Origin of the sequence: Marinobacter sp. 1_MG-2023 (genome assembly GCF_030549045.1) — a bacterium.
Lineage (GTDB): Bacteria > Pseudomonadota > Gammaproteobacteria > Pseudomonadales > Oleiphilaceae > Marinobacter.
Genome location: NZ_JAUOST010000010.1, coordinates 1 through 57671, shown reverse-complemented (window position 1 = coordinate 57671; position 57671 = coordinate 1). Strand labels below are relative to the sequence as shown.

Annotated in this window: 45 protein-coding genes and 2 tRNA genes (1 of these 47 running past the window's edge); 19 read left to right on the top strand and 28 right to left on the bottom strand. The window is 54.5% G+C overall.

Translation table 11 applies throughout. The features are described from left to right. Positions 1–1009 carry the 5' portion of a quinone-dependent dihydroorotate dehydrogenase gene (locus tag Q4606_RS17545; RefSeq protein WP_303608279.1) on the bottom strand. It extends 11 nt beyond the left edge of the window, so the window shows 1009 of its 1020 coding nt (coding positions 1–1009); the start codon lies at positions 1007–1009; its stop codon lies off the left edge, out of view. A 427-nt stretch (positions 1010–1436) separates the two neighbouring features. Between Q4606_RS17545 and Q4606_RS17540 the strand changes: the two genes are divergently transcribed. Next, positions 1437–2597, top strand: coding sequence for a cation diffusion facilitator family transporter (locus Q4606_RS17540; RefSeq protein ID WP_303608278.1), 1161 nt, complete (start codon positions 1437–1439; stop codon positions 2595–2597). A 26-nt stretch (positions 2598–2623) separates the two neighbouring features. Here Q4606_RS17540 and Q4606_RS17535 read toward each other — a convergent pair whose 3' ends face one another. Continuing rightward, on the bottom strand, positions 2624–4123 hold the full coding sequence (locus Q4606_RS17535) for a RimK family protein (RefSeq protein ID WP_303608277.1): 1500 nt from the start codon (positions 4121–4123) through the stop codon (positions 2624–2626). Positions 4124–4324: 201 nt separating this feature from the next. On the opposite strand from Q4606_RS17535, the gene Q4606_RS17530 reads away from it, so the two are divergent. Then, positions 4325–5449 (top strand): GNAT family N-acetyltransferase/peptidase C39 family protein, encoded by a 1125-nt coding sequence (locus Q4606_RS17530; protein WP_303608276.1) that lies wholly within the window; start codon positions 4325–4327, stop codon positions 5447–5449. A 7-nt stretch (positions 5450–5456) separates the two neighbouring features. Here the strand turns inward: Q4606_RS17530 and uvrB are convergent, their stop codons facing one another. Beyond that, on the bottom strand, positions 5457–7517 hold the full coding sequence (gene uvrB, locus Q4606_RS17525; protein ID WP_303608309.1) for an excinuclease ABC subunit UvrB: 2061 nt from the start codon (positions 7515–7517) through the stop codon (positions 5457–5459). Between the two features lie 213 nt (positions 7518–7730). Between uvrB and Q4606_RS17520 the strand changes: the two genes are divergently transcribed. Further along, on the top strand, positions 7731–8915 hold the full coding sequence (locus Q4606_RS17520) for a pyridoxal phosphate-dependent aminotransferase (protein WP_303595570.1): 1185 nt from the start codon (positions 7731–7733) through the stop codon (positions 8913–8915). A 69-nt stretch (positions 8916–8984) separates the two neighbouring features. Next, positions 8985–9060 (top strand) — tRNA-Asn (locus Q4606_RS17515). A 401-nt stretch (positions 9061–9461) separates the two neighbouring features. On the opposite strand, the gene pyrF is transcribed toward Q4606_RS17515, so the two are convergent. The 12 genes from pyrF to purU all read right to left on the bottom strand — a co-directional run bounded on the left by pyrF (position 9462) and on the right by purU (position 23946). Then, entirely contained in the window at positions 9462–10172 is a 711-nt protein-coding gene (pyrF, locus tag Q4606_RS17510) for an orotidine-5'-phosphate decarboxylase (protein ID WP_303608275.1), read from the bottom strand. A 32-nt stretch (positions 10173–10204) separates the two neighbouring features. Then, positions 10205–11374 (bottom strand): lipopolysaccharide assembly protein LapB, encoded by a 1170-nt coding sequence (gene lapB / locus Q4606_RS17505; protein ID WP_303608274.1) that lies wholly within the window; start codon positions 11372–11374, stop codon positions 10205–10207. Continuing rightward, positions 11374–11676, bottom strand: coding sequence for a LapA family protein (locus tag Q4606_RS17500; protein ID WP_303595565.1), 303 nt, complete (start codon positions 11674–11676; stop codon positions 11374–11376). Before Q4606_RS17500 ends, lapB begins: the two co-directional genes overlap by 1 nt. Positions 11677–11745: 69 nt before the next feature. Next, entirely contained in the window at positions 11746–12042 is a 297-nt protein-coding gene (locus Q4606_RS17495; RefSeq protein WP_071268191.1) for an integration host factor subunit beta, read from the bottom strand. A gap of 134 nt (positions 12043–12176) precedes the next feature. Further along, the gene (gene rpsA / locus Q4606_RS17490; RefSeq protein WP_303595563.1) at positions 12177–13871 is read right to left on the bottom strand and encodes a 30S ribosomal protein S1; all 1695 of its coding nucleotides are present in this window, start codon (positions 13869–13871) and stop codon (positions 12177–12179) included. 130 nt (positions 13872–14001) lie between these two features. Further along, complete coding sequence (cmk, locus tag Q4606_RS17485) at positions 14002–14682, bottom strand: (d)CMP kinase (RefSeq protein WP_303595561.1); 681 nt, start codon at positions 14680–14682, stop codon at positions 14002–14004. Beyond that, entirely contained in the window at positions 14682–16940 is a 2259-nt protein-coding gene (locus tag Q4606_RS17480; protein WP_303608273.1) for a bifunctional prephenate dehydrogenase/3-phosphoshikimate 1-carboxyvinyltransferase, read from the bottom strand. The genes cmk and Q4606_RS17480 overlap by 1 nt, the downstream gene beginning before the upstream one ends. Before the next feature lies 1 nt (position 16941). After that, on the bottom strand, positions 16942–18066 hold the full coding sequence (gene hisC, locus Q4606_RS17475; RefSeq protein WP_303595557.1) for a histidinol-phosphate transaminase: 1125 nt from the start codon (positions 18064–18066) through the stop codon (positions 16942–16944). Between the two features lie 23 nt (positions 18067–18089). Beyond that, positions 18090–19187, bottom strand: coding sequence for a prephenate dehydratase (gene pheA / locus Q4606_RS17470; protein ID WP_303595555.1), 1098 nt, complete (start codon positions 19185–19187; stop codon positions 18090–18092). Between the two features lie 2 nt (positions 19188–19189). After that, a complete protein-coding gene (serC, locus tag Q4606_RS17465; RefSeq protein ID WP_303608272.1) occupies positions 19190–20272 on the bottom strand; it encodes a 3-phosphoserine/phosphohydroxythreonine transaminase in 1083 nt (360 codons plus the stop codon). A gap of 50 nt (positions 20273–20322) precedes the next feature. After that, a complete protein-coding gene (gene gyrA / locus Q4606_RS17460) occupies positions 20323–22965 on the bottom strand; it encodes a DNA gyrase subunit A (RefSeq protein WP_303595552.1) in 2643 nt (880 codons plus the stop codon). A 126-nt stretch (positions 22966–23091) separates the two neighbouring features. Further along, positions 23092–23946: a formyltetrahydrofolate deformylase gene (gene purU / locus Q4606_RS17455; protein WP_303595551.1), complete on the bottom strand. Its 855-nt coding sequence runs from the start codon at positions 23944–23946 to the stop codon at positions 23092–23094. Positions 23947–24102: 156 nt separating this feature from the next. Here purU and ggt point away from each other — a divergent pair, with 156 nt between their 5' ends. Together ggt and ftsH are read left to right on the top strand one after the other, a co-directional pair. Beyond that, complete coding sequence (gene ggt, locus Q4606_RS17450) at positions 24103–25881, top strand: gamma-glutamyltransferase (RefSeq protein ID WP_303608271.1); 1779 nt, start codon at positions 24103–24105, stop codon at positions 25879–25881. Between the two features lie 73 nt (positions 25882–25954). Next, complete coding sequence (ftsH, locus tag Q4606_RS17445; protein ID WP_303608270.1) at positions 25955–27862, top strand: ATP-dependent zinc metalloprotease FtsH; 1908 nt, start codon at positions 25955–25957, stop codon at positions 27860–27862. A gap of 50 nt (positions 27863–27912) precedes the next feature. Here ftsH and Q4606_RS17440 read toward each other — a convergent pair whose 3' ends face one another. Together Q4606_RS17440 and yghU are read right to left on the bottom strand one after the other, a co-directional pair. Further along, a complete protein-coding gene (locus Q4606_RS17440; RefSeq protein ID WP_303608269.1) occupies positions 27913–28638 on the bottom strand; it encodes a ZIP family metal transporter in 726 nt (241 codons plus the stop codon). Between the two features lie 30 nt (positions 28639–28668). Further along, positions 28669–29550, bottom strand: a complete 882-nt coding sequence (gene yghU, locus Q4606_RS17435; protein ID WP_303608268.1) for a glutathione-dependent disulfide-bond oxidoreductase — start codon at positions 29548–29550, stop codon at positions 28669–28671. A gap of 135 nt (positions 29551–29685) precedes the next feature. On the opposite strand from yghU, the gene Q4606_RS17430 reads away from it, so the two are divergent. Then, positions 29686–29856, top strand: a complete 171-nt coding sequence (locus tag Q4606_RS17430) for a DUF2897 family protein (protein WP_303608267.1) — start codon at positions 29686–29688, stop codon at positions 29854–29856. Here Q4606_RS17430 and Q4606_RS17425 read toward each other — a convergent pair. Together Q4606_RS17425 and Q4606_RS17420 are read right to left on the bottom strand one after the other, a co-directional pair. Next, a complete protein-coding gene (locus Q4606_RS17425) occupies positions 29853–31766 on the bottom strand; it encodes a WD40 repeat domain-containing protein (RefSeq protein ID WP_303608266.1) in 1914 nt (637 codons plus the stop codon). The genes Q4606_RS17430 and Q4606_RS17425 overlap by 4 nt on opposite strands. Positions 31767–31792: 26 nt before the next feature. Continuing rightward, positions 31793–32131 carry a 4a-hydroxytetrahydrobiopterin dehydratase gene (locus tag Q4606_RS17420; RefSeq protein ID WP_303608265.1) on the bottom strand — a complete coding sequence of 113 codons (339 nt, stop codon included), beginning with the start codon at positions 32129–32131 and terminating at the stop codon, positions 31793–31795. Between the two features lie 146 nt (positions 32132–32277). On the opposite strand from Q4606_RS17420, the gene imuA reads away from it, so the two are divergent. From imuA to Q4606_RS17400, 4 genes are read left to right on the top strand one after another with little or no spacing between them, the layout of a single operon-like run. Continuing rightward, entirely contained in the window at positions 32278–32967 is a 690-nt protein-coding gene (gene imuA, locus Q4606_RS17415) for a translesion DNA synthesis-associated protein ImuA (protein WP_303595541.1), read from the top strand. Between the two features lie 6 nt (positions 32968–32973). Then, complete coding sequence (locus Q4606_RS17410; protein WP_303608264.1) at positions 32974–34392, top strand: DNA polymerase Y family protein; 1419 nt, start codon at positions 32974–32976, stop codon at positions 34390–34392. Next, the gene (locus tag Q4606_RS17405; RefSeq protein ID WP_303608263.1) at positions 34392–37514 is read left to right on the top strand and encodes an error-prone DNA polymerase; all 3123 of its coding nucleotides are present in this window, start codon (positions 34392–34394) and stop codon (positions 37512–37514) included. Before Q4606_RS17410 ends, Q4606_RS17405 begins: the two co-directional genes overlap by 1 nt. 23 nt (positions 37515–37537) lie before the next feature. Then, positions 37538–37675 carry a hypothetical protein gene (locus Q4606_RS17400; protein WP_303608262.1) on the top strand — a complete coding sequence of 46 codons (138 nt, stop codon included), beginning with the start codon at positions 37538–37540 and terminating at the stop codon, positions 37673–37675. A gap of 138 nt (positions 37676–37813) precedes the next feature. Here Q4606_RS17400 and Q4606_RS17395 read toward each other — a convergent pair whose 3' ends face one another. The 4 genes from Q4606_RS17395 to dbpA form a co-directional block, all read right to left on the bottom strand. Beyond that, positions 37814–39148, bottom strand: coding sequence for a sodium ion-translocating decarboxylase subunit beta (locus tag Q4606_RS17395; RefSeq protein ID WP_303595533.1), 1335 nt, complete (start codon positions 39146–39148; stop codon positions 37814–37816). 14 nt (positions 39149–39162) lie between these two features. Further along, positions 39163–40950, bottom strand: coding sequence for a sodium-extruding oxaloacetate decarboxylase subunit alpha (oadA, locus tag Q4606_RS17390; protein WP_303595531.1), 1788 nt, complete (start codon positions 40948–40950; stop codon positions 39163–39165). A 46-nt stretch (positions 40951–40996) separates the two neighbouring features. Then, positions 40997–41248, bottom strand: coding sequence for an OadG family protein (locus Q4606_RS17385; RefSeq protein ID WP_303595530.1), 252 nt, complete (start codon positions 41246–41248; stop codon positions 40997–40999). A 221-nt stretch (positions 41249–41469) separates the two neighbouring features. Beyond that, positions 41470–42843, bottom strand: a complete 1374-nt coding sequence (gene dbpA / locus Q4606_RS17380; RefSeq protein WP_303608261.1) for an ATP-dependent RNA helicase DbpA — start codon at positions 42841–42843, stop codon at positions 41470–41472. 107 nt (positions 42844–42950) lie between these two features. On the opposite strand from dbpA, the gene Q4606_RS17375 reads away from it, so the two are divergent. Together Q4606_RS17375 and Q4606_RS17370 are read left to right on the top strand one after the other, a co-directional pair. After that, entirely contained in the window at positions 42951–43487 is a 537-nt protein-coding gene (locus Q4606_RS17375) for a DUF2058 domain-containing protein (RefSeq protein ID WP_303595526.1), read from the top strand. A gap of 262 nt (positions 43488–43749) precedes the next feature. After that, positions 43750–45606 (top strand): methyl-accepting chemotaxis protein, encoded by a 1857-nt coding sequence (locus tag Q4606_RS17370; protein ID WP_303595524.1) that lies wholly within the window; start codon positions 43750–43752, stop codon positions 45604–45606. A 7-nt stretch (positions 45607–45613) separates the two neighbouring features. On the opposite strand, the gene Q4606_RS17365 is transcribed toward Q4606_RS17370, so the two are convergent. Then, positions 45614–46354, bottom strand: a complete 741-nt coding sequence (locus Q4606_RS17365; RefSeq protein ID WP_303608260.1) for a 5-oxoprolinase subunit PxpA — start codon at positions 46352–46354, stop codon at positions 45614–45616. Positions 46355–46622: 268 nt separating this feature from the next. Here Q4606_RS17365 and Q4606_RS17360 point away from each other — a divergent pair, with 268 nt between their 5' ends. The 6 genes from Q4606_RS17360 to Q4606_RS17335 all read left to right on the top strand — a co-directional run bounded on the left by Q4606_RS17360 (position 46623) and on the right by Q4606_RS17335 (position 52134). After that, positions 46623–47450: a TlpA disulfide reductase family protein gene (locus Q4606_RS17360; RefSeq protein WP_303595521.1), complete on the top strand. Its 828-nt coding sequence runs from the start codon at positions 46623–46625 to the stop codon at positions 47448–47450. After that, positions 47450–48238 carry a thiol:disulfide interchange protein DsbG gene (dsbG, locus tag Q4606_RS17355; protein ID WP_303608259.1) on the top strand — a complete coding sequence of 263 codons (789 nt, stop codon included), beginning with the start codon at positions 47450–47452 and terminating at the stop codon, positions 48236–48238. Before Q4606_RS17360 ends, dsbG begins: the two co-directional genes overlap by 1 nt. A gap of 314 nt (positions 48239–48552) precedes the next feature. Then, on the top strand, positions 48553–49575 hold the full coding sequence (locus Q4606_RS17350; RefSeq protein WP_303608258.1) for a TRAP transporter substrate-binding protein: 1023 nt from the start codon (positions 48553–48555) through the stop codon (positions 49573–49575). Positions 49576–49669: 94 nt separating this feature from the next. Beyond that, positions 49670–50209: a TRAP transporter small permease gene (locus Q4606_RS17345; protein ID WP_303608257.1), complete on the top strand. Its 540-nt coding sequence runs from the start codon at positions 49670–49672 to the stop codon at positions 50207–50209. A 4-nt stretch (positions 50210–50213) separates the two neighbouring features. Further along, entirely contained in the window at positions 50214–51518 is a 1305-nt protein-coding gene (locus Q4606_RS17340) for a TRAP transporter large permease (protein ID WP_303595514.1), read from the top strand. Between the two features lie 58 nt (positions 51519–51576). Beyond that, on the top strand, positions 51577–52134 hold the full coding sequence (locus Q4606_RS17335) for a winged helix DNA-binding protein (protein WP_303595513.1): 558 nt from the start codon (positions 51577–51579) through the stop codon (positions 52132–52134). A 28-nt stretch (positions 52135–52162) separates the two neighbouring features. On the opposite strand, the gene Q4606_RS17330 is transcribed toward Q4606_RS17335, so the two are convergent. From Q4606_RS17330 to Q4606_RS17315, 4 genes are all read right to left on the bottom strand, one after another. Then, positions 52163–55264: a molybdopterin dinucleotide binding domain-containing protein gene (locus Q4606_RS17330; RefSeq protein WP_303608256.1), complete on the bottom strand. Its 3102-nt coding sequence runs from the start codon at positions 55262–55264 to the stop codon at positions 52163–52165. Positions 55265–55286: 22 nt separating this feature from the next. After that, positions 55287–56396 carry an NrfD/PsrC family molybdoenzyme membrane anchor subunit gene (gene nrfD, locus Q4606_RS17325; RefSeq protein ID WP_303608255.1) on the bottom strand — a complete coding sequence of 370 codons (1110 nt, stop codon included), beginning with the start codon at positions 56394–56396 and terminating at the stop codon, positions 55287–55289. Next, on the bottom strand, positions 56377–57156 hold the full coding sequence (dsrO, locus tag Q4606_RS17320; RefSeq protein ID WP_303608254.1) for a sulfate reduction electron transfer complex DsrMKJOP subunit DsrO: 780 nt from the start codon (positions 57154–57156) through the stop codon (positions 56377–56379). The genes nrfD and dsrO overlap by 20 nt, the downstream gene beginning before the upstream one ends. Positions 57157–57594: 438 nt before the next feature. Further along, positions 57595–57671, bottom strand: a tRNA-Arg gene (locus Q4606_RS17315).

The following is a 57671-nucleotide window of genomic DNA, read 5'->3' as shown; positions in this document are numbered from 1 at the left end:
TGCGGATCGCCTCTACGGTTTCATTAATCAGTTCCGGCCCACGATAAATAAAGCCCGTATACAACTGAACCAGCTTCGCGCCCGCACGAATCTTTTCAGCCGCACTCTCACCGTCCGTAATACCGCCCACACCAATAATGGGCAGCTCGTCACCAAGCTCAGCGTATAGCCCCTGGATAACTCTCAGAGATGCCTCCCGAACCGGAGCTCCACTCAGCCCCCCTGCCTCCGCAGCATGAACGTGGCCGGCAACCGCATCACGGCTTATGGTGGTATTCGTGGCAATAACACCATCGAGCCCGGCCTCTCTCAAAGCTGAGGCGACGAACCGGATGCCATCATCGTCCATATCCGGGGCAATTTTAACGGCAACGGGGACATATTGCCCAAACTTGTTCTGACACTTCAGCTGCTCATCCTTGATGGCGTGGAGCAGGCTTTTCAGAGAGTCACCAAACTGAAGATCCCGCAAACCAGGGGTATTGGGCGATGACACATTAACCGTGATGTAGTCGGCACGGGTGTATACGGCCGAAATCCCTTTTCTATAGTCCGATTCAGCCTTCTCATTGGGCGTGTCTTTGTTCTTGCCAACATTGATACCCAGAATTCCGCGGTAGTTACGTTTATCCACACGCTCCAGCATGTGTGCCAGGCCTTCGTTGTTGAACCCCATACGATTAATAATGGCTTGATGTTCTGGCAACCGGAACATACGGGGTTTCGGGTTCCCAGGCTGGGCGAGCGGCGTAACGGTTCCAACCTCTATAAAACCGAAGCCGAGGGCGCCCAAGGCATCCAGATGATCTGCATTTTTATCCAGTCCTGCGGCAAGCCCTACCGGGTTGGGGAAATCCAGCCCCATAACATTTACTGGCAGCGCATGGGTTTTCGGTGAAAAGGCGCCTAACACGCCCAACCGATGCGCCAGATCCAGACCATTCAATGCAACGGAATGGGCCTGTTCGGGTGATAGCCGGAAAAGCAGGTTTCGAATAACGCCGTACATCTGAAAACTCTCCTATAAAACGTGTGCGCGAGTATACCGGAAGTTTTCCACAGCGGCCCGGTCATGCAAAAAAACGCAGCTAAACAGCTGTATCTTTAAGGTCGCGGGTGCTTGTCCACGGAATCTGTGGATAACCCTGTTGAAAATCGCGGGGCAACCTTGCCTACCCCTTGTTATCTGCGCCAATCTACAAATTGATCATTTTTTGATCAGTTTATTTTTGCATGTTTTTCAACAAGTTAAAAGAATCAAGCTTTAAAAAAAGAAAGTTTAAGCAAACAGTCACTAATGCGAAATAATGTTGCAATGTGCATAAATCGGGCGCATAAGCGCCGAAAACTACCTTGAGAGAGCTCGTCCAATAGCTCACAACACCACAAGCAATAAGGTTATACTGGCTTTCGCCATTTTGACCCGGAGTTTTTAAATGCAACAACCCGACTCCCCGGCCCAACGCAACCGTGAAACTCTCGCTGTGGAAATGAAAGCAGCCTCGCGGGTAACCATTATAGGAATGGTTCTTGATGCCTTTCTCGGAATCATTAAAGTTATTGGCGGCACCCTATTCCATTCTCAGGCTCTCCTCGTTGACGGTATACATTCGTTCACCGATGTCGTTTCCGATCTAGTCGTTCTGGGTGTAATGAAACTGTCACGCCAGGAACCGGATGACAATCACCCCTACGGTCACCAACGCATTGAAACCTTTGGCACTCTGGTGCTTGGCAGCATTCTCATTGCAGTAGGCGCCGCAGTGGCCTGGGAAAATACTCTTAGACTGATAGAAGGCGATATTAACAACGTTCCCGAATGGCCGGTGCTTGTTGCTGCCGCCATTTCGGTTGTGAGCAAGGAGTGGATATTTCGTTACACCCGTCATATCGGGCAAGCCATACGCTCAGACCTTATTATCGCCAATGCCTGGCACAGTCGTACTGACGCATTCTCCTCCGTGGTAGTTCTGATCTCAACGGCAGGTGCCATGCTGGGTTTTCTGTGGCTAGACGTACTGGCAGCTGTAGCCATTGCCGTCATCATTACCCACATTGGCTGGGAATTCACCTGGGACAGCGTTCAGGAGTTGGTGGACACCGGGCTATCGCCGGACGATACCGAAATGTTGAAAACCATAGCCCGCGATACCGATGGTGTTCTCAATGTTCATGAGCTGCGCAGCCGCCGCATGGGACACGATATTCTTCTCGATATTCACCTCGTCGTGCGGCCGGAAATCAGCGTATCGGAAGGGCACCAGATTGGCATGCAAGTGGTGATAGGCATGCGTAAGGCACTAGAAAATATCCGCGACATAAACTTTCATATTGACGCAGAAAAGGACGAAGACCATTTCCCGGAAACTGAAAGCCTACCCTCGCGGGCGGAAGTGGGGAGAATCATTGCAGAACAACTTGGAGAAATACCCCAGCGCAGCCGTCTAAGGCTTCATTACCTCAGGAACAAGCTGCACCTGGAGATTTTCCTGGACGAGCAGGATCCCGGAACGATATTCACATCAGAAAATGTCCGGAGCCATCTGGATGGCTACCCCTGGTTTGGCAGCGTTAGAATTTGGGTAGCCGGCCCGTAAGCCGGCTATTAGAGGATCGTCTGCCGTCAACGCCGGCGGTTCTCCTCCATCCTCGACAGAAATTCCTGCATGATCAACGTATAGAGTTCGCCACCAAGAAACAGGTCTTCAACACCTGCATCAATGCTTGGGTTGTCGTTAACTTCGATAACAGCAACCCGATTTCCGGATTGTTTGATATCCACACCGTAAAGCCCATTACCTATCAGCCGGGTAGCGTTCAGCGCCGCCTGAATGACGTTTCTTGGAACTTCATAGGTAGGCATGGTTTCAAATCCGCCGCTCTCGCTCGCTGACTCGCCGTGCTGGTAAATCTGCCAGTGGCCTTTCACCATCATATATTTACAGGCATAGATGGCCCGGCCACCCAATACGCCGATGCGCCAGTCGTAATCGGTGTAAAGATACTCCTGCGCGAGTACCAGCGCCGACTGGCGAAACAGGTCTTTTAGCCCTGCCCTCAAGGACTTTTCGTCTTCTGCCTTGTTCACTCCCCGGGAAAAGGCGCCATCAGGTATTTTGATGACGACGGGAAAGCCCAATTCCTGAACCACTTGTTCTACAGCGTCTTTCTGGTCTTTGGAAAGAATCAGGGTTTTCGGTGTCGGTACCTTGTTGTTTTTCAGAAGGTCTGCCAGAAAAACTTTGTTGGTGCACTTGAGGATCGACGCAGGATCGTCAATCACCACCATGCCTTCTGCCTCCGCCTTGCGGGCAAAACGATAGGTGTGATGGTCAATGGCTGTGGTTTCCCGGATAAACAAACCGTCGTATTCGGGCAAACGCATGTAGTCCCGACGCGTAATCTGTTCTACGTTGATACCCAGTTTTCGGCCGGCTTTTTCAAAGCGCTTCAAAGCAACAGCATCGCTGGGAGGCATTTCTTCTTCGGGGTTAACCAGAATCGCAAGGTCAAACCGGTAACGACGGCGGGTTCTTGGTTTGCGCCACACCATACTGCTGAAGCGATCCAGCGCCGACGCAAAGGCATCCTGTTCGGTCTCATCCAGATCTGCTGGCGCCGCAGGCTTCATGGACTCGATCTGCCAGGCCTTCCGGCGCCGGAAGACAATCTCAAGAATCGGGCTGGGAAACCGCTCAAACAGTGCCCGTGCCACAGGTTTGAGATCCGGATGCTCGGTTTGCCCGAAATAAGTACGAATCCGCACTTCATGGGTAGCATTGCGTTCATCACTGGCCGGGTCGATGGCCGATCCAGCTGCCTCCAGCCAGTTGATGACACTGGCGTCCAGTTCTTCCAGTTCGAGAGAAAACAGCCCTTTGCGACTCAGGTCGTTAAGCGTCATTACCGAGGGCACGACGTGATGGCCGCGGGCTTCGGCCAACAGCGAGCAGTAGTAGCCACGACTCAGGTATTTTGCACTCTGACACAGGTTGATAACACGAACGCGACTATTGGCCGGTGCAGAAAACTGGAGGTACTGATCAAAGCTCAGAACGTCTTCGCTGGGGTAGTAAGGAGCCCAGTCTTTGGTGCGATCTACAACGATAAGCAAACGGGACATTAAGGGCACTCCTCCCCGGAGACAATTGCCAATAGAACTGGCCGCAACAATACGCCGCTGCGGGGGTGGGAACAATCGGTGGATAATGAGTGCTTTTACGCATGATGAGATTATATGCCTGCGCTCAACTCTCAAACATAATAGCCGTACACGGGAAGCCTGCCAGCATGCCCAGCCGATATTCTCAAGGCCAACTTATACATGTCCGATCTGCAACTGCGGCAAGCCACCAGCGATGATCTGAAGGCGCTTCTGCAACTTGAACATCGCTGTTTTACGGAAGACCGTCTATCCCGCCGCAGTTTCCGACGCTTTCTGGACATGCCCCGGGACAGGTTGATTGTCGCCGAGGCCAAAAGCCCGGGGCAGAGCGAGTTGCTGGGTTATTGCCTGATTCTGATGAGCGCCGCCACCCGTATGGCGCGCATATATTCCATTGCCGTGCTGCCGACTGCGCGTGGGCGTGGTATTGGTGAAAAGCTGGTAAAAATGGCGGAACGTGAAGCGGCAGATGCAGGCCGCATACTAATGCGCCTCGAAGTCCGGGAAGACAACAGCGGGGCCATTGCGCTTTACAAGCGTTTGGGCTATCGCCAGTTTGGAACTTACCGGGACTATTACGAAGATCACGGGACGGCTCTGCGCTTTGAACGGCGCATTCTGTTTTACGAGCCCACAAGGGAATTTCTCCCCGTGCCCTATTACCCCCAGACGACGGATTTTTCCTGTGGCCCTGCTGCGCTGATTATGGCGATGGCAGCGCTGGACGAACAGCAACCACTGACCACTCTGGAAGAACTGAAAATCTGGCGTGAAGCTACAACCATTTTCATGCTTGCCGGTCACGGCGGCTGCGGCCCCCACGGACTTGCACTGTCCGCCTGGAACCGGGGTTTTGAAGCCAGCGCCTGGGTGAGTGCCGAAGGCCCGTTATTCAGGGACACGGTCCGAAACGACGATAAAAAAAGGGTTCTGGAACTGGTGCATGAAGGTTTTTTGAACGACATAGGAAAGACCAGCATACAGTTGCATCACGATCCGCTCACCCTTGAGGCCATGGAGCAGGCGCTCCTTGAAGGCCGGATTCCGGTGATTCTGATCAGTACCTGGCAACTCAATCGAAGCCGGGTACCGCATTGGGTAACCGTGTGCGCTGTCGACGACCGGTTTGTGTACCTCCACGACCCGGAAATTGACGTGGATGACGGAGAAACCGTAGCCGACAAACAATACCTTCCGATGGATAAACGGGTATTCAGCCAGATTTCACGGTACGGTCGCAACCAACCACTTCAGGCCGCCGTCATTATCGGCCCGAAGCGCTGATTTGGGTTTAGCCTGTCCGAAGCGCCGCTTCTTTAAGTGCTGAGATTTCATCCCGAAGACGTGCGGCAGCCTCGAAATCCAGATCTGACGCTGCTTTGTACATCTCGTCTTCAAGGCGTGACACTTCTTTGAGCAACTCAGCGGGCGTTCGCTGGCCAACCCTGGCACGATACTGCTCTGCTTCTTCAGCCGCTTTCTCACCAGGTCGTGTGGCTTTATTGCGACCTCGGCCTCCGCCGCCAGCGCCTTCCATGACATCCGCAATTTTTTTGTTGAGCCCCTGCGGTGTAATACCGTGAGTCTCATTGTGCTCGGCCTGCTTTGCGCGACGGGTTTCGGTGATATCGATGGCCCGTTGCATTGATCCGGTTATTCTGTCGCCGTAAAGGATGGCCTTGCCGTTAAGGTTCCGCGCTGCTCGGCCAATGGTCTGAATCAGCGAACGCTCGGAACGCAGGAAGCCTTCTTTGTCGGCATCCAGAATGGCCACCAGTGATACCTCGGGCATATCCAGGCCTTCACGCAACAAGTTGATGCCTACAAGCACATCGAATTCACCCCGGCGCAGATCACGGATGATCTCTACCCGCTCAACCGTATCAATATCCGAGTGCAGATAACGCACGCGAATATCGTGCTCCATCAGAAAGTCCGTGAGATCCTCAGCCATGCGCTTGGTGAGCGTGGTCACCAGTACCCTTTCACTGACTTTCACCCGGGCGTGAATTTCAGAGAGCAGGTCGTCAATTTGTGTCGAGGCAGGACGTACTTCAATGATCGGATCCAGCAGGCCTGTCGGGCGCACGACCTGCTCCACCAATTGGCCAGCATGTTCGGCTTCGTAGTTGCCGGGAGTGGCCGACACAAAGATCATCTGAGGCGCTATCCGCTCCCACTCATCAAATCGCATAGGCCGGTTATCCAGAGCTGACGGCAGCCGAAAGCCATACTGCACAAGGGTTTCTTTCCTGGAGCGGTCACCTTTATACATGGCACCGATCTGCGGGATAGTCACATGGGACTCATCCACAATCAGCAGCGCATCCGGTGGCAGATAATCAAAAAGTGTTGGCGGTGCCTCGCCCGGCTGCCGACCGGAAAGATAGCGGGAGTAGTTCTCGATGCCGTTGCAATAGCCCAGCTCGTTCATCATTTCCATATCGTAGCGGGTGCGCTCTTCCAGCCTCTGGGCTTCTACCAGGCGACTATTATCACGCAGCTGCGGCAAGCGCTCATCGAGTTCCTTCTTTATCTCCTCAACGGCATCCAGCACTGTTTGCCGGGGCGTGACATAGTGGGACTTGGGATAAATCGTAATCCTGGGCACACGCCGGAGCACCTCGCCGGTGAGCGGATCAAAGTAGCTGAGGTTCTCGACTTCATCATCAAACAACTCAATGCGGACAGCTTCTTTTTCCGACTCAGCCGGGAACACATCAATGACATCGCCACGAACACGGTAGTTGGCACGGTGAAACTCGATATCGTTGCGGGTGTACTGCAGTTCAGCGAGCCGGCGCAGAATGTGCCGCTGATCAATCTTCTCGCCGCGATCCAGGTGCAACATCATTTTCAGGTAGGATTTCGGATCACCCAAGCCGTAAATGGCAGACACGGTTGCCACAATAATGGCATCCGGGCGCTCAAGCAGAGCTTTGGTGGCAGACAGCCGCATCTGCTCTATGTGTTCGTTAATCGAGGCGTCTTTTTCGATGAAAGTGTCAGACGAAGGCACATAGGCCTCGGGCTGATAGTAATCATAGTAAGATACGAAGTACTCGACGGAATTATCCGGAAAGAATTCGCGAAACTCACCGTATAGCTGCGCAGCCAGGGTTTTATTGTGGGCCATGATAATGGTTGGCCGCTGCACAGACTCGATCACTTTGGCAACGGTAAACGTCTTGCCCGAGCCGGTAACACCCAGCAACGTCTGGTGCGCCAGGCCAGAGTGAATGCCATCCACCAGCCCTGCAATGGCTTTGGGCTGGTCACCGGCAGGCTCAAATGGTGAATCAACCTTGAAAACGCCTTCCTTTCCAGAACTGCTGGAATCGCTACTGGCCATAATCGGCACACAACCTCCACTCACTCAACATTGGTATCCGTACCAGATCCCGCTAGCGCAAAACCTGGTCTCAGAGAGAAATTTATTGTTGCGCCGGCTTCATGATACCATCAACCTGATCGACGGCTGGGCGAAAATCAGCCGCTAAAAGGCAATGATTCAGACACCCCGCCGGTCACAGACCTATCAGACGCAGCTTTAAGGAGCGCAAGTTTGGACCTTCAACTTTCCAGCCGAGTACAGGCAATCAAGCCATCTCCCACCCTCGCGGTAACCAACAAGGCTGCCGAACTTCGCGCAGCAGGCCAGGATATAATCGGCCTTGGTGCGGGCGAGCCCGACTTCGACACTCCGGATCACATCAAACAGGCAGCCATTGAGGCCATTAATAACGGCCAAACGAAATACACTGCTGTTGATGGTACGCCGGCCCTGAAGAAAGCGATTATTGCGAAGTTCAAACGGGACAACGGCCTGGAATACGAAGCCAACCAGATACTGGTATCAAGTGGGGGCAAACAGAGCTTTTTCAACCTCGCACTGGCTACCCTTAACGCCGGTGACGAAGCCATTATCCCGGCGCCCTACTGGGTATCCTACCCGGATATGGTTCTGGTTGCTGAAGGCAAGCCGGTGATCATCGAAACAGGCGCGGAAACCCGCTTCAAGATCACTCCGGAGCAACTGGAAAACGCCATTACCGAACGCACCCGGTTGTTTGTTATCAACAGCCCTTCCAACCCCAGCGGTATGGCTTATACCCTGGAGGAGCTGCAGGCGATTGGTGAGGTGCTGAAGAAGCACCCGAACATCATGATTGCCACCGATGACATGTATGAGCCCATACTTTGGACCGGCAAACCGTTTTGCAACATCCTGAATGCCACACCCGAGCTTTACGACCGTACCTTTGTTCTCAACGGCGTATCCAAGGCGTATTCGATGACTGGCTGGCGTATCGGCTACGCGGCTGGCCCAGCGCGTATCATTGGGGCTATGAAGAAGATTCAGTCTCAAAGCACTTCCAACCCATGTTCCATCTCCCAGGCCGCCGCTACCGCTGCGCTGGATGGTGATCAGGCTTGCGTGGGTGAAATGGTCAAGGCCTTCAAGCAGCGCCACGACTGGCTGGTAGACGCCCTGAACAAGCTGCCGGGTGTTGAATGCCTCAAAGGTGACGGTACCTTTTATGTGTTCCCAAGCTTCCAGAGCGCAATCGATGCCGATTCCAGTGTCAGTAATGATGTGGAGTTCGCAGAGAAGCTGCTGAGCGAAGCCGGCGTTGCTCTGGTTCCAGGTTCTGCCTTCGGTTGCCCGGGGCACATGCGCCTGAGTTTTGCGACAAGCATGGACAATCTTGAGCAGGCGATTGAGCGTTTGCAGAAGGCTCTGGGCTAAAAAGTTCGTCTAGGGGTTGACGAGGCGGTGGGGTAATCTTAATATACGCGCCTCGTCATATGACGACGTTCCCCGATAGCTCAGTTGGTAGAGCAACGGACTGTTAATCCGTTTGTCGCTGGTTCGAGCCCAGCTCGGGGAGCCACTATTTTAAAACCCGCTAATTCTATGAGTTAGCGGGTTTTTTCGTTTTAGTTTCGTGAACTTTTGCTTTTGACCCTAGCCTGCTTGGCTTGGGGGAGCGGGATGACCGACAGGACTTTCCAAAACACGCTACAAGCACATCCATGTGCGCTTGTTTCGGGCCATCCATGGCCCTCTACAGTTTTGGAAAGCCCTGTCAGCCACCCCTTGCTTAACACTGAGTTGTCCGCAGAGTTTATAGACTATTACTCGGAAACCTGACTGGAATGGTGGGAGCCCACTCCCAAAAATGTCGTAGGCCAAGGATGGCCGAAGACAAGCGCACATGGATGTGCTCGTAGCGGTTTTTGGGAGTGGGCTCCCACCATTCCCTGCACTCAGGTTCAAAGGCTGGGTCAAAAACTAGAGGCCCATCACCTCAGCATGAATGGCCTCTAATGCGGCCAGAGGGTCAGTCGCCTGGGTAATTGGTCGACCTATAACGAGGTAGTCTGAACCGGCTTTGAGAGCATCGCTGGGGGTCATGATGCGCTGCTGATCGCCTTTGTCGGCCGTTAAAGGGCGAATACCCGGAGTGACCAGTTTGAAATCGATGCCCTGCTCTGTTTTGAGTTTTGGGGCTTCCTGTGCGGAGCAGACTACACCGTCGAGGCCGCAATTTCGGGTTAGCGTAGCCAGGCGGGAAACCTGTGCTTCAGGGGAATCGGTAATGCCGATGCCTGCAAGGTCTTCTGCAGTCATGCTGGTGAGAACCGTGACGGCAATCAGCAGGGGCTTGTCGGCGCCAAAAGTGTCCAGACGCTCCCTGCAGGCTATCATCATCTTCTCACCACCTGAGGCGTGCACGTTTACCATCCACACACCCAGGTCTGCAGCGGCGGCCACAGCAGCTGAGGCTGTGTTGGGAATATCGTGGAATTTCAGGTCCAGAAACACATCGAAACCACGCTTGTGCAAACCCTCAACAAATTGGGGGCCGGAGCGGGTAAAGAGCTCTTTGCCGACCTTTAGCCGGCATTTTTCAGGATCAAGCTTGTCCACCAGGCCCAGAGCCGGGTTTGAAGAGGGAAAGTCTAGGGCTACGATGATCTTGGGATCGTTAGAGGTATGCACGTTGAAATGTCCTGAAGGTGTGTCAGTAAATATTATTCGGCTTCAACGCCCTGAATCGGGCGAACAGTTTCCCACTGCTTACAGCTTGGGCATAGCCAGTGCAGCTGTTGACCTGAAAAGCCACAGCTAACGCAACGATAGACCGGTCGATTGGCTAGAATCAGAAGCCCTATACGGCTCACCAACCGACCTTCGTCAGTGGTCATGCCCTTCTCATAACCTGCCATTTCTACCAAGCGCAAAAGCGCTCGCACGCTCGGGCGTATCTCCAGCTCCTTACGCAACAAATCCAGCGCCGCCGGGCGCCCGGCTCCCCGCTCAACAGACTCAACCAGAGCGAGCAACAAACTTGTACTCGGGTAAACCTCATAAAGTTTGCGCAATTTTTTTACCAACCGGCCAATATCCCCGTGCTCATGCTCAAGCTTCATTAGGCGGTCGACGGCTTCAGGCCCGAAATCCGGGTTTTGGTCAAAGACCTTCAGGCTCTGATTTCCTGCTTCCCGATAACTGCCCTGCCGGACAAGTATTTTCATCAGGATCAAGGTCGCGCGAACGCAGGAGCGGTCATAATCCAGCGCTTCTTTGGCAAGCCGCTGGGCAGCCCAACGATCATCTCGTCCAAGAGCCTGTTCTGCCATCTCACAGGTAAGGTACGCCAGATCCTTGAACATAGCCGGATCTGCATCGTTTTTGGTAAGGGTGCGAGCGATGTCTGATGCTTTTCCCCACTCCCTTTCTTGTTGATAGAGCTCAATGAGTTGCTGAGCGGCCTTGCGCCCATACTCTCGATCTCCCATCAACTCTTGCAGTAAAGCCTCAGCGCGATCTAGCAAGCCCGCATTAAGAAAGTCCATGGCAAGCTCAAGCGTGACCTGAGGTGAAAATCGCGGGGGCAGTTCGGGCCGTGCGAGGAGGTTCTGGTGAACCAGAATGGCGCGATCGGTTTCGCCTTTATTGCGGAAGTGCCTGCCAATGGAGAGGTGAAGACTAACCGTCTCTTTGTTGACAGCCAGAGACTGTACAAAATTATCGACAGCCTGATCTGAATAGTTCGTAAACAGGAACTGAAGCCGATCCTTTACGGAATCTTCGTCTGAAATCTTGGTTCGGTTTCGTTTATTATCGCTACCCAGACGCCCAACAAACCAGCCGAGGGCAACTGCAATGGTCAACAGCAGCCACTGAAACACTATATCCATTAAATAGCCCGGTCGTTCTGAACCCTGGATTTCTCCAGTGCCTGTTCCGTTCGATCAAGTTTCTTCTGCAGGGTACGACGGGATACCGACGTGCGAAAGGTGGCAAGCAAGGTCATCAAAACGCCAACCAGCGCGCCGATTACAAAAGACATTATGATCCAGACGGCGACACCGTGGGGCTGGGTTTCAAACACCAGAAAGTTTAGAGCGACGGCCATCTGATTGTTCAGAGAAAACACGAGCGCCAGCAAAACCAGGACCAGTACCAACAGAATCAATAGAATTTTCTGCAATCCTGCCATAGCCTTAGCTCTCCCTAACGCTTATAAAGTGCCCGAGTTGTGGGTATTCCGTTCCAGGAACAAAAACTTCTAAAATCCCTGCTTCAAACTGTCATTCACTTGTTCACGCAGCTCTTTGCCTGGCTTGAAATGCGGAACATGCTTTGCGGGTAATTGTACCGCTTCGCCTGTTTTCGGATTCCGGCCAGTGCGGGCAGCCCGATGGTGAAGGGAAAAACTGCCAAATCCCCTGATTTCAATTCGCTGCCCGTTAGCAAGCGACTGGGACATATGCTCAATAATCGTTTTTACCGCCAGCTCAACGTCTTTAACCGAAAGCTGCGTTTGTTTTGAGGCAATTAATTCGACCAGTTCAGACTTCGTCATGAGGCACTTCCCTCTATTCTTTTTTTATTCGGCCGTTGGTTGCCGAATTCCTACTCCTGTAGTTTAGCCAAATCATAAAAAAACACAAAAAAAACGGGCTCTTAGAGCCCGTTTTTTTTCATACCAACCGGAACTTAGTCCTTATTGGCGTTTTGCTGCTGCATTTGCTCCTTGATGAGATCACCAATGGTGGTCGCACCGGAGGTAGTTTCTGCAGCTTTGCTACGTACAGTATCAATAGCCTGCTTATCGTCTTCTACGTCCTTGGACTTGACGGACAGGTTGATAATGCGGTTTTTGCGATCGATGCTGATGATCTTCGCTTCAACTTCTTCGCCTTCTTTCAGTGCGTTACGCGCGTCTTCGACACGGTCACGGCTGATTTCAGAGGCTTTCAGAACCGCTTCAACTTCGTCGTTCAGAGCAATAGTAGCTGCCTTGGCGTCAATGGCAGAAACAACACCCTTAACGATGGAGCCTTTGTCATTCAGCTGAACAAACTCAGCGAACGGATCGCTTTCAAGCTGCTTGATACCCAGGGAGATGCGCTCACGCTCGGGATCTACAGACAGGATAACGGTATCAACATCGTCACCCTTCTTGTATTCACGAACAGCTTCTTCGCCTGTTTCGTTCCAGCTGATATCAGACAAGTGAACCAGACCATCAATGCCACCGTCCAGACCGATGAAGATACCGAAGTCAGTGATTGACTTGATCTTACCGGAGATGCGATCGCCCTTGTTGAAGTTGCCGGAGAAATCTTCCCATGGGTTGGATACGCACTGCTTGATACCCAGGGAGATACGACGACGCTCTTCATCGATGTCCAGAATCATCACGCCCACTTCGTCGCCAACATTAACGACTTTGGATGGGTGAATGTTCTTGTTGGTCCAATCCATTTCAGATACGTGAACCAGACCTTCAACGCCTTCTTCCAGCTCAGCAAAGCAGCCGTAATCGGTCAGGTTGGTTACACGTGCAGTAACCTTGGTACCTTCCGGATAGCGACCTTTGATATCAACCCAGGGATCTTCACCCAGTTGCTTCAGACCCAGAGATACACGGTTACGCTCACGATCGAACTTCAGAACCTTAACGTTGATCTCGTCACCAACGTTTACGATTTCGCTCGGGTGCTTGATGCGCTTCCAGGCCATATCGGTAATGTGCAACAGGCCGTCAACACCGCCCAGATCTACGAACGCGCCGTAGTCGGTCAAGTTCTTGACGATACCCTGAATTGACAGACCTTCGGTCAGGGTTTCCAGCAGAGCTTCACGCTCGGCGCTGTTTTCAGCTTCCAGAACGGCGCGGCGAGAAACAACCACGTTGTTACGCTTCTGGTCCAGCTTGATAACCTTGAATTCGAGTTCCTTGTTCTCCAGGTGCGCAGTATCGCGAACCGGACGAACGTCTACCAGGGAACCCGGCAGGAACGCACGAATACCAGCCAGATCAACGGTGAAACCACCCTTAACCTTGCCGTTAATAATACCTTTGACCACTTCTTCAGCTTCGAAGGACTTCTCGAGTACCTTCCAGGATTCAGCGCGCTTGGCCTTTTCACGGGACAGGCGGGTCTCACCGAAACCATCTTCTACTGCATCCAGTGCTACGTCGACAACGTCGCCAATAGCTACTTCCAACTCGCCTTTTTCGTTCAGGAACTGGGAGGCGGGGATAACGCCTTCGGACTTCAGTCCGGCGTTAACTGTGACCCAGTCGCTATCAACATCAACTACGGTTCCCTGGACGATGGAACCTGGTTTCATGTCAATTTCTTTTAGGCTTTCTTCAAAAAGATCCGCAAAGCTCTCGCTCATTATGAGTCCTATAGGTTCAATGCAAGTATGCTCCGTGCCGCCAGCAACACGGTCTGTTAATAAGTTCCGGAATCAGCCAGTGACTGGCAGATTACGCTGCTTCCGGTATTTCAACGACAAAAAGGTGCAGTCAAGTCTGGCCCGCTGCTGCCATACACCTGCCCAACACCTCTTGTATACTCAACCCCGTAGAATCAATGACTTGCGCATCGTCTGCAGGCTTGAGAGGGGCTGCGGAACGGTTCATATCCCGTTCATCACGAACCCGTATCTCCTCTAAAAGGGCGTCAATACTAACATCGACGCCGGCAGCCTTCAACTGGCCGAAACGCCGGCGCGCTCGTTCTTCGGCGCTCGCTGTCAGAAAAATCTTGACCGGCGCGTCCGGGAAAACCACTGTGCCCATATCGCGACCGTCTGCAACCAACCCGGGCTCTTGCCGGAAATCCCGTTGACGCTGCAAAAGCGCATCGCGAACCGGCTGCATAACGGCAATGCGCGACGCGTTGTTACCGCAGATTTCCGTACGGATGTCAGAGGTTACATCCTCGCCCGCTAAAATCACCTTTACGGGCTCACCTTCCTGAGTCGGCTGAAAGGCAACATCCAAAGATGCAGCAACCTGCACTAACGACGCTTCGTCATCCAGCGATACATGCTGGCGCGTTGCTGCGAGAGCCGTCAGCCGGTAAAGAGCACCACTGTCGAGAAGGTGCCAGCCAAGTTTTCGCGCCAGCATCTGGGTAACGGTACCTTTGCCAGAGCCACCCGGGCCGTCAACGGCGATAACCGGTGCATTGCCTTCCGACATTAACCTGCTCCCTGTTCGGCGTTCGCTTCGGAACCCTCGGATGAAATATGGATACCGGTTTCTCTGGCCAGCTCTACAAAACCGGGGAAAGATGTTGCTACGTTGGCACAGTTATTTATCTCGATCTCGCCAGTTGCCCGCAGCGAAGCTACAGCGAAAGACATAGCAATACGGTGATCGCCATGGCTTTGAATGGAACCGCCTTTGATGGTCTGGCCACCCTCGATAACGATGCCATCCGGTGTAACCAGTGTTTCAACACCCAGAGCAGCAAGACCATCGGCCATTACCTGAATGCGGTCGCTCTCTTTTACCCGCAACTCCTCAGCACCGGTCAGTACCGTGCGGCCGGTAGCGCAGGTGGCAGCAATAAACAGCGCCGGGAATTCGTCGATAGCCAGAGGTACCTGATCTTCCGGAATATCAATACCTTTAAGCTCAGCAGAACGGACACGCAGATCCGCAACCGGCTCACCACCAATTTCCCGCTCAGCCACGATCTCAATATTGGCGCCCATCTGCCGCAGGATGTTGATCACGCCGACACGTGTGGGGTTCATGCCAACATGGCGCAGGATCAAATCGGAATCTGGCGCAATGCTCGCTGCCACCAGAAAGAAGGCAGCCGATGAAATATCCGCTGGCACATCGATAACATTGGCTGTCAGCTTACCACTGCCAGTAACACTGGCCGTTGGCCCATCGCGCTCCACCTGATAACCAAAGCCAGTCAACATGCGCTCGGTGTGATCCCGTGTCGGTGCGGGCTCAGTTACGGAGGTTGTGCCATCAGCATAAAGGCCGGCAAGCAAGAGGCAGGATTTCACCTGGGCACTGGCAACCGGCATATCGTAGTGAATACCTGTCAGTTTCTTGTCTCGGCTGCCATGAATTTTCAGTGGCGGACGACCGCCCTCTGCGGTGTCGATAACGGCACCCATGGATCTCAGTGGGTCCGCAACCCTGTTCATGGGTCGAACGGAGAGGCTTGCGTCGCCGGTGAGCTCGGATTCAAAGGGTTGAGCAGCCAGGAGACCGGTGAACAACCGCATGCCCGTTCCGGAATTGCCTAGATATATAGGGCCGCGCGGAGCCTGCAGGCCGTGCATTCCAACGCCGTGAATGCGCACAAAACCGTTGTCCGGCCCCTCAATCGTAACGCCCATATCACGAAAGGCCTGTAGCGTTGCGAGGCTGTCTTCACCTTCAAGAAAGCCCTTCACCTCGGTGATGCCTTCAGCCAGAGCGCCGAGCATAATAGAGCGATGAGAAATGGATTTATCACCAGGCACCCGGATATCCCCGGTTACGGAGCCACCTGGCTGAAGACGGAACCTTACCTGCTTTTCACTGTTATTTGTCACGTAAGCCTGCCCTGAAAGCATTTTTGAAAAGTGTTCACGCGCCGCTTTGGCACGGCTGAATACTCGCAATAGCGTAGCGCCATCCTGATCTGCAATCGCAGTGCGGAGTTGATCCAAGTCTTTAGTGAAATGATCGATCACCCGAAGAACGGCGTCGCGATTGGAAAGAAAAATATCGTGCCACATAACCGGATCGCTCGCGGCAATCCGCGTAAAATCACGGAATCCGCCTGCAGCATACCGGAAAATATCCATGTTCTCGTCTTCCCCTGCCAGCGTATCAACCAGCGAGAAAGCTATGAGATGGGGCAGATGACTTGTCGCTGCCAGCACTTCATCGTGGTACGCCACTGACATGGTAAGCACAGTCGCCCCACACGCCTCCCATAAAGCCCTGAGCTGGTCCAGATGAACACTGCTCACGTTATCTGATGGGGTCAGTATGACTTTATGGTTGGCGAACAACTCCCAATTGGCCGCACGAATGCCACTTCTTTCCGATCCGGCAATCGGGTGCCCGGGAATCACACGAGGCAAAAACTCCCCGAATACAGCTTCTACATCCTTTACAAAACTGGTCTTGGTACTTCCGACGTCGGTGAGAATTGCATCCGCTGATAGGTACGGCCGCACTTCCTCAAGTACCTTGCGAGTCGCCTGCACTGGCACAGCCAGCACGACAAGGTCTGCACCCTGCACCGCTTCTGCGGTCGTTCCGGCAACCGTATCAATAACGCCCAGAGACTGGCCCAGCACAAGGTCTTCTTTACGCTGATCAGCTGCGACAACTTCCCGGGCAAGTCCGTTTTTACGAATAGCGCTGGCCAGCGAACCGCCTATCAGGCCGAGCCCGATAATGGCGACACGATGAAAAAGCGGCTCGCCGGAAGACACCTCAGGCGCCCTGCCCTGACGCTGCCAACGCCTTAGCGAGCGCGTCGATAAACTGTTCGTTCTCCTCAGGCAACCCCACTGAAACGCGGAGGTGTTCTGGCATTCCGTAACCCGCGATGGGGCGCACAATAACCCCGTGGGCCAGCAATGCCTGGTAGACACCCATAGCTTGCGGCCCCACTTCAACCGCCACAAAGTTACCGGATGAAGGAATATACCGGAGGCCCATCTGATCAAAGGCCGCTTCCAGCTGCTTCAACCCGGCAGTATTGGTCTCGCGGGAGCGTTTCAGATAATCCTCGTCATCCAACACTGCGGTGGCGGCTGCGAGTGCAACAGTGCTTACGTTAAAAGGTTGCCGGACGCGGTTGAGTATGTCGGCAATTGCCGGTGAACTGATGCTGTAGCCAACACGCAGTGCAGCAAGGCCCCAGGCTTTGGAAAAGGTACGACACACAATCAGGTTCGGGAAACGGGTCAGCAGCGCAACACCGTCCGGATCCTTTTCACCGGTCATATACTCGCAGTAGGCTTCATCCAGAACCACCAAAACGTCTTCAGGGATCTTGCCGAGAAACGCTTCAATGGCGTCTGAATTGTGCACAGTTCCGGTAGGGTTGTTCGGGTTGGCCACAAAGATCAACCGGGTGCGTTCGGTAACCGCTGCCGCCATGGCATCCAGATCGTGGCCCCAGTCTTTCGCCGGCACAGCAACGGCTTTGGCGCCAATTGCCTGAGTCACAATCGGGTAAACGGCAAACGCATACTGGGAAAACACTACTTCGGAATCAGTGCCTGCAAAGCAACGTGCAATTACCTCGAGCACATCGTTTGATCCGTTTCCAAGTGTAATCTGGTCAGCGCCCACGCTGAGTCGCGCGGACAGCTTCTGCTTCAGATCAAACCCGTTACCATCGGGATACAAACAAAGTTCCGCCAAGGCTTTTTCGGCCGCAGCAACAGCTTTTTTACTGGGGCCCAGAGGATTCTCATTACTGGCCAGTTTGATGATCTCAGCCGGATCCAGGCCCAGCTCTCGAGCAAGCTCGCTGATCGGCTTACCCGGCTGATAGGGAGATAATGCCTGAACACCTTTTACCGCCAGGCTTTGATAATCAATGGCCATACACCTTCCTTAACTGGATGATACTAGAGAACACCGATGGGATAGGAGCCCAGACGTTTGAGCTCAACGGCTTCTGCCTCTACCTCGGCGAGCACTTTACGCGCCAGCTCATCATCCATATGCCCTTCAAAATCGATATAGAACACATAGGCCCAGGTGCCACTGGGCGAGGGGCGCGTCTCAAGCCGGGTAAGACTGATTCCATGACGATGAAACGGCTCCAGCAACTGGTATAGCGCGCCAGGCTTGTTTCTCATGGAAACCAGAATCGACGATTTGTCTTGCCCGCTTGACTGAACCTCTTCCCGACCAACAATCAGGAATCGGGTGGTGTTGTCCGGCCGGTCTTCAATGCTGCCCGCCAGTTTCTCGAGACCATAGAGCTCTGCTGCCATATCACCGGCAATTGCTGCTGCGCCCGGCTCGTTGGCTGCCCTGCGCGCTGCTTCGGCATTACTGGACACAGTAACCCGCTCAATACCGTAGCGATGGGTATCCAGCCACTGGCGACACTGGGCAAAAGACTGCTGGTGCGAGTAAATGCGGGTTATTTCCAGATCCCGGTAGTCCGGTGAAACCAGCAGATGGTGATGAATTCTCAGCTGAACTTCTCCGCAGATTTTCAGCGGGGACAACATGAACATATCAAGTGTGTGGTTGACCATGCCTTCAGTAGAGTTTTCAACCGGCACCACGCCATAGTGTGCAGTGCCGGACTCTACCTCACGGAAAACCGCATCGATCGCTGGCAGGGGTAAACTGACAACGGAGTGCCCGAAGTGCTTGAGGGCTGCCGCCTGGGTAAAGGTGCCGATCGGCCCCAGAAAAGCGATGTGCATGGGCTTTTCCAACGCCAGACACGCCGACATGATCTCGCGAAACAGGCGGGCCATTTCTTCACCCGGCAAGGGGCCGGGGTTCGCCTCTTTAATACGGCGCAGAACCTGCGCTTCCCGCTCGGGGCGATAGAAAAACACATCCTCCCCAGGGTTTGCGGCCATTTTTACATGAGCAACTTCCTGGGCGCATTTAGCACGGGCACTGATCAGTTCCATGATCCTCTGATCAAGACTGTCTATTTCTTCCCGCAGTTCTCCGAGGCGAACCTGCTCATCACTCATGATCAGCCCCGCTCCTTCGCAAACTCAGTCATGTATTGAATCAGAGCATCCACGCCCGCCTCGGGCATCGCATTGTAGATACTGGCACGCATGCCGCCGACCGAGCGGTGACCTGCCAGGTTCAGCAAACCACGGTCCTCCGCACCCTGAAGGAAGACACCATTCAGAGCATCGTCTTGCAGCGTGAAGGGCACGTTCATCCAGGAACGAAAACGCGGCTCTATCGGGTTAGCGTAAAACTCATTGGTATCAATAAAACCGTACAGTTTTTCCGCTTTTCTCTGATTAATCTCGCCCATGGCTTTAACGCCGCCCTGAGCCTTCAGCCATTTGAATACCAGGCCCGCGAGATACCAGGAGTATGTCGCGGGCGTGTTGTACATAGACCCGTTATCGGCAATAACCTGGTAGTTCATCATAGTCGGCGTTTCCTTCCGGGCTTTCCCCAGAAGGTCCTTGCGAATAATGACCACAACCAGCCCGGAAGGGCCTATATTTTTCTGGGCACCGGCGTAGATCAGCCCGAACTTTGAAACATCCACCGGGCGCGAAAGCATGGTAGAAGACATATCTGCCACCAGCGGGACATCCGCGCTATCAGGAATAAAATCAAACTCCAGGCCGCCTATCGTTTCATTCGGCGTGTAATGCAGATAAGCCGCATCGGCACTGGTCCGCCAGGAGGCCTGATCCGGAATACTGGAGAAGCCACCGGCTTCAGCGCTGGCAACGACATTCACGTCGCTATAGCGCGCGGCTTCGGCAATGGCCTTTTTGGACCAGATGCCGGTGTTCACGTAATCCGCAGACGTTTTGTCGCCAAGCAGGTTCAGAGGAATCGTAGAGAACTGACTGGAAGCTCCACCCTGCATGAAGAGAACAGCGTAATCATCTGATACTCCAGCTAATTCCCGCAAATCCTGCTCGGCAGTTTCGGCGATTTCCACGAACGCGTCACCACGATGACTCATTTCCATCACGGACATGCCAGTGCCGCGCCAGTCCAGCATTTCATCCCGCGCCTGCACCAGCACGCTTTCCGGCAAGGTTGCCGGACCTGCACAAAAATTATACGCCCTGCTCATGTTCCTGTGGTCTCTCACGTCATGCGGATTCGATGTTCGGCAGCTCTGGCTTATTCCTCGCCAGCGCCCGATTCCGAACTGTTGTCTACGCCTTCATCTGTGGAAGCTTCTTCGCCGTCGATATCTGCGCCATCAACCTCAGACTCTTCAATGTCTTCATCGTCGGTTTCAGCAATCCGCTCCACGCCCACCAGGCGCTCATCTTCCTGGCTCAGTCTGATCAGGCGCACACCCTGAGTGTTCCGGCTGAGGACAGACACTTCATCCGTGCGGGTACGAACCAGCGTACCTTTGTCGGAAATCAGCATCATCTCGTCGCCGTCGAACAACTGCAGCGCAGTTACCAGGTTACCGTTACGGTCGGAGCACTGCATGGCAATAACGCCCTGGCTGCCACGACTATAGGTCGGGAACTCATCAATCGCGGTGCGTTTGCCGTAACCATGCTCACTGGCCGTCAGAATCACCCCGCCTTCCTGAGGAATGATCAGGGAAACCACATGGTGGCCTTCCGGCATTCTGATACCACGCACACCACGGGCCGTCCGGCTCAACGGCCGAACCGACTCCTCGTTGAATCGAACCGCCTTGCCCGCTGTGGAGAACAGCATGATTTCGGCGTCGCCTTCGGTTATTGCAGCGCCAATCAAGGTATCACCTTCGTCCAGAGACAAGGCAATCAGGCCACTGCTACGCGGGCGTGAGAAGTTCGGTAGAGGCGTTTTCTTGACGACACCTGCAGACGTCGCCATGAGAACAAACTGGTTTTCCGGGTAATCCCGCACTGGCAGGAAGGTAGTGATACGCTCACCTTCCTCAAGGGGCAGAATATTAACCATCGGCCGGCCACGGGATGCGCGACTGGCACGGGGAATCTCGAATACACGCAGCCAATAGACCTTGCCACGGTTGGAGAAGCACAAGATGGTGTCATGGGAGTTGGCGACCAACAGCTTCTCAACGAAATCTTCGTCTTTCATGGAAGTCGCGGCTTTACCACGCCCACCACGGCGCTGGGCCTGATAATCCTCAACCGCCTGAGTCTTGGCATAACCACCATGGGAGATGGTTACAACCAGGTCTTCTTCATCAATCAGGTCAGCAATCGTCAGATCACGCTGGGAGCTGGTTATTTCCGTGCGTCGCTCGTCGCCGAACTCCTGTACCACAGCTTCCAGTTCTTCACGGATAACCTGCATCAAACGATCCGGGTCGCCCAGAATTTCCAGCAGGCCGGCGATCTTCTCGAGAATTTCCTTGTATTCGTTCTGGAGCTTTTCCGTTTCCAGACCGGTCAGACGGTGCAGACGCATGTCCAGGATAGCCTGGGTCTGTTCCGGCGACATGAAGTACAGGCCATCCCGCAAGCCATAGATTTCCGGCAGGTCGTCCGGACGGCAGGCATCTTCGCCGGCACGCTCAAGCATCGCCATCACGTCACCGGGCGCCCAGCCCTTGGCCATCAGCTTCTCTTTGGCTTCCACAGAGCTCGGCGAGGCCTTGATCAACTCGATCATTTCATCAATATTGGCCAGTGCAACGGTCAGACCTTCAAGGATATGGCCCCGTTCACGGGCTTTGCGAAGCTCAAAGATGGTACGACGGGTCACCACTTCACGGCGGTGACGCACGAACGCGTCCAGCATTTCCTTGAGGTTCAGAATTCTTGGCTCACCGTCGATGAGCGCAACCATGTTGATACCGAACACAGTCTGCAACTGGGTGTGTTTGAACAGGTTGTTGATAACAACTTCCGGGTTCTCACCGCGACGTAATTCTATAAAGACGCGGATGCCTTCCTTGTTAGACTCGTCCCGAAGCTCGGTGATGCCTTCCAGGCGCTTTTCTTTCACCAGCTCGGCGATCTTTTCGATCAGACGGGCCTTGTTAAGCTGATACGGCAGCTCAGTGATAATGATGGCATCACGATTGGTTTTCTTGTCATGCTCGATTTCATGCCGGGCACGAACATAAATACGGCCACGGCCGGTGCGGTAAGCTTCAACGATGCCGGCACGGCCATTGATAATACCTGCAGTCGGAAAATCCGGTCCTGGGATGAACTCCATCAGCTCATCGCAGGTAAGATCAGGGTTATCTATCAGCGCCAGACAACCGTTCACTACTTCGGTCAGGTTATGGGGCGGGATATTAGTCGCCATGCCTACAGCGATACCAGAAGAGCCATTCACCAGCAGGTTAGGAACCCGCGTAGGCATAACTTCAGGAATTCGCTCTGTACCATCATAGTTGTCGACAAAATCTACGGTTTCTTTGTCGAGATCTGCCAACAAGGAGTGTGCAATCTTCTCCATGCGGATTTCGGTGTAACGCATGGCTGCCGCGTTATCACCGTCGATAGAACCGAAGTTGCCCTGACCGTTTACCAGCGGGTAACGCAGGGAGAACGGCTGAGCCATACGAACGATGGTGTCGTAAACAGCAGAGTCACCGTGCGGGTGGTATTTACCAATGACATCACCCACCACACGGGCAGACTTCTTGTAGGCCTTGTTCCAGTCGTTGTTCAGTTCGGACATTGCGAACAGAACACGACGGTGAACCGGCTTGAGGCCATCCCGCACGTCTGGAAGCGCTCGCCCGACGATAACGCTCATGGCGTAATCCAGGTAAGACTGCTTCAGTTCATCTTCAATATTGACCGGCAGGATCTCTTTGGCTAATTCACCCATCGAGAAAGGTTCCTTTGCGTTATCTGGAAGTCGTTGCAGGGCCGTTTCCAGGCCCCGTCGTTATTCTTCAACAAGCCGCCAATTCTACCACAGTCGCACCCTTTCAGGGGCATCTGTGGGGCAGCCTTAATCAAATACCACAGTCTTGTTTTCGTAGGTGATCACGCGATCCTCAATATGAGAGCGCAATCCCCTGGCGAGAACGTTTTTCTCCACATCTTTACCGAGGCGCACCATGTCCTCAATGGAATCACTGTGGGTAATACGGATGACGTCCTGCTCGATAATCGGCCCCTCATCAAGATCCTGGGTCACGTAATGGCAGGTAGCACCGATCAGCTTTACACCGCGGCTGTAAGCCTGGTGATATGGCCGCGCCCCGGCGAAGGACGGCAGAAAGCTATGGTGAATGTTAATCACCTTTCCGGCGTGTTTCGCACAAAGATCAGCCGGAAGAATCTGCATATACCTTGCGAGCACCACCACATCAACGTCATAGCCCTGAAAAAGCTCGTCGATATGGGCAAATGCCTCATCACGGTTTTCCTTGCTCACCGGAATATGGTGGTATGGAATCTCATGCCACTCCACCATACGGCGCAAATCATCATGATTGGAGATCACCGCAACAATTTCAGCGTTGATTTCATTACTGTGCCAGCGATACAGGAGGTCGGCCACGCAGTGGGACTCCTTGCTGCACATCAGAATCACTTTTTTGGGCTGGGCCGAATCGGCGATATGCCAATGCATATCAAACTCACGGGCAATCGGCTCAAACGAGGCGCGGAACTGATCAAGGCCAAACGGAATAGACTCGGCCTTGATCTCGTGGCGCATGAAGAACCGGCCGGTGTGGGTATCCGAATGGTGACTGGCTTCAGTGATCCAGCCATTATAAGTCGACAAAAAATTACTCACCTTGGCGACAATTCCAACCCTGTCCGGGCAGGAAATCACAAGACGGTAGGTATGCTCCATGAAAGCCTTTCCTTAACTGAAAAACGGGAAAGCAGATGCGCCGGGAACCATTGCCGGAAACGGCAGCCGGAACAGACACCAGGGTTAGCGGTACGCACCAGATAAAATGACGGGCTATCATAGCCTATCTGGACATCAGAAACGAGGAGTGAAGACATGGACAGAGGCCTGCACCAACAAACTATGGAAACCCGACTCCCCGGGCGCTCAGGCAGCCTACAGACACTTACCCGGATGGCCTGCCTTGCCCTATGCCTTGCAACCCTAACGACGCCGGTTTTCAGCCAGGCGATTCTTGAGGGTGAGCGGTTTCATCCCGCCAGTGCCCACAATGGCATGGTTGCAACCAGCCACACCCTGGCGACAGAAGTGGCATTAAAAGTACTGAAAGATGGCGGCAACGCCGTGGATGCGGCAGTAACTGCCGGATTCGCCCTGGCCGTTACCCAACCAAGGTCCGGAAACATCGGTGGCGGTGGTTTTATGCTGATATCGAAAGGCGACGGCTCCGCACCCGAGGCCATCGATTACCGGGAGAAAGCGCCGTCTGCCGCCACCGAGACCATGTATCAGGATGAGTCTGGCAACGTAATCCAGAACCGCAGCCGCTTTACGCACCTTGCCGCAGGCGTTCCCGGCACAGTTGCCGGCCTGGCCATGGCTTTGGAGCGTCATGGCACCCTGTCCCTGAAGCAGGCACTGGCACCCGCTATCGAACTCGCCCGGGAAGGGTTCATTGTTCCGCAACGATTCAGTGAAGGCCTTGAGCAGGCACGTGAGCGGCTTCAACGCTGGCCTGCAACCCAGGCAACCTTTTACAAAAAGGACGGTTCTGCCTGGAAAGCCGGTGAGCGCTTCCGCCAGCCGGAACTGGCAACCACCCTGCAACGCATTGCAGATGAAGGTGTAAAAGGTTTTTATCAGGGTGAATCAGCTCAATTGATTGTTGAAGAAATGGAGAGACATGGAGGCCTTATCACCCGGCAGGACCTCATAGACTACCAGCCGATTGTTCGCGCTCCGGTGCATGGAAACTACCGGGGCTACGACATCTACTCCATGTCACCACCCTCCTCTGGCGGTGCGCACATCGTACAGATACTGAACATTCTCGAGGGCTTTCCGATTCGGGAGCTGGGCCACAACTCGGCGGATACGATTCACTACATGGCTGAAGCCATGAAACTGGCCTACGCCGACCGCTCAGAATACCTGGGCGACACAGATTATGTAGATGTGCCCCTAAAAGGACTAACCAGCAAATCCTACGCTGAACAGCTGCGGCAAGGCATCAAACAGGACAAGGCTCGCCCGGCAAGCGATATCCGCCCCGGCCAACCCCCGGGCTACGAAAGCCCGGAAACCACACATTTCTCGGTTGTTGACAAGTGGGGTAACGCAGTATCAAACACTTACACCATAAACTTCAGTTACGGCTCAGGGATTACCGTGGAGGGCGCCGGCTTTCTACTCAACAACGAAATGGATGACTTTAGTGCCAAGCCAGGCGTGCCCAATGCCTATGGCCTGATTGGCGGCGAGGCAAACAAGGTAGAACCCGGAAAACGCATGCTCAGCTCCATGTCACCGACCATTGTTCGCAAAGACAACCGTAATTTCCTGGTGACCGGCAGCCCGGGCGGCTCACGCATTATTACAACGACTCTGCAGGTAATCATGAACGTGATAGACCACGACATGAACATACAGACCGCTGTTAATGCGCCCCGAATCCATCACCAATGGCTCCCGGATCAGATTCGCATCGAACAGGGTGTCAGCACGGACACTGTGCGTTTACTGGAAGGCCGCGGCCACAAGGTGGTAACCAATTCGGCTATGGGGGCTATTCAGAGTATTATGATAGGTGAAGATGGCACTCTGTACGGTGGTGCAGACCCGAGACGCAGCACCTCTTCGGCCATGGGCTACTGACACCAGAGTCGCGTGCTGATAAGACGGTAGATACGGTAGATACGGTAGATATAGAGGGTAACCGAAGATAAAAATGATCAATCCCAACAGCCCCGAAAAGCAGACGCCCCCGGCAAAGCAACAGCCGGAGATACCGAAGCAGTATTCCTTTCTGTGGCTCAGCGCCGCCATCTTTCTGGCGTTCATGTGGCTACAGGACAGTGGCGCACCCAAGCTTCAGGAACTGGCGTACTCGGAATTCAAGACCGCCGTTACAAATAATCAAATCTCCGAGGTAACTCTCAGAGAAGACAACATAACCGGCCTGTTCAGTGACCAGGGACGAGCTTCTTTCACTACTGATGATGCGGCAAACAGCTCTAGCCCCGGATTCAGCACTACCCGCCCCCCCATGGATGATCCCGAACTGCTCACGCTGCTGGAAAGCAATGATGTCACCATCCGGGCCAAATCCCCGGAACTCCTGTGGTGGCAGGAGCTGATTCGCGGCATCCTGCCCTGGATATTACTGCTGGCCCTGATGTACTGGTTCTGGGGCTCCGCGCAGAAGCGTATGACCCAGGGCGGTGGCATGTTTGATTATGGTCGTTCCAAAGCCCGGCGGGCAGTGAAAGAAACCTCCACCACAACCCTGAATGATGTAGCTGGCATTGAGTCAGCAAAGCGTGAAATTGCGGAAATTATCGATTTCCTCAAATCCCCGGATAAATACCGGGCACTGGGTGCATCCATGCCCAAAGGCGTTCTTCTCGTCGGCCCACCAGGTACAGGCAAAACCCTTCTTGCCCGTGCCATTGCGGGGGAAGCGGAAGTACCTTTTTTCAGCATCAGCGCTTCAGAATTCATTGAAATGTTTGTGGGGGTGGGTGCCTCAAGGGTTCGGGATATGTTTGCGAATGCCCGCAAGGAAGCACCCGCGCTGGTTTTCATTGATGAACTGGATGCGATCGGCCGCTCCAGAGGTGCCGGCGTCGGTGGCGGACACGATGAGCGAGAGCAGACACTGAACCAGATTCTTACGGAAATGGATGGCTTTGAGTCCCACGAGAACATTCTTGTGCTGGCCGCCACCAACCGCCCGGATGTTCTGGACAGCGCCCTGCTCCGCCCTGGTCGGTTTGACCGGAAGATCACTCTGGATCTTCCCCACAAAGATGCTCGGGACGCCATTCTCGCCGTGCACGTTCGTAAAGTACCCCTGGCTGCAGACGTAGATTTGAAGCAACTGGCGGCCCGCACTATTGGTTTTTCCGGTGCCGACCTGAAAAATCTGGTCAACGAAGCAGCTCTGACAGCAGCCCGTGAAAACCTGAGCGAGGTGACGGCTCACTGCTTTGAGCTCGCCCGTGATCGCATTGTACTGGGTGAAAAACGTGACGCCCGGCTATCACAGGAAGAGCGGGAAGTTGTGGCCTACCACGAAAGCGGACACGCCATCATGGCTTATTACATGCCCAAAGCCGACCCCCTGACCCGGGTCACGATTATTCCTCACGGCATGGCTATGGGCGTCACGGAGCAGACGCCGAAGGAGGACCGTTACAATTACTCTGAAAGCTATCTCAGAGACCGCATCAAGGTAATGCTCGGCGGTCGATCAGCAGAAAAGATCATCTATGGCGAAGTAACCACCGGCGCCCAGAGCGATCTCAAGGAAGCCACCAAACTGATCCGCAAGATGATTGGCCAATGGGGCATGAACGAAAAAATAGGCCCCATGGGCCTGAGTATTGGCGAGGAACACGTTTTCCTGGGGCGCGAGATGGGCTCGCAAAGGGAATACAGTGAGAAGATGGCAGAGCTGATTGATGCTGAAATCCAGTCAGAACTTCTGGCTCTGGAAAAAGCCACCCTTGAATTCCTGACAGATCACAGGGATCAGCTTGAAGCTCTGGCCAAAGCCGCACTCAAGAAAGAAAACCTCGGAGCGGAAGAGATCGAAAAAATCCTCAACAAAGAGGCGACCCGAAAAATCGCCTGAACACACTTGCCCTTGGTATGCCCCTCAAAACGATTCCCAAGGGCTTTATCTCAGACTTGCGTAACCAGCATATCGCTGAACAGCGCCAGGCAAAAACCGATCACCGCACCAAGAGGTGGCCCCCAGTGCTTTTCCAACCGCGACTGGGGCGCAATATCCTGAAAAATCAGATACAGAATACCGCCAGATGCCACCAGCATGATGGTTCCGAGAATTACTGGCTGGTCGGACAGAAAAAAATACCCAAGAAGCCCTGCAATCGGCCCCGCTGCAGCAAGGCCTGTCATTACAGTCAGGGTCTTTTTCGGTGTATAACCTGGCTTGTCACAGAACTCACGATAGGCATTGAACCCCTCAGGCAGGTTTTGCAGGGCAATCAGCACAGCCATCAAGGGTGCCAGGCTCGGGTTAACGATAATAAGCCCACCCAGCGCGGCCGCCTCCGGCACGAAATCCAGCATCACGCCCATCAACTGTGGTGATTCCCTGTTATAAACTCCGAGCATTCGTTCAATCCAGAAAAACAGCAGACCGCCGGAAATAATAGCGGGTATGGCCCAAAACGAGTTGCCAATGCTCGACTGCCCTTCCGGTATCAGCACAATACTCACAGCGCCAAGCAGAATGCCACCACCCAAGGCGATCAGAAAGTGCCGGAACTCCTGTTCCAGCCAGTTGGGGCCGATGCGTTCAATTCTTGCCAGTAATCCGCCAAGGGGGATGCAAATACCGGCAAGTGCAGTCAAACCAACGATATAGACGATTTCAGAACTCATCGAAAAGCCCGGGCTGAAAAAGTTGATACATCAGGATTCGCCAGAAGCCCCTGCAAGTTTGTCCTGGGTTTTGTGCTCAAAATCGCTCGCGTCGTGGCGCTCATATAGCTGACTTTCAGGTTCCCCCCAGGCCCGATTCACCATTCGCCCACGTTGAATGGCGGGGCGCTGTTTAAGCTCCAGGGCCCAGCGCAGCACATGGGTATAGGTGTGCGCGTCAAGAAACTCGGCCGCATCGTAAACCTTGTTTGTTACCAGCGCGCCATACCAGGGCCAGATGGCCATGTCCGCGATGGTATATTCATCGCCCGCAACATACCGGTTATTGGCCAACTGACGGTCCAGCACATCCAGCTGTCGCTTGACCTCCATGGTGTAGCGGTTAATGGGGTACTCGTACTTCTCGGGTGCATAGGCATAGAAGTGTCCAAAACCACCGCCGACAAACGCCGCACTGCCCATCTGCCAGAACAGCCAGTTAAGCGTCTCGGTGCGTTTGGCTATATCCGAAGGCAGGAAATGGTCAAATTTTTCAGCCAGATAAAGCAGAATGGAGCCCGACTCAAATACCCGTACAGCAGGCTCCTGAGAGCAATCCAGTAACGCCGGGATCTTCGAATTCGGGTTAACGTCCACAAACCCGCTACTGAACTGTTCCCCCTCGTTAATGCGAACCAGCCAGGCGTCGTATTCAGCTTCATTGATACCCAGTTCCAGCAACTCTTCCAGCATAATCGTGACCTTCACACCGTTTGGTGTTGCCAGTGAGTAAAGCTGGAATGGATGCTTACCTACAGGCAAGTCTTGGTCATGAGTCGGACCTGCAACAGGGCGGTTGATATTCGAAAAAGCGCCGCCGCTTGCAGATTCCCACTTCCAGACCTTGGGTGGCGTGTAGCTGGAATCGCTCATATCTATGGATACTCCTTGTATGCTTATTATCAAGCCTGCATGCCGGCCATTCAGAATATTCAAGCAACTGGGTTGTGCATGCGAAACCCCGTGCTTCACTATAGGTTAAGCTATTCCAACAAAGGAACCGTACGTATGCCAATGATCGGTTGGATTTTTATACTCGTTGCCGTAGCCCTGGTTCTGGGCAGCCTTTTTATGCTCAGGGATTCCGCCAGCAAAATGTACATCCCGGAAGACAAACTGGAGAAGATTCGCAAGCGCAAGGCAGAGCTCGAAGCGCAGGAAAAAGCGGACGATGATTAGGGTTCTGCCAGATTCCAGACAAGCACATGCTCATCACCAACGCCAATAAGGCTATCACTGGCCAGGGAGAAGGTCATATCCTCAAGGCTAACGCGGGGCATGTGAAGACGAAAAGGGTTAGTACCAGCACGAACATCCCACAGCACAAGTTTGCCGCTATAGCCATAAAGCGCAAGCCAACGACCATCAGGGGATGCCGCGATAAGCCGGACACCACTGGCATCAGGCAAAACAGCGGAGTAAAGCAGGCTGCCCTTATCGGTATCCATGAGGTGTACACCAACCATCGGATCGGACTCCGGTCTCTCGATATCAAAGACCGTTGCCAACCACTCGCCCTTGGCCGAAACCAGCCCTCCGGAGCCTGTTTTGAAAGCACGAGGGTCCAGCTCTGGCCAGGAAGGAAGACCTTCGGGCATCGCAATGCGGGGTGGTACAGCAAACGAACGCAACACCTGGCCAGTATCCGGATCCAGCTCGGCAACGCCCTGGTCATCCTCTACCCATGGATTGGAACCGCCCTTTAACAACCTCTGATGGTTGACAAACCAGTCACTGCGCGGAACAGGCTGAGGCGATGACATTGTCAAGCCATCAAGTCGCCGAAAATCCCCCACCTTAAAAGAAGCCAATACAGGCCCACGTCCATCGACCCACCACTGTATCGTATCCAGTCTTGGCTGCTCACCCTCTGGAAAATCAAGGCTAACGACACCCTCCCCCTGGCGATAATGAAACAGGGTTAACTGCTCTCCAAAGGGATAACCGGTAAACCAGAGTTGTTCTCCGTCCAGGCTTGCATAAAGTTCATTAACACCGGCCTCTCCCTCCCACAGCACTTCAATGGCTGTCGCCTCCGGGGTCAGTCTCAGGAGTGCACTGATCCATAGCTCTTCCCCATCACGCTCAGCGCTTGCTTCTGCAACCAGAATCAAAGCGCCATCCGGTTGTTGCTGAACTGCACGAAGCATTAATGCCTGGCTATTACCAAGTCGATGGGCCAAGGGCTCGATCAGCTGCCCATTTGTAGAAGGAAAGCGCCAATCTACCGCAGGCAAGGTATCGGGTATCGGCACCGGCGAAATCCAAACACCCGGTGATTCTTCCAGGCGGATTGCACTATCGGGCAGTGCCTTGGTGATTGCATCCAATGTCGCCTGAAAAGTCTCCGCAGGTACCAGGTTCTGCGTAGTAAATTGGGGAGTATCGGCTAAAGCCAGAAAGCGTTTTCGATTCTCTAACGCGTGCTTGCGCTGGATCGTCACGGCAGTAACGGGTAGCCCCATCACAGGTTCAAGGTCCAGGATATCGTAGTCGTCGGTGCGGTAATTCTTGCCGTAGGGCTGTTCGCGGTAGTGACGAACTCGCTGAACGGGTTCGCGAAACTCTGGCACTTTTCGCATCGTTTCGGAGTATGCCTGAATGCTCGCACCGAGAAGCTGCAAACGGCGATCGCGTTCGTTGTCCGTCAGTGCGCCGTCCTCCACCGCTTGCTCAAGCTCCGGGCCGTAGACCTTGTTCACCATGGCCGCACGCAAACCCGGCTGGGCTGCAAGCATCAGCTGCACCCAGTCTTCCGGCAGATCGGCCCGTTGCAGCGCGGCTTCCTCAACCGGATACCCCAACTGCTCCCATACTTTCACAACAACAGGGCTTACAACTGAAAATGGCGCATCAACAAGAATGACTACAGCTTCTGAGGCTCTTTCCCGGCCTTCACCCATGATCAGAACCGGAGTGCGCAGTTTGCGCGGAGTATTTGGACTGAGCGCGCCCGAATCAGCCTCCAAACGCCAATCATCCTGAGAGCTGGAGGGAAATTCCATTTGAGCCTGAGCCGTACTGGTGAGCAATAGTGTTATCCATATCCACAACATTCGGGTTTTCATACCCGGCATTCTACCGCTCATCCAATATTCCTTTTAATGTCAATTATTCAGCGGTAAGCCAAATCCGTTCTTGCCGCCATAATGAAGTCGTTTTTGTGCAGTCCACCGATTGCATGGGTCCACCAGCTTACGGTCACCTTCCCATATTCCACAAGGATAGCCGGGTGATGGTCTTCGGCTTCAGCCAGCTCACCTACCTTGTTGGCAAAAGCCAGAGCCTGAGCAAAGTTCCTGAATTTAAATACCCTGCGCAATTGTTCTTCGCCATCCACATCAAGGATATCCCAGTCCTCGACATCTTTGTGCAGCACGCGTTTCTCTTCATCGGTTGCCCTTGGGGCGCCCGCACTACAAGCTTCACAGTGCTGTTCAGTCAGTCCACTCATGTATAACCTCCAAGCCTGATATTCCGGACTGTCCATACTTTCCCTGCTACAAGCGTGGGTTCCGTTACTCATTTTATCAACCCACTTCTTGAAATCAGCCCGCCTACAGAATACTGTATATTTAAACAGTATTCCGAGATTTCACCATGAGCGAACTTATTAACACGCTGATTCAGGATGCCCGTGTATGGCAGGGGCAACGGCACATCAAAAGCACTCAACCGGCAGAGCCAACCGGCTATCAGGCTCTGGACAACCAGCTTGGTGGCATAGGCTGGCCCAGGGGTGCGTTGAGTGAATGCCTGCTGGACGCCCCCGGTATTGGCGAGCTGACTCTGTTAATGCCGTTAATGCAGCGGCTGTCGCAGGCCGGTAAAACCGTGTTCTGGCTGAATCCTCCACATACGCCTTATGCTCCGGCGCTGGCTCGGGGGGATATCGACCTGAACCAGGTGATCATGGTCCATACCGAAGATAAAGGCGATTTTCTGTGGACGCTGGAAAACTGCCTGCGCTCTCCGGTTACCGGCCTTGTGATGGCCTGGCCGGGCAAGCTCGCGGCCCGCGAAATCCGGCGTTTACAGCTGGCAGCCGAAGCCGGCAGTAATGTTTGCGTGCTTTTTCGCGAACGTCGCTACGCTGAACAGAACTCCCCGGCTGCCTTGCGCCTTGAACTGGAGCCCGGCGAGCAACAGAGCCTTAACATAAATGTGCTGAAGCGCCGCGGCAGCTGGCCGGGCCAACACTGCTCGCTAGCTATAACTCACCGGGCGAACCTGCTCCACCATGAAGCGCCCCGTGTGGTTCAGGGTCCCTGGCCCACATTAGCCCGGTAATTTCCTATGCTCTGGCTGTACTTGCACTTCCCTCACCTGCTTCTGGATCACATTCGCCGCTCCAGTGAAAAAGCCTCTGCGCTGGTGATTGTGGAAGATTCCGGACAAAAAGTGATACAGGCCTGCCCAGCTGCCCGGGACCTGGGTGTGGGCGCCGGCATGCGCCTGAAAACAGCAGTCAGCCTGGTACCTGAGCTGGGCATAATAAGGGCAGATCAACAGCAGGAAGCCCGGATTCTCGAAGACCAGGCTCGCTGGCTATACCGTTATGCGGCTCATATTGTTCTGGTTCCACCAAACGGTTTGTTAGCTGAAATCGGCAGCCTGCAACGGTTGTACGGCGGCCTCCCGGCAGTATGGCAAACCCTGGAAGAGGTATTGCAGGAGCGCCGGCTTACGGCCTGGCCAGGTATTGGCCATACACCACTGGCAGCCCGCCTGATTGCACGGAGCGGCAAGGGAACATGCACGAGCGACAAAGGCCACACTCTGCAAGTCCTTGGCCAGATGCCTCTGCTGGCTGCAGAGTTTGACGAACGCACCTGCATCCGCTTGCAGCGGCTTGGGCTGAATACTCTGGCCGAGGTGTTCCGCTTACCACCGGCTGACATGGCGCGCCGGCTGTCCCCGGAAACCCTCGCATATATCCAGAAAATTCAGGGCTCCAGGCCTGACCCCCAGGCACCCTGGCAACCGCCCCATTACTTCCGGCAACAGGCAGATTTTGTACAAGACATTGAACAATCGCAGGGCTTACTGTTTCCGTTGCAACGTATTCTGTCCGAGCTGGAAAGAGACCTGTGCTGGCGCCAACAGGATACCGACTGCTTGCTGCTGGTTCTCGGGCACCGCCATGCAGAGCCAACGCGCCTGCGCATCCGCACCTCCGGCCCGGAACACCGGGCAGAAGCATTTCTCAGCCTGATCAGACTGCGATTTGAGCAACAACCCCTGCAAGCCCCGGTTATATCGCTACGCCTGACGGTTAAACGGTTTCTTGGGCGGGAAGCTCCGAGCGGGCAGGATCTTCTGGGCGAAAGCCAGGACCTGAACGAAGCCTGGCACACCTTGTTGAGCCGTCTGCAGGCACGGCTTGGTGAGAATGCTCTGAAGCAGCTTGCGCCCCAGGCAGATCACCGGCCCGAACGAGCATGGAGCGCGTCAGAGGTTCGGCGCACACAGCATGTTTTGACAACAGCCGCCAGCCACCTGCCTCAACGTCCCTTATGGCTTCTTCAGGGGCCGCAACCACTTACGGAAATTCCGCAGGTATGGTTTACCGGCCCGGAGCGAATCAGCGGTGGCTGGTGGGACGGTCAGAGGGTCCATCGGGATTATTACATTGCCCAACTGAATAACGGACAGCTTGCCTGGGTGTTCCGGGACGTGCGGGAAGGCTGGTTCGTACATGGATGGTTTGGCTGATGAGTGAGCCGTCTTACGCCGAGCTGTTCTGCTTCAGCAACTTCACCTTCCTGACCGGGGCATCTCATCCCCATGAGCTTGCGGAACGAGCCGCAGAGCTGGGATATACCGCACTGGCAATCACCGATGCCTGCTCGGTGGCCGGCATACCCCGTGCCTGGGCTGCGCTGAAAGAAAGCCCCGTAAAACTGATTACCGGCAGCCTGTTCGAGCTGGAGGACGCCCCGCCAGATGCCTGCACCCCCAGGTTTATTCTTCTGGCTCGTACCCGCAAAGGCTATGGCCAGCTTTGTCAGCTTATAACCACAGCTCGCCGCCGGGCAGAGAAAGGACAGTACCTGCTCTTCAGCCGGGATATGGAAACACATGCTCTGGATGACTGTCTGTGCCTGTGGTTGCCACCCGCGCCGGCTAACGCCAGCCCGGACCAGGCCCTGGCTTGCGGCGAATGGCTACTCCGACTGTTTGAGCATCGCCTCTGGATTGCCGCCGCCCGCACCCTTGAAGCCGGCGAAGACCAACAACTGGCCCGCGCCCGCTGGCTTTCCGAGCACTTGCGCTGTCCAGTTACCGCCACCGGCGAAGTTCACATGCACAGCCGGGAGCGCCAACCCTTGCAGGACGTACTCGCCGCCCTGCGCAATCACGCCAACCTGGAAAATGCCGGCCACTGTCTGTTTCAGAATGGTGAACGCTACCTGCGCCCACTACCGGTCCTGCAACGATTATTCCCCGAAAGCTGGCTGGAAGAATCTTTGCGTATAGCCCGGCAGTGCACCTTCGAACCCGGTAGCCTGCGCTACGAATACCCTCCGGACCTTGTACCGGAAGGAGAATCTCCCGCTGCTTATCTGAAACGTTTAACTCAAGAAGGCGAACGGCAGCGCTACCCGGAAGGTACTCCACTATCTGTTCAGTCCCTGATACGCAAAGAGCTGGGGCTGATTTCAGAAATGAAGTACGAACACTACTTTCTCACTATCCATGACATTGTTGCCTTTGCCCGCACCCGAAACATTCTGTGCCAGGGCCGTGGCTCTGCCGCTAACTCCGCCGTGTGCTATTGCCTGGGCATTACCGAAGTAAATCCAGCCCAGGTAGACCTGCTGTTTGAACGTTTTATCTCCAAAGACAGAAACGAGCCGCCGGATATCGACGTGGATTTTGAACACGAACGCCGGGAAGAAGTTATTCAGTACATCTACCAGCGCTACAGCCGGGAGCGGGCCGCGCTGGCAGCAACAGTGATCCGTTACCGTCCTCGCAGCGCCATTCGCGATGTAGGTAAAGCTCTCGGATTCGACCCGGCACTGGTGGAACAGTTACTGGAAGGCATCGACTGGCGTGATAAAGCCACCAACTGGCGCCAGCAGATTCTCGATAAACGCCTGACCCGAAACCCCAAAGTCGCCGATCAGTTCTTTACTTTGGTAAACACCCTGCTCGGTTTTCCCCGCCACTTGTCCCAACATGTAGGCGGCTTTGTGATCAGTTCCGGACCACTGGCCGAACTGGTGCCTGTCGAAAACGCTGCCATGTCTGACCGCACCGTTATCCAATGGGACAAAGACGACCTGGAAAGCCTGGGCCTGATGAAAGTGGACATACTCGCACTGGGCATGCTCACAGCCATCCGCAAAGCTCTGGAACTGATAAGCCAGCAAAAAGGCCGGCCCTTCCATATGCAGGACATACCCCAGGAAGACAGGGCCACCTACAAGATGCTGCAAAAAGGCGACAGCATCGGCGTATTCCAGGTGGAATCCCGCGCCCAGATCAACATGCTGCCCAGGCTGAAACCTGAAACTTACTACGACCTGGTGATCGAAGTGGCTATTGTTCGCCCCGGCCCGATCCAGGGTGACATGGTGCACCCGTACCTGCGAAGAAAACATGGCCTTGAACCCGTGGAATATCCCAACGATGCCATCCGTAGCGTGCTTGAACGCACTTTGGGTGTACCCATCTTTCAGGAACAAGTCATCAAACTGGCCATGGTTGCCGCCGGTTTCACTGCTGGCGAAGCCGACCAACTCCGCCGCGCCATGGCCGCCTGGAAATCCCACGGCGACATGACTCCGTTCCGGGAAAAACTCATCAACGGCATGCTCGAACGTGGTCACGATGCTGACTTTGCTGAACGCCTCTATCTGCAGATCTGCGGCTTCGGCGGATACGGCTTTCCGGAATCCCACGCCGCCAGCTTTGCCCTGCTCGTTTACGTCTCGGCCTGGATCAAAAGACACTACCCCGCCGCCTTCTACTGCGCCCTGCTCAACAGCCAGCCCATGGGGTTCTATTCCCCCTCACAATTGGTCCAGGACGCCAAACGCCATAACGTTGTTGCATTACCGCCAGACATCAACATCAGCCAGTGGGATCACACTCTGGAAGGCCCTGACCACCAACTGCGCCTGGGCCTGAAAATCATCCGGGGGTTCCCGACAAGCGCCGCTGAACGCCTGTACCAGCATCGCCCCCAAACCGGCTACCAATCCGCCACCGAGTTACGCCGCCTGGCAAACCTGAACCAGCGCGAAATGGAACTCCTGGCCGGTGCCAACGCCATGCCTGCATTCGCCGCCAACCGCCATCAGGCTTACTGGCAGCTATTGGGCCACGAAAAACCCGCAGAGCTTTTTTCAACAGCTGAAGACAACGAAAGCTACGAACCGGAAACTTGCGCCCAACTACCGGAACCCAGCGAAGGCCAGAACGTACTCGCCGACTACGCCAGCCAGGGTCTCACCCTCCAGCGCCACCCACTGGCCCTGCTCCGGGAACAAGGCCACTTACAGTTCTGTCTCAGCGCCGAACAACTAAAAACCACCAAGGCCGGCATACCCGTACAGGTAGCCGGCCTCGTAACCGGCCGACAGCGCCCCGGTTCTGCCTCCGGAGTTACCTTCGTAACCCTGGAAGACGAAACCGGCAACGTAAACATCGTCGTCTGGCTGGAAACCGCCAGAAGACAACGCAAGCCGTTGCTCACCGCACGGTTGTTACACGTGAAAGGCATACTGGAAAGAGAGGGAGAAATTGTCCATGTGATGGCGGGAAAACTCTCGGATCTGAGTCATCTAATACAGACCCTTCCTGTTAATTCCCGAGATTTTCATTAAAACAATCTTTAAGAAAGCCAACAATGAAGATCAAAGAGCGGGCGCGGGGCCGATTTTCAGGAATGTCGGAGGCCATGGATGGCCGGAGCCAAGCGCACAGGGGTGAGGCAAGCGTCTATGAAGCAAAGCTTCATGCGCAGCCGAACGACAGCAATCTGTGATTGCTGGCCGGACCCCGCAAGGGGTGCTCGTAGCGGTTCTTGAAAGAAGGTGACCCTCCGGCTCAAACACCAAAACCAGCAGACCTAAAAACAGAAAACCCCGCACAAGGCGGGGTTTTCACACTACAAGAGCGACAATCAGCTAAGCAGCTTGATCATCACACCCGCAGCAACAGCCGAGCCGATAACACCAGCAACGTTCGGCCCCATAGCGTGCATCAACAGGAAGTTATGCGGATTCGCCTCAAGACCAACCTTGTTGGAAACCCGCGCTGCCATCGGCACCGCAGATACGCCGGCAGAACCAATCAACGGGTTGATCGGATCCTTGCTGAACTTGTTCATCAGCTTGGCCATAAGAACACCACAGGCCGTACCAACACCAAAGGCCACAATACCCAGGCCCAGAATACCCAGGGTCTGAGCATCCAGGAACTTGTCCGCCATCAGCTTGGAACCAACGGACAGACCCAGGAAGATCGTAGTAATGTTGATCAGCGCATTCTGGGCAGTGTCATTCAGACGCTCCACCACGCCACATTCGCGCATCAGGTTACCAAAGCAGAACATACCCAGCAGCGGTGCCGCATCCGGCAGGAAGAGAACAACCGCAATCAGGACAACCAGCGGGAAAACAATCTTTTCACGCTTACTGACCGGGCGAAGCTGAGACATCTTGATGGCCCGCTCTTTCTCACTGGTCAGCGCCTTCATGATAGGCGGCTGAATCATCGGTACCATCGCCATGTAAGCGTATGCAGATACCGCGATGGCACCCAGCAGATGCGGAGCCAGCACACTGGACACGTAGATGGAGGTTGGTCCATCAGCACCACCAATGATACCGATCGCAGCCGCTTCCAGAATGGTAAAGTCCAGAACACCGAGCCAGTCCAGCAATGCTGCACCCAAAACAGTACCGAAGATACCGAACTGGGCTGCGGCACCCAGCAGCATGGTTTTCGGGTTGGCCAGCAGCGGACCGAAATCGGTCATCGCGCCAACACCCATGAAAATTACCAGGGGTCCGATGGTGCTGCCGATAACCACAGAATAGAAGTTATACAACATACCGTTGCCATAACCCGCATCCTGAGCGATGGCGTTGGCCATCGCCATTTCGGAATAGCTCGCCTCTTTCACCGCGACCTTGAAGGCCTCTTTCAGTTCAGGCGTAATTGCCTGCCCGGCCTGATAGGCCACATCCAGAGGCGCTGCCAGAGCAGCCAGGATCTCGCCCTTTCCGCCATTCAGAGCAAAATGAATAGCGTTTTCCGCCGCAGTCAGGGCCAGCCCCGCCTCCGGAATATTCGCCAGAATGCCGCCGAACCCGATGGGTACCAGCAGCAGTGGCTCAAACCCCTTACGAATCGCAAGAAACAGAAGAAGCAGACCCACGGCGATCATGATCACCTGGCCAAGCTCTATATTGAACAGGCCACTACCTGTCCATAATGTCATTAATTTATCCATGGAATGCTGGCCCTTTATGCGATTGTCAGCATTTCATCATCAGGAGAGACGGCATCACCGACCTTGATGAAGACTTCGCCGACGGTGCCGGCCTTGGGTGCACGAATCTCGGTTTCCATTTTCATGGCTTCGAGGATAATCAGCACATCGCCTTCTTCAACGGCATCACCTGGTGAAACCAGTACCTTGAAGATGTTGCCGCCCAGAGGTGCGATCACAGGCTCGCCTTCACCGGCCGCCGGAGCTGGCGCAGCAGAAGCCGCTGGTGCGGATGCAGCACCGCCCTCGCTCTGAATCTGGGAAATTTCACCACCTTCAGAAACCGCAACCACGTACTGCTTGCCGTTAACATCAACGGTGTAAGTCTCGGGGCCACTGGCCTTCTTGGCTGGAAGCGCATCTTCAGCGGTGGGCACCGGCTCAAATGCGTCCGGATTGCCACGGTTTTCAAGGAATTTCAGACCAATCTGCGGGAAGAGCGCATAAGTCAGAACATCATCAACGGTGTTATCCGCCAGCTTGATGCCTTTTTCATCCGCCAGTTTCTTCAGCTCGTCGGTCAGCTTGTCCATTTCCGGCTCGATATTGTCGGCCGGACGGCAGGTGATGGCTTCTTTTCCATCCAGAACCCGCTCCTGCAACTCCTTGTTGAACGGCGCCGGCGCGGAACCGTATTCGCCCTTAAGGATGGCAGAGGTTTCCTTGGAGATGGACTTGTAGCGCTCACCGGTCAGAACGTTCAGTACCGCCTGAGTACCAACAATCTGGGAAGTCGGCGTTACCAGCGGGATGAACCCCAGGTCTTCACGAACTTTGGGAATCTCGGCCAGAACTTCGTCGAACCTGTCCGCAGCGTTCTGTTCTTTGAGCTGACCTTCCATGTTCGTCAGCATGCCACCAGGCACCTGAGCGATCAGAATACGGGAATCGGTACCGCGGAGGCTGCCCTCAAATTTTGCGTACTTCTTACGAACTTCGCGGAAGTAACTAGCGATCTCTTCCAGCAGGACAAGATCCAGACCAGTGTCACGCTCGGTACCTTCCAGAATCGCAACAATCGCCTCTGTGGGCGAATGGCCGTAGGTCATACTCATTGACGAGATGGCCGAATCCACGTTGTCGATACCAGCTTCCGCTGCCTTGATGGCCGTAGCTGTCGACATGCCGGTGGTCGCATGGCACTGCATGTGAATTGGAATATCCAGCTCTTTCTTCAGGCGGCTGACCAGATCAAAGGCAACATAAGGCTTAAGAATACCGGCCATGTCTTTGATTGCAATGGAGTCGGCACCCATATCGGCGACTTCTTTCGCCAGCTCAACCCACATCTCAATGGTATGCACCGGGCTGGTGGTATAAGAGATGGTGCCCTGGGCGTGCTTACCGGTTTTCTTAACAGCCTTGATAGCCGTCGCCAGGTTGCGCGGGTCGTTCATCGCATCAAAAATACGGAATACATCAACACCGTTCTCGGCGGCACGGTCAACGAACCGCTCCACTACGTCGTCTGCGTAATGCCGGTAACCCAGGAGGTTCTGACCACGCAGCAGCATTTGCTGAGGCGTATTGGGCATGACTTTTTTCAGTTCACGGATGCGCTCCCAGGGGTCTTCGCCCAGGTAACGGATACAGGAGTCGAAAGTAGCGCCGCCCCAGGATTCCAGAGACCAGAAACCAACTTTGTCGAGCTTCTCGGCAATGGGCAGCATGTCGTCAAGCCGCATACGGGTGGCAAGCAGGGACTGGTGGGCGTCACGAAGTATAACGTCCGTAATCCCCAGCGGTTTCTTTGTATCAGTCATCGTGTCAGCCTTCTGTATTAAAGGTTGTATCTAATCGGTTGCCGGGTCACTTCTTGTGGCGCGACCGGAATTGTGCAATCGCCTTTTTAATCGCCTCTGCCGTATCAGGATCAACTGATGCTGGCGCCTTCGGCTTGGCGCGAGGTGACTTGGCTGGAGTTGCAGGCTCAGGCGGTGCAAACCGGGTGAGCAGTTTGGACATAAGCAGGGTCGCGAACACCAGAACAATCAGGAACACGAACACGAATCCCATACCCGCAACCATCAGGTCGATGGCTTGTGACATCAGGTCATCCATATTGAATAGCTACCTGTTATTAATTCATGGTCTTTTTCCCGGAAAAACAGACACGCATAAGACCTAAGTCCTATAGCGCACCGGAGCAAACCGGGGGGCAAAATCCTGCGTAATTTACCGGTTTCGCACGCTGTGAGCAACCAAAATGCAAATGACTATACGGACTTTCCGAGCGGTTCTTATCCACTATGCCTCCATGGACACGCCTACAACACCCACTCTCAGACCTGCCTGACTCTTAGCTTGCGACCTTTTACTTTTCCCTCTTCAAGGCGCTTCAGGGCGAGCCTCGCCTGTCCAGACTCGACAGCAACGAAGCACTGGAAATCGAACAGATCAATCTTGCCAACGGATTTTCCGTTCAGCCCGGCTTCGCCGGTCAAGGCACCCAGTACGTCGCCCGGACGCAGCTTTTCCTTTCGCCCGGCTGCGATGCACAGTGTTTTCATTGCGGGTGCCACCGGCTTTGGCGGAACAGATAGCAAAATTTCTGTATCACCCCAGGTAACCGGTCTGCCGCGCTCGGCCTCAAGACGATTGATCTTGTGTCCTTGTGACGGACTGCACAAAGTAACCGCCAGTCCGGCCTCACCAGCCCGCCCTGTGCGACCGACCCTGTGGGTATGCACTTCCGGATCACGCGCGGGCTCTGCATTTATCACCAGCGGCAAGGCCTTGATATCCAGGCCACGGGCCGCTACGTCTGTTGCTACCAGAACCTGACAACTCTGGTTTGCAAACCGTACCAGTACGCTGTCGCGCTCACGCTGCTCCAGGTCACCATGCAATGCCAGAGCCGAGAAGCCCTGAGCACCCAGCTCGACAGCCAATTCATCGCACTGTTGTTTCATGGAACAGAACACCAGGCAGGAAGCCGGCTGGTATTCAGAAAGCAGGCTTACAATGGCACGGGTACGCTCCTGCCCTGGAATTTCGTAAAACAGCTCACGAATATCGGCATTCACACTTTGCGCTTCTGCGCGCACATCCACGGGCTCCCGCTGAAAACCTGCACTCAGCTTGCGAATGGATTCAGGCCAGGTCGCTGAGAACATCAACGTTTGGCGCTGCTTGGGCGCATAACCCAGAATTTCTTCCATGGCATCCTGAAACCCCATATCGAGCATCCGGTCTGCTTCATCCAGAACGAGCGTATTGAGGCGTTTCAGGTCAAGGGTGCCTTTGCGCAGGTGATCAGCGATACGCCCCGGAGTGCCCACAACAATATGAGCACCATGAGCCAGGGAACCGATCTGTGGTCCAATAGACACACCGCCACACAGGGTAAGAATCTTTATATTTTCCTGCGCCCTAGCCAACTCCCGCAAGGCTTTGGCCACCTGATCCGCCAACTCACGGGTAGGACACATGACCAGGCCCTGCACCGCAAACAGCTTTGGCTTGAGATTCTCGATCAGCCCGATACCAAAAGCCGCCGTTTTACCGCTACCCGTTTGTGCCATGGCAATGACATCGCGCCCTGCCAGACAATGGGGCAATGCCCTGGCCTGAATCTCTGTGGGCCTGGAAAAGCCCAGCTGGGCAAGATTGGCCTGCATGGCGGCAGACAGATCAAGATCTTTAAAGGAAGACATACAAGAAAATCCCGGAATCAGCGGTTGCTGGTTAAGAAGGTAGACACGAGCGCGTATACTGTCCCGATAGAATACCAGAATTTGTGACCAATTAACGGAGTTACCCCATGGCGTCCCTGCAAGATCAGCTATTAAAAGCGGGCCTGGCCGATCAAAAAAAGGCCAAGGCTATTCGCAACGAGAAACACAAGCAGCGCAAACAACAACCCAAGGGCGCAGTCCAGGTCAATGAGACCGAAATCCGCGCTCGCCAGGCCCGCGAAGAAAAAGCAGAACGCGATCGCCAGCTGAACCTCAAGCGCCAGCAGGAATCCGAGAAAAAGGCCATCCAGGCCCAGATTCGCCAACTGGTGGACACCAACAAACTGGATCGCAGCCGGGGTGAAACGTCGTACCAGTTCGTCCACGACAAGAAAATAAAGAAGTTGTATGTAGATGACACCATGGCGGACCAGCTCTCCCGAGGCCGGCTTGCCATTGTATTCGTCAATGGAGCGTACGAGATCGTCGCCGACGGAGTTGCTCGCAAGGTTATAGAGCGCGATGAACAGGCAGTGGTTGTACTCCATGACCGCAAAAAAGACGATGTGGGCGAAGATGACCCCTATGCAGGCTATGAAATCCCCGACGACCTGATGTGGTGATCATTGGGTCGACTTTCCCCTTTGTTATCTCAGGACAATGCAGATGCGCTATAAAAGTGGGACTGGATATCAGCCCCACTTTTGTTGCCACCGCAACCATATGTTACCTAAAACAAATTGAATCTTAGCCCTGGTACGTACCTAATAGAGACACAATAAAAGGTTCAACCAACGCTTTTGCGTATCAAAACCGCCAATTCATGATTCTCTGAATGACCCGAATGGCATAACTGGTAACGCTCACAAGCCCCAGGGACACTGTATGGCACTTCAAAACTTCTCCGGCAACATGACCATCCGAAGCAAGCTGGCTGGCGGCTTTGCGCTGTTATTGCTCCTCACCGTCATTGTTGGCGTCGTTGGCAGTCGGGCACTGGACGCCGTCAGTGATCGCTCAGCCATTGTAACCATGCTGGGACAGGTGAACACGGGGCTCACTGAAGCGAGAGTCGAAGAGAAAAATTTTTTACTTTCGGGTAATGCCGAGGACGTGCTCGCATCCAGGGCCCTCGGCGATGAAGTTCTCGAAATCACGAGCAAGGTCAAGCCGTTGCTGGCAGTTGACGCAGACATCAGCACCCTGGAAAACATTCAGTCTGATATCGCGCAATACCAGGCATTGATGAGTAATGTGGAGTCCAATATAAGCCAACGGGAAGAGGCTCTTGACAGGCTTGAAACAAAAGCCCGGGTATTGGGATCTTCGCTTAAAGCCCACAGCTCGCTGTTTTTTGCCTCGGCGATGTTTGAGGATATGCGCCGTTCGGAGCGCAAGTTCCTCGTAGAGCGCGATCCCACAAGTGTCGAAGCGTACCAGGAAGATGCTACAAGGATTCAGGGACCACTGAATTCGGCCGCCATAACCCCGGAAGAAAAAGCAAAGGTCATCAATGCACTGGAATCCTACACCGATGAATTCCAGAATGTTGTGACACTGACTGAATCCAGCGAGCAGCTATCTCAGGATATGGTAACGACAGCCAGTCGCGTGATCGAATCGGCGAACAGCCTGCGCGAAGCGCAGGCAGACAAGATGGAATCTGAGCACAATCAAGCGACGACACTGATTTTTGCCGCAACAGCCATCGCCGTGCTGCTTGGCATTCTGATGGCCTATCTAATTACCAGGGCAATCACCGCCCCCATCAATCACGCCGTTGCAATCGCTTCAGAGGTTGCCTCCGGCAATCTGTCGGTTGATATCGACAACAGCCGGACTGACGAAGTAGGTCGCCTGATGGCTGCCCTGGCAACCATGGTCAGCGGCTTACGCGAGCTTGTCAGGAGCATTGAGTCCGGAGCGACCAATATCGCGGCGGCTTCAGAAGAGCTGTCGACGGTTACCAGCCAGACCAGCGACGGGATCAATCGCCAGAAGCAGGAAACCGATCAGGTTGCCACGGCGATGAACGAAATGACCGCAACCGTTGCAGAAATCGCCCGCAACGCAGAGCAGGCGTTTACCGTCGCATCTGATGCTGCCAATCAGGCGACTGAGGGCGAGCGTGAGGTCAGGGAAACCGTGAGCCAGGTCAATGGGCTCGCCAATGAGGTAAGCCAGAGTATGGAAATCATCCAGAGCCTGAAAAATGAAACCACTAATATCGGGACGGCTCTGGATGTCATCAAATCTGTCGCCGAGCAGACGAATCTTCTCGCGCTGAACGCTGCCATTGAAGCTGCCCGGGCGGGTGAGCAGGGGCGTGGGTTTGCCGTGGTTGCTGATGAGGTGCGTTCTCTGGCCCAACGAACGCAGAGTTCCGCCCAGGAAATCGAGACCCTTGTGACATCCCTGCAAACCAGCTCGAATGACTCAGTATCCGCGATGGAGTCCAGCGCAACTATGGCCGCTGACACCCTTAAAAGAGCCACCGCGACAGGCGCATCCATTGAACGTATCACCCGTTCCGTCGACGAAATAAAGCAATACAACAGTCAGATTGCGACAGCGTCAGAACAACAAACGTCCGTAGCAGAAGAGATCAACCAGAATGTCACCAGCATTCGTGACCTTACCGACCAGTCTGCGGCATCCTCCAACCAGACCGCCAGCTCCAGTTCAGAGCTGGCAAAACTGGGTAGTGAGTTACAGAACCTGGTGTCACGCTTCAGGCTCTGACCAAGGCTCAGCCCGCCTGACCTTCAAGGGCCTTACGAATTGCACGCACAGCGGCGACAGACTCAGGGTTGTCGCCGTGAACGCAGAGGGTATCTGCTTCAAGGTGCAATGGTTTGCCGTCTATCGTCTGGAGCGGTTCGCCTCTGGCGATTGCAACAGCCTGACGCAGAATGGTGTCGGGATCGTGATGCACGGCATTCGGGGTACTGCGTGAGACAATATAGCCCTTTTCATCATAAGCACGGTCAGCAAACGCCTCCAGCAACAGCCCTACCCCGTATTCTGCGCAAAGCGTTTTCAGAGGCTGATTATCTGCCGTGGTCATCGCCATCAGTGCCAGTTCCCCCGGAGACTGGCTTAGCGCACCGAGAATAGCCCGGAGAACAGACTCGTTCCGCATCATGTCGTTGTAGAGCGCACCATGGGGCTTCACATAACTCAGGCTTCCGCCCTGTGCAGCAGCGATATGACTCAGCGCACCCACCTGGTAAAGCACCATGGCGTGAATCTCATCGGGGCTGCAAGCAATCGAGCGTCGCCCAAAGCCCTGCAGATCGGGGTAGGCAGGGTGTGCGCCCAGGGCTACCTCATGCTCCAGCGCCAACCTTACCGTGTTGCTCATGACCATCGGGTCGCCGGCATGAAAGGCGCAGGCTATGTTCGCCTGGTCAATATACGGCATCACCTGATCGTCCAGCCCCATCGTCCAGGCGCCATAACTTTCACCAATATCACAGTTCAATAGCATGTCAGTACCCAATCAGGGTGTATCAATTAAAGGTGGGCAGTATGCCACCGTATCACATGGTTATCGTTTCCACTTCCGTATCAATTATCACAATACAGCCATTTGCTGAATACTTCAGGACGTTATCCATCAGGTAAGGAACAGCGGCCGTGGCCCTGCCGGATATGCAGTTGCTGCACGCCGATCTGACAGCCAAAGACAAGGCAAACCAGGAACTCATGCGCAAACTGCCGGTCGTAGGCACGCCAATCATGAACAAGGAGAGATGATGTTATCGGTTAATATCGGCCCGCTGAGCTTACCTCTGGCCCAGCTTCTATTAATCACTGCTTTCGTAATTGCGCTGATTGTTGGCGCCATTACCGGGCGCAAGGAAGGCGTGCCCATAGCAGGCACTCTATCCGATATTTTTCTCGTTGCTTTGGTATCAGCGCGTATCGGCTTTGTTATTCAGTACTTCGAGTACTACCAGGAAAACCTCTGGGGCATTATCGATATCAGGGATGGCGGCTTCAGCGTCATTGCCGGTCTACTCGGTGCAGTCTTTCTTATCGGCTGGAAGCTCTGGCGCCACCCGAAAATCCGTAGATCACTCTCCATTGCCAGCGCTTCGGGTCTGTTGGTATGGGGCTCTTTGTCATTGTTGATATACCTTATGGAAAGCAGCTCCAGGGGCGTTCCTGATGCAACATTCACTTTGCTGGACGGCACGCCGGTGGCGCTGGCAGAAGTGGCAGGCGGCAAACCCATGGTCGTCAACCTTTGGGCTACCTGGTGCCCGCCATGCATTCGTGAAATGCCGGTACTGGAACAAGCTCAGCAGGAAAATCCCGGTATCACATTTGTCTTTGTAAACCAGGGCGAACAACCGGAAACAATCAGCCGCTTTATGAGCCAACACGGGCTCTCGCTAAAGAATGTTCTGACCGATACCAGTGCCAGCCTTGGCCGAACCACCGGCAGCCAGGCTCTGCCAACAACGTTGTTCTACGATGCCAACGGCCAGCAGGTAAACGCCCACCTTGGAGAACTGTCGCGGGCCTCACTGGCCCATAACCTCAGAAGCTTTGATACCGACGGAACCGGAGACTTGTAATGCAACTAATGAAGCCCGTACTCAAACACACACTTCTTGCCACAGCATTGGCCGCCAGCGGTCTGAGCCTGCAAGCTCAAGGGCAGGAGCAACACCCCGAAGCCGTTGAGCAACTGATTGATCGTGGCGTAACAGTCGCCGGCAGCTTCGAGGCGCCCGATAATATGACCGGCTACGTTGGCGACATGCAGGGCCGCCCTATTGCTTTCTATCTCACTTCAGATAACCAGCATGTGATCGTGGGAACCATGCTGAACGCCAAGGGTAAAAACCTTACCGAGGCAAAAATACAGGAGCTGGTTACAGGGCCCCAAAATGAAAAAGCCTGGAGCCAGATTGAGACTGCAGACTGGGTGCGTGATGGCGACGCCGACGCCCCCGTGGTTGTCTATACGTTTACCGACCCCAACTGCCCGTTCTGCCACCGGTTCCGCCAGGCCGCAGAACCCTGGATAGACGCCGGAAAAGTACAGTTGCGCCATGTAATGGTAGGTATTCTGAGACAGGACAGCCTGCCAAAGGCCGCGACTATCCTGGGTTCAGAGAACCCACGTGATGCTCTGCAAGAGAACCAGCAAAACCATGGCGAAGGTGGCATTGAAGTGGATCGCAACATCGTCAGCAAGTACGCCAAAACGGTTCAGAAAAACAATCAGCTGATGTCCAGCCTGGGGCTGAGTGCCACTCCGAGCACTTACTATAAAGACAACAACGGGGCGGTCCAGATGAAACAGGGCGCTCCGCGACCCGGTGAAATGGAGGCAATCATGGGCAGCGCACAGCCTTGAGCACAATACCCATTTAAAACTCTCAGATAGAACCGGCATCTGCTGGTTCTGTCTGCTCCCACCACAGCACTGACTTCTTCCCGCTCTTACCCTTAACTACAAGCACACTTTATTGATATTTTGTCGATATAACATCGAATAAACATCATCACTTTGTAACAATAAATTTGACGGCGTGATGGCTCGCGACTAGCTTTTACCAGACAAAGCACAAAACCGGTTTCAGTACTTCCGTAAAAATCCGTGCTTTAGAACGTAAACCCGCATGCACAACTGTCGCTCTCAAATATTTTCAGCGCCAAGAGGCAACCATCATGACAATAAATACCACACCCGTTCGCCAGCGCCTTGTTTCTGTACCTTACTTGAAACGGTTTGGAGCCGTAATTTCGGCAGCCGCCCTCTCGTTAGCAGCAGCTAACGCCCAGGCGACCGACTGGGATATGCCCACACCCTACGGCGACTCCAACTTCCATACCGTTAACATCAGCCAGTTCGCTGACGATGTCAGAGAAGCAACAGACGGTGAGCTCGATATCACGGTTCACAGCAGTGGCTCTCTGATCAAACACCCGGAAATCAAAAACTCCGTTCGCCGCGGTCTTGTTCCCATTGGTGAACTGATCATGTCGCGCCTTGCCAACGAAGACCCTCTGTTCGAAGTGGACTCAGTACCCTACCTCGCCAGTGATTATGACCAGGCATGGAAACTCTGGCAGGCATCAAAAGACGTACTCTCCAAGCGCCTCGAAGGCCAACGTCTGAAACTTCTATTTGCTGTGCCCTGGCCACCGCAGGGAATTTATACCCAGTTTGCCGTTGAAACAGGCAATGAACTTAAGGGTGTAAAAATGCGGGCCTATAACAAGTCGAGCGAACAGCTCGCCGAGCTGCTAGGCGCTCTGCCCACTCAAGTCGAAGTGCCAGACATACCAACTGCATTTGGAACAGGTCGTGTGGATGCCATGATCACATCCCCTTCGACAGGCGCTAATACCCGGGCCTGGGACTACCTGACGCATTTCAATCACGCTCAGTTGTGGCTACCGAAAAACATGGTGGTCGTAAACGTGAAGGCCTTTAACAAACTGCCTGAAGCGACCCAAAAGGCACTGGAAGATGCAGCAGCGGCAGCTGAAAAGCGGGGCTGGGACGCCAGCAAAGCCGAAACTGACGCCAAGATAAAAATCATGAAGGATAACGGCATTGAGGTGTCCGAACCTTCCCCTGAATTGGTCAAGCATTTGCAGGAAATCGGCGACACCATGACCGAAGAATGGCTCGGCCGTGCTGGCGAAAGTGGTCAGGCTCTGCTTGACGCGTATAACGAACAATAGTCACCCGGCGGCGCCAGAACGGCCGAATCTCGGTTGTACTGGCGCTTGAATTGTCCCCGCCCTGCAATAGGGGTCATAACAAAAGGACAGACCCATGCGCAGAGCGCTTGATGCGTTTTACAAGCTGGGCGGTGCACTCTCAGCACTGAGCCTGACACTCATCATGGTATTGATCGTGGCTCAGGTTCTTGGCCGAGTGCTCGACAAATTGATGGGCTGGGCCGGCTTCGATGCTATGGGGCTTACTGTACCAGGCCTTGCAGAGATCGCAGCATTCCTGCTGCTTGGCGCAACATTTTTCGGCCTTGGCTATACGTTTTGGCAAGGCGGCCATATTCGCGTCACCCTGGTGCTGCAGCACCTCCCCAAACCCCTACACCGATTTATGGATATCCTGGTAACCCTGATAGCGGCGTCTGTTACGGCCTTTGCCGCCTGGCACAGCGCGCGACTGGCACTGGACAGTCACGATTTTGGCGACCTCTCGATTGGCATGGTGCCCGTACCTCTGTGGATTCCCCAAGCGGTCATGACGCTCGGCTTGATCTGGCTTTTGATTGCTTTGCTGGACGCCCTGTTTTTGCTTGCCAGTGGCAGAATCAGCCAGCTCGTTAACGACGCCCCCGAGGAGTGAGCTCATGGAAATGATCTGGATGAGTTTGCTACTGCTGTGTGTGCTTTTGGTGCTTCTTGCCAGCGGGCTTTGGGTCGCTTTTTCACTAACTGGCATCGGCTGTATAGCCCTGTTTTTTTTCAGCGGTATCCCCGTAGGCGACAGTCTTTCCACGGCCTTCTACAGTGCCAGTGTGTCCTGGGACCTCGCGGCGCTTCCAATGTTTATCTGGATGGGTGAGGTGTTGTTTCGTTCACGCCTGTCCGAAGAGATGTTCCGTGGCATTTCTCCCTGGGTTGGCAAAGTACCCGGGCGACTGCTGCATACCAATATAATCGGCTGCGGCATATTCGCGGCTATTTCCGGCTCTTCGGCAGCCACAGCCGCCACCATTGGCAAGATGTCGATACCGGAACTCAGTAACCGCGGCTACAACAAGAACCAGATTCTCGGCACCCTGGCCGGCTCAGCAACCCTGGGGTTGCTGATTCCACCGTCCATCATTCTGATTGTCTACGGAGTTGCAACAGAGCAATCCATCGCCCGGCTCTTTGTTGCGGGTATCCTGCCCGGCTTGATGCTCATGTCCCTGTTCGCGGGCTACGTGATGGTCTGGTCGCTAATGAACCCGTCGGGCGTGCCCGCTGGTGAGGCCGAATCCTTCTCATTCCGGGAAAAAGTACGCCGCAGCCGCCCCCTTATTCCTGTGATGCTGCTCATTATCGGGGTTATCGGCTCTATCTATGCCGGCCTGGCGTCCCCGACAGAATCAGCTGCCATCGGCGTGGCACTGGCACACCTTCTGTCCTGGAAAAGCGGCTCATTGAGCAGGAATACCTTCGTGAGCGGGTTAATGGGCACGGTAAAAACCTCATCAATGATCGCCTTTATTCTGATTGGTGCCCATTTTCTGACGAGTGCGATGGGCTTTACCGGCATCCCGCGGGAGCTTGCCGCCTGGATTGATACCCTGGGTCTGTCGCCTTACATGTTGCTGCTAGCGCTAACTCTGTTCTTTATTCTGCTGGGCTGTTTTCTCGACGGCATATCCGTTGTGGTGCTGACCACCTCAGTAATTCTTCCGATGGTTAAGGCGGCGGGCATTGACCCTCTTTGGTTCGGTATCTACCTCGTGATTGTTGTGGAAATGAGCCAGATTACGCCACCGGTCGGCTTTAACCTCTTCGTCATCCAGGGGCTTACCGGGGAAAACATTCTTAGAATCGCCTGGGCAGCACTACCTTACTTCCTGCTGATCCTGAGTGGTGTAATTCTCATCACTTTGTTCCCGGAAATCGTGACCTACCTTCCCGGAAAAATGGGTAACTAAAGAGCCCTGGCGCAGATACACCAATGAAACATAATAGATAAAGAGCTCCTGCTTCCTCATGAAAAAAACCAACGATTCTTCGCAGAATCCCGACACAAATAGCGCCCAGCGTAAAGTGGGCCCGATCGTATCGTCCGCCCACCTTGCTTCAGACAGCGCAATGGAGTTGTCCGAGCTGGAATTCGGGCTGATCGTGGCGAGCAATGCTTTTAACCGCTGGATGGTGCGTTGTATGAACGCGGCCGGTCTGCCCGAACTCAGCCCTCTGGACATACTGGTTCTTCACAGCGTGAACCACCGGGACCGCGCAAAAAAGACCGCCGACATATGCCTGGTTCTGAACGTGGAAGATAGCCATACCGTGACTTATGCGCTCAAAAAGCTGCTGAAACAGGAGGTTGTCGTGCCAGAGAAGCACGGTAAAGAGATCTGGTATTCGGTCACCGAGAAAGGCAAAGCAGTTTGCCGTCGCTACCGGGAAATACGTGAAGAATGTCTGGTGGATTCCTTAAGGACATTAGGGTTCTCAGGAGCCGACACTGGTGAGGTGGCAGGCTTCCTGAGAGGTATATCGGGGCTCTACGACCAAGCGGCACGATCAGCCGCTTCGCTTTAGCTGTAGCACCCGGAAGTCAGGTGCAGCCTTACACCATATCGGCCACAACACGCACGCGCACAGGCAAACCCTGCCGGACAGAAGCACCGCTGACATTCTCCAGCCAGGTGGCAGTGCCATCTTTGCGGGTAGGGTCAGAAAAGCCCAGATCGTTGATGTTCACGCCAGCCGCCAGATAAGGGTTGCCGGCACGCTCTTCTCCATCAATGACATGGCTCGCAGCCCCCAGCTCCCTGTGGCCGTAACCATGCTCAATGCCAAGCGCGCCTTCGTGTACGTTCTCCCCTACAAGGGCCAATGCCAGTACTGTGCCCCCCGGGCTTTCAATGCTTATGGTGTCGCCATGGCGCACCCCGAATTTCTCCGCATCGTTGCGGTGCAAAAGCACCGGATTGTAGGGCTTGATCATACGAAGGCGCTCAAGCCCTATGGCGTATGAGTTCATCAGGTTCGACTTGAACGAAAATGCCAACAGCGGCCACTCTTCCTCAGGATAATGATCCCTTAACAAGGATCCGTCCCAGAACCGTGGTTCATGGTGGGTCGGTGTCCCGACAAGTCTTTTGCCACTATAACTATCAATGCTGGTGCCTACCTGCTCGTTATAGACACACAATGGGCGTGCCCAGGCATGACCCAGCTTTTCGCCATCATATGCACTCTCCATGGTTTCAAATCGACCACCGCGGGAGTACAAATGGGCGACCGGCCCTGCTTCGTCTTCAGCAACCGTACTCTGGATTCGCTCTAGCAACGATTCGATTCCACTGGCGTTGATATCTTCTTGCGCCGGCGTCGGCAAGGGTTGACCTGACATGGCGATATTCGCAGCAGCACGCAAGTAGAAGTCTTCGGCCCGCTTGAGAGGGTGCATCTGACCATCAGCGCCCTCGATGGCATTGTCACCGAAGCCTGGCAGGTCAAGGCGCTGAGCCAATTCAATGAAGAAGCTATCCATACTGACTGGCTCACCGGCCGAGGTTTTTGCCTGGCGCGGTTCGACAACGGGCCAGCAGGCCGTGGTCATCTTGGTCAGCGTGCCGCTCCAGGCACCTGTAAAGCCCCAGACTTCATACATCACAGAGTCCGGCACAATGTAGTCAGCAAAACGGTTGGTTTCGTTAATGAATCCATCCACCGCCACGAACAGGCCAATGTTTTTCGGGTCCTTGAGCCTTTCTTCAAGCAAAGATGTCAGGCCAGCCTGGCCGTACATCGGGTTGGCCATGACGCCTATCATGGCCTTTATTCTATAGGGGTATCCCTCAAGGCCTGAGAGCAAGTGTTCAGTTAGAATCGGTGGCGCGAGCGAACGCCAGGGCGCGGTCGCCGGATACGGGGACTCTCCCGCTGCCACACGACGCTTGTATTCGCTGGTTTTCTCATACGGAAAACGTGAGCGTGAAAGAAACACACCCTTGGGCCCGACCTTTCCGGGGAAGTCCGCAAGATTGTAACGGGGCCCGGCACCAACACCGTTGAAGCTACCGCCGCCTTTGGCCACTCCGCCTTTCTGGTTAAAACTGCCGGCCAGCAAGTTAATCATGTTAATGCTATAGGAAGCATAGAAACCAGCACCGGACATCATACCCCCATGGGTATCCGCGGCCGCAGTGCGCCCGAAGCTGGTGAAGCGCCGGGCGAGATTGCGGATAACATCGGCCTCAATGCCACAGAACTCTGCGTATTCTTCAATGCTGTACTGCATCGCTTCCTGGCGCAGCTTGAACAATGAGCTGCGGACGGTTACCGGGCCGCTGCCGGTTTCCACGGTACGCTCAACAAACAGCTGGCCGCTGTCAGCGACCTCAGAGCTGTCCAACTCTCCAGCACTATTGACCACGACCGGGTAATCATCTTCAGCCCCTGATTCCGCTTGTCCTATGTCGCTCAAACGCAGGAAATAGCCAGCTCTCGGGTGGCTGTTGTCTTCAATCACCAGATGCGTGGCGTTGGTGTGGCCAGGCTCACCTGCGTGCCGGGCAGCGTTGTTGCCAGGCAGAGCCAGATAATCCTTGGCGTAAGCTTCATTCGCCAGCATCCAGCGAATCAAAGCCATCGCCAGTGCAGTGTCTGTGCCGGGAAGAATGGAAATCCAGCGATTCCGGTCGCTGGCAGAATGGGAAGCGGCCGCCGTCAGGGCCGGATCCACCAGAACATATTCCATTTCACCCGTGGTTCGTGCCTGGGCCAGCAAACGGCCCTGGCGTTTGAACGGGTTACCGGCCTGGCTCGGCGCGGTCCCGATAAACAACGCAAACTTCACGTTGGCATAGTCCGGTTTCACGTGAGCATTCTTCGCGAGATCATTCATCAACGCACCGGAGCCCATACGGAACGCAAGCCCGCAGTAGGCGCCATGATGCCCATAGTTACGGGTACCAAAGGCATTGAATGCGAAGCGCTTGAGCAGCGCAGATCGACCGTAGTCTGTGGCCTCCATCATCAGAAGCTGATTGGATTTTGGCCCATACTCCGGGTTGTCCGGGTCCAGCGGCGTTTTCACGTCGCGAATGGAGCGCAGGCCTTCAACCTCACCCTCACCGAACAGGTCACCACCGGCCACGATTTCATCAAGCAGCTGTTCAAACGGAATAGTTTCCCACTGATTGCTGCCCCGGGGGCCAGTTCGTTTCAGGCAGTTAAGCACGCGCTGGTCGCTGGTCAACTGGGACATAGCCGCATTGCCGCGGGCGCACGCTGTAGAGCGGTTGAGCTGCCCCTGATCCTGAAAGCTGCTCATACGCTGAAAGGCTTCCAGCACCGGCGTTCTTTCATCCAGATGCTCGTCGGACGACAACGGGTGATAAGGGTTACCGGAAACCCGCAGTACTTTGTCTTCATTATTATCAATACGTACCCGCACGCCGCATTTAGTAGTGCAGCCATAACAGACTGTGAAGGCAGTACGTTGTTCCGGATTGAGTGTTACCTCTCCGGTTTTAGGGTCGACCGACCACTCCGGCGCTAGACTATTGCCATGCAGCCGGTCAGCGGTGGCCTTGCCCGAAGTTCCGTTAACCAGGCCTTTGCCCATTTTTTCCAGCGGGCCGTAGTAGCCCGCCGCGAAGGTCGCGGCACCGCCTGCGGCAGCTGCACCTTTCAGGAAATTACGACGTTTATTGTCCATAATCTCGCTCCGAAGACGTGAATCAGTGGGGACTTGTCTGGAGGCCCTTTTTCCAGGGCACCAGAATGTCAATAATCAGCAGCGCGGCTAGCCATAGCCCGAAAGTGCCGATGATACCCAGTAAGCCGCTAGACCCGGCTTCAATGGCGTAGTGGTAGTAGCCGGCGGTATTCTTCGCCACAGTCTGCACCTCCATCAACACCATCCAGCGGAAGGTCCAGCCAATGTGTACAGCCAGCAGGCCCGCAATCCAGGAGCGGCCAAGCCAGCCCGGGCGGCGTAACATTACGATTGCAGACAGCGTAAGAGCTATACCCACCAGCAAGCCGTAAATCGCCACAGCACGCCATTCCGGATTCCCCTGTAGAGACACCAGCGCCTGTTCTACCGAAGGACTGAAACCGGTAATGCCTTCCGAAATCCATAATGCCGCCACCAACGCAGACAGAACCATGCTGACGAAAACCACCTTCAGACTCTGTTCGTTAACGTCTTCATCGTTACCGGTCATCAGGCGGTTGATTAAAATAACCAGCCCCGCTGCAGCAACCAGCCCTGTCAGTACGAACATGACCGGTAACCAGGGGGTATCCCACAGTGGTCGCGCTTTTACGATGGCGACTTCAGCACCGGTATAAATCATGATACCCAGAGAAAACACCAGTGCCCCAAGGCCTGAAAGCACCAACATCCAGCGTGGCGCATGCCACTGACCCAGGCTTATCCAACCAGACAGCTTGGCAATCCAGCCCTCACCCTGCGCCTGTTCCTGCATGGCAGGCCGCCAGGCAAGCCAGGCATAAGCGACAACCAATAAGAGATACACCGGCAATAAAAGGCTGCCGATCGACATCCAGGACCAGGGAGTGAGGTTGGCGTAGAAGTGCCAGAACCTTAGCGGTTGGTGCAAGTCTGCCAACAGTGCGACCGGGCCTACCAGCGTGCAACTGACCGTAACCAACAGCGCTACTTTTGCCAGAGGCTGGTAGCTCTTCTTGCCAAGCAACAACCCAGGAACGGTCAGCAACAAGGCCGAATAGGATACGGCAATCATGAAAAAATACTGTACCGCCCACGGATACCAGGCGATACCGTAGCGGGGTGCGAGAACCTCAATGACCGCTGAATTCATAGCCTATCTCCTCACCGTGTTGAGTGCGCACATCCCAGATGGCAGGCTTGGCATCCGGACGGGATACGAACCGCTCATCCATACCCAGATAGAACACATGAGGCGATGTGCCCATTTCCGGTTTAAGCACCATCAATTCGTTGTAGTGTTTTTTCATCATCCGGCTGATCTGACTGTCAGGGTCGCGCAGGTCGCCAATAACCCGAGCTCCACCCACACAGGATTCGACGCAGGCCGGCAGCAATCCGACATCAAGTCGGTGGGCACAAAACGTGCACTTATCCGCCGTCTGGGTGTGTTCATTAATAAACCGTGCATCGTAGGGGCAGGCCTGCACACAGTAGGCACAACCAACACACACCTCATTATCCACAACGACAATGCCGTCCTGTCGCTGGAACGTGGCCTGTACCGGGCACACCGGAACGCAGGGCGGGTTCTCGCAGTGGTTACATAACCGGGGCAATATGAAGGTTGCCGAGTCGCCAGTCTCTTCGTGCTCAACCTCGTATTGGGAAACGATCGTGCGGAAACTGCCCAGCGGGGCTTCGTTTTCAATATGGCAGGACACAGTGCAGGCCTGACAGCCAATGCAGGCCCTGAGGTCGATCAGCATGGCATATCGCTTCTCAGGATCACCTTCTCTTCGCGGCGGCTGATCATTTATACCTGCGGAAGCGATGCTGCTTAGCGGAACCAGAGCGGCTCCGGCCGTCAGTTTAGCAATCTGTCCTAGCAGAGCGCGGCGGATCTTATCCATGACGTCTCCATTCGATAGCGCTGGAGGTTAATTGGTGAGGCAACTATCGAAAGTCTATCAAGGCAAGATTGGGCAAGTTTGACGATGGTCAATTCGGACTGCAGAGGCTGTAGGGGTATCCCCTGACAAAAGAAGGAGGTAGTGCTGGTTTCGGGCGAACCTCTTTCGGTTCACATTCTCCCAGCTATAGAATGCAAAATGCCTCAGGCTGTGGGGCGCACAAGCTGAGGCATTTTGACTTGAATATGGCGCGGCTGGGAGGATTATTCGGGCCTTTGGCCCTCACCCCTTTCGGGGTCGCCGTCGCTACGCTCCCGCGTTCCTCAACCTGCGTTGCAGGTTTCGGTCGAACCTCTTTCGGTTCAAATTCTCCCAGCCATAGAATGCAAAATGCCTCAGGCTGTGGGGTGCACAAGCTGAGGCATTTTGACTTGAATATGGCGCGGCTGGGAGGATTCGAACCTCCGACCGCTCGGTTCGTAGCCGAGTACTCTATCCAGCTGAGCTACAGCCGC

Excerpts from the sequence above, each read along its gene's own strand:
- Q4606_RS17540 (WP_303608278.1), top strand. The coding sequence starts at position 1,437 with ATGCAACAACCCGACTCCCCGGCCCAACGCAACCGTGAAACTCTCGCT.
- Q4606_RS17535 (WP_303608277.1), bottom strand. The coding sequence starts at position 4,123 with ATGTCCCGTTTGCTTATCGTTGTAGATCGCACCAAAGACTGGGCTCCT.
- Q4606_RS17530 (WP_303608276.1), top strand. The coding sequence starts at position 4,325 with ATGTCCGATCTGCAACTGCGGCAAGCCACCAGCGATGATCTGAAGGCG.
- uvrB (WP_303608309.1), bottom strand. The coding sequence starts at position 7,517 with ATGGCCAGTAGCGATTCCAGCAGTTCTGGAAAGGAAGGCGTTTTCAAG.
- lapB (WP_303608274.1), bottom strand. The coding sequence starts at position 11,374 with ATGGATATAGTGTTTCAGTGGCTGCTGTTGACCATTGCAGTTGCCCTC.
- Q4606_RS17500 (WP_303595565.1), bottom strand. The coding sequence starts at position 11,676 with ATGGCAGGATTGCAGAAAATTCTATTGATTCTGTTGGTACTGGTCCTG.
- Q4606_RS17495 (WP_071268191.1), bottom strand. The coding sequence starts at position 12,042 with ATGACGAAGTCTGAACTGGTCGAATTAATTGCCTCAAAACAAACGCAG.
- rpsA (WP_303595563.1), bottom strand. The coding sequence starts at position 13,871 with ATGAGCGAGAGCTTTGCGGATCTTTTTGAAGAAAGCCTAAAAGAAATT.
- cmk (WP_303595561.1), bottom strand. The coding sequence starts at position 14,682 with ATGTCGGAAGGCAATGCACCGGTTATCGCCGTTGACGGCCCGGGTGGC.
- hisC (WP_303595557.1), bottom strand. The coding sequence starts at position 18,066 with ATGGCCATTGATTATCAAAGCCTGGCGGTAAAAGGTGTTCAGGCATTA.
- pheA (WP_303595555.1), bottom strand. The coding sequence starts at position 19,187 with ATGAGTGATGAGCAGGTTCGCCTCGGAGAACTGCGGGAAGAAATAGAC.
- serC (WP_303608272.1), bottom strand. The coding sequence starts at position 20,272 with ATGAGCAGGGCGTATAATTTTTGTGCAGGTCCGGCAACCTTGCCGGAA.
- gyrA (WP_303595552.1), bottom strand. The coding sequence starts at position 22,965 with ATGGGTGAATTAGCCAAAGAGATCCTGCCGGTCAATATTGAAGATGAA.
- purU (WP_303595551.1), bottom strand. The coding sequence starts at position 23,946 with ATGGAGCATACCTACCGTCTTGTGATTTCCTGCCCGGACAGGGTTGGA.
- ggt (WP_303608271.1), top strand. The coding sequence starts at position 24,103 with ATGGACAGAGGCCTGCACCAACAAACTATGGAAACCCGACTCCCCGGG.
- ftsH (WP_303608270.1), top strand. The coding sequence starts at position 25,955 with ATGATCAATCCCAACAGCCCCGAAAAGCAGACGCCCCCGGCAAAGCAA.
- Q4606_RS17440 (WP_303608269.1), bottom strand. The coding sequence starts at position 28,638 with ATGAGTTCTGAAATCGTCTATATCGTTGGTTTGACTGCACTTGCCGGT.
- yghU (WP_303608268.1), bottom strand. The coding sequence starts at position 29,550 with ATGAGCGATTCCAGCTACACGCCACCCAAGGTCTGGAAGTGGGAATCT.
- Q4606_RS17430 (WP_303608267.1), top strand. The coding sequence starts at position 29,686 with ATGCCAATGATCGGTTGGATTTTTATACTCGTTGCCGTAGCCCTGGTT.
- Q4606_RS17425 (WP_303608266.1), bottom strand. The coding sequence starts at position 31,766 with ATGAGCGGTAGAATGCCGGGTATGAAAACCCGAATGTTGTGGATATGG.
- Q4606_RS17420 (WP_303608265.1), bottom strand. The coding sequence starts at position 32,131 with ATGAGTGGACTGACTGAACAGCACTGTGAAGCTTGTAGTGCGGGCGCC.
- imuA (WP_303595541.1), top strand. The coding sequence starts at position 32,278 with ATGAGCGAACTTATTAACACGCTGATTCAGGATGCCCGTGTATGGCAG.
- Q4606_RS17410 (WP_303608264.1), top strand. The coding sequence starts at position 32,974 with ATGCTCTGGCTGTACTTGCACTTCCCTCACCTGCTTCTGGATCACATT.
- Q4606_RS17405 (WP_303608263.1), top strand. The coding sequence starts at position 34,392 with ATGAGTGAGCCGTCTTACGCCGAGCTGTTCTGCTTCAGCAACTTCACC.
- Q4606_RS17400 (WP_303608262.1), top strand. The coding sequence starts at position 37,538 with ATGAAGATCAAAGAGCGGGCGCGGGGCCGATTTTCAGGAATGTCGGAG.
- Q4606_RS17395 (WP_303595533.1), bottom strand. The coding sequence starts at position 39,148 with ATGGATAAATTAATGACATTATGGACAGGTAGTGGCCTGTTCAATATA.
- oadA (WP_303595531.1), bottom strand. The coding sequence starts at position 40,950 with ATGACTGATACAAAGAAACCGCTGGGGATTACGGACGTTATACTTCGT.
- Q4606_RS17385 (WP_303595530.1), bottom strand. The coding sequence starts at position 41,248 with ATGGATGACCTGATGTCACAAGCCATCGACCTGATGGTTGCGGGTATG.
- dbpA (WP_303608261.1), bottom strand. The coding sequence starts at position 42,843 with ATGTCTTCCTTTAAAGATCTTGATCTGTCTGCCGCCATGCAGGCCAAT.
- Q4606_RS17375 (WP_303595526.1), top strand. The coding sequence starts at position 42,951 with ATGGCGTCCCTGCAAGATCAGCTATTAAAAGCGGGCCTGGCCGATCAA.
- Q4606_RS17370 (WP_303595524.1), top strand. The coding sequence starts at position 43,750 with ATGGCACTTCAAAACTTCTCCGGCAACATGACCATCCGAAGCAAGCTG.
- Q4606_RS17365 (WP_303608260.1), bottom strand. The coding sequence starts at position 46,354 with ATGCTATTGAACTGTGATATTGGTGAAAGTTATGGCGCCTGGACGATG.
- Q4606_RS17360 (WP_303595521.1), top strand. The coding sequence starts at position 46,623 with ATGTTATCGGTTAATATCGGCCCGCTGAGCTTACCTCTGGCCCAGCTT.
- dsbG (WP_303608259.1), top strand. The coding sequence starts at position 47,450 with ATGCAACTAATGAAGCCCGTACTCAAACACACACTTCTTGCCACAGCA.
- Q4606_RS17350 (WP_303608258.1), top strand. The coding sequence starts at position 48,553 with ATGACAATAAATACCACACCCGTTCGCCAGCGCCTTGTTTCTGTACCT.
- Q4606_RS17345 (WP_303608257.1), top strand. The coding sequence starts at position 49,670 with ATGCGCAGAGCGCTTGATGCGTTTTACAAGCTGGGCGGTGCACTCTCA.
- Q4606_RS17340 (WP_303595514.1), top strand. The coding sequence starts at position 50,214 with ATGGAAATGATCTGGATGAGTTTGCTACTGCTGTGTGTGCTTTTGGTG.
- Q4606_RS17335 (WP_303595513.1), top strand. The coding sequence starts at position 51,577 with ATGAAAAAAACCAACGATTCTTCGCAGAATCCCGACACAAATAGCGCC.
- Q4606_RS17330 (WP_303608256.1), bottom strand. The coding sequence starts at position 55,264 with ATGGACAATAAACGTCGTAATTTCCTGAAAGGTGCAGCTGCCGCAGGC.
- nrfD (WP_303608255.1), bottom strand. The coding sequence starts at position 56,396 with ATGAATTCAGCGGTCATTGAGGTTCTCGCACCCCGCTACGGTATCGCC.
- dsrO (WP_303608254.1), bottom strand. The coding sequence starts at position 57,156 with ATGGATAAGATCCGCCGCGCTCTGCTAGGACAGATTGCTAAACTGACG.